At 64.6% G+C, this 53,301-nt stretch carries 53 protein-coding genes (1 of these 53 running past the window's edge); 26 read left to right on the top strand and 27 right to left on the bottom strand.

Annotated elements, in window-relative coordinates; translation table 11 throughout:
* Positions 1-16: 16 nt before the first annotated feature.
* On the bottom strand, positions 17-886 hold the full coding sequence (locus tag IH615_RS01680; protein WP_291359301.1) for a LysR family transcriptional regulator: 870 nt from the start codon (positions 884-886) through the stop codon (positions 17-19).
* Between the two features lie 182 nt (positions 887-1,068).
* On the opposite strand from IH615_RS01680, the gene IH615_RS01675 reads away from it, so the two are divergent.
* From IH615_RS01675 to IH615_RS01665, 3 genes are all read left to right on the top strand, one after another.
* Positions 1,069-1,221 (top strand): DUF1127 domain-containing protein, encoded by a 153-nt coding sequence (locus IH615_RS01675; RefSeq protein ID WP_291359299.1) that lies wholly within the window; start codon positions 1,069-1,071, stop codon positions 1,219-1,221.
* 10 nt (positions 1,222-1,231) lie between these two features.
* A complete protein-coding gene (locus IH615_RS01670; protein WP_291359297.1) occupies positions 1,232-2,233 on the top strand; it encodes an aldo/keto reductase in 1,002 nt (333 codons plus the stop codon).
* Between the two features lie 93 nt (positions 2,234-2,326).
* Positions 2,327-3,289, top strand: coding sequence for an aldo/keto reductase (locus IH615_RS01665; RefSeq protein ID WP_291359295.1), 963 nt, complete (start codon positions 2,327-2,329; stop codon positions 3,287-3,289).
* Between the two features lie 64 nt (positions 3,290-3,353).
* Here the strand turns inward: IH615_RS01665 and IH615_RS01660 are convergent, their stop codons facing one another.
* Complete coding sequence (locus IH615_RS01660) at positions 3,354-3,707, bottom strand: septal ring lytic transglycosylase RlpA family protein (RefSeq protein ID WP_291359293.1); 354 nt, start codon at positions 3,705-3,707, stop codon at positions 3,354-3,356.
* A 513-nt stretch (positions 3,708-4,220) separates the two neighbouring features.
* Here IH615_RS01660 and IH615_RS01655 point away from each other — a divergent pair.
* Both IH615_RS01655 and IH615_RS01650 read left to right on the top strand, forming a co-directional pair.
* Positions 4,221-5,297, top strand: coding sequence for a GGDEF domain-containing protein (locus IH615_RS01655; protein ID WP_291359291.1), 1,077 nt, complete (start codon positions 4,221-4,223; stop codon positions 5,295-5,297).
* 97 nt (positions 5,298-5,394) lie between these two features.
* Positions 5,395-5,817: a DUF4260 domain-containing protein gene (locus IH615_RS01650; RefSeq protein WP_291359289.1), complete on the top strand. Its 423-nt coding sequence runs from the start codon at positions 5,395-5,397 to the stop codon at positions 5,815-5,817.
* Between the two features lie 3 nt (positions 5,818-5,820).
* Here the strand turns inward: IH615_RS01650 and IH615_RS01645 are convergent, their stop codons facing one another.
* A complete protein-coding gene (locus IH615_RS01645; RefSeq protein WP_291359287.1) occupies positions 5,821-6,420 on the bottom strand; it encodes a dihydrofolate reductase family protein in 600 nt (199 codons plus the stop codon).
* Between the two features lie 141 nt (positions 6,421-6,561).
* Between IH615_RS01645 and IH615_RS01640 the strand changes: the two genes are divergently transcribed.
* Positions 6,562-6,936 carry a DoxX family protein gene (locus IH615_RS01640; RefSeq protein ID WP_291359285.1) on the top strand — a complete coding sequence of 125 codons (375 nt, stop codon included), beginning with the start codon at positions 6,562-6,564 and terminating at the stop codon, positions 6,934-6,936.
* A 12-nt stretch (positions 6,937-6,948) separates the two neighbouring features.
* Here IH615_RS01640 and IH615_RS01635 read toward each other — a convergent pair whose 3' ends face one another.
* Positions 6,949-7,668: a TetR family transcriptional regulator C-terminal domain-containing protein gene (locus IH615_RS01635; RefSeq protein WP_291359283.1), complete on the bottom strand. Its 720-nt coding sequence runs from the start codon at positions 7,666-7,668 to the stop codon at positions 6,949-6,951.
* A 174-nt stretch (positions 7,669-7,842) separates the two neighbouring features.
* Between IH615_RS01635 and IH615_RS01630 the strand changes: the two genes are divergently transcribed.
* The 11 genes from IH615_RS01630 (at position 7,843) to IH615_RS01580 (ending at position 19,285) form a co-directional block, all read left to right on the top strand.
* Positions 7,843-9,123 carry an aspartate aminotransferase family protein gene (locus tag IH615_RS01630; protein ID WP_291359310.1) on the top strand — a complete coding sequence of 427 codons (1,281 nt, stop codon included), beginning with the start codon at positions 7,843-7,845 and terminating at the stop codon, positions 9,121-9,123.
* A complete protein-coding gene (locus tag IH615_RS01625; protein ID WP_291359281.1) occupies positions 9,123-10,616 on the top strand; it encodes a CoA-acylating methylmalonate-semialdehyde dehydrogenase in 1,494 nt (497 codons plus the stop codon). The genes IH615_RS01630 and IH615_RS01625 overlap by 1 nt, the downstream gene beginning before the upstream one ends.
* 11 nt (positions 10,617-10,627) lie before the next feature.
* The gene (locus tag IH615_RS01620) at positions 10,628-11,878 is read left to right on the top strand and encodes a Zn-dependent hydrolase (protein WP_291359280.1); all 1,251 of its coding nucleotides are present in this window, start codon (positions 10,628-10,630) and stop codon (positions 11,876-11,878) included.
* An 11-nt stretch (positions 11,879-11,889) separates the two neighbouring features.
* On the top strand, positions 11,890-13,344 hold the full coding sequence (hydA, locus tag IH615_RS01615) for a dihydropyrimidinase (protein ID WP_291359279.1): 1,455 nt from the start codon (positions 11,890-11,892) through the stop codon (positions 13,342-13,344).
* Between the two features lie 31 nt (positions 13,345-13,375).
* Positions 13,376-13,762 (top strand): hypothetical protein, encoded by a 387-nt coding sequence (locus IH615_RS01610; RefSeq protein WP_291359277.1) that lies wholly within the window; start codon positions 13,376-13,378, stop codon positions 13,760-13,762.
* A 19-nt stretch (positions 13,763-13,781) separates the two neighbouring features.
* Positions 13,782-14,567 carry an ABC transporter ATP-binding protein gene (locus IH615_RS01605; RefSeq protein WP_291359275.1) on the top strand — a complete coding sequence of 262 codons (786 nt, stop codon included), beginning with the start codon at positions 13,782-13,784 and terminating at the stop codon, positions 14,565-14,567.
* Positions 14,567-15,073, top strand: coding sequence for a hypothetical protein (locus tag IH615_RS01600; protein WP_291359273.1), 507 nt, complete (start codon positions 14,567-14,569; stop codon positions 15,071-15,073). Before IH615_RS01605 ends, IH615_RS01600 begins: the two co-directional genes overlap by 1 nt.
* 68 nt (positions 15,074-15,141) lie before the next feature.
* On the top strand, positions 15,142-15,966 hold the full coding sequence (locus IH615_RS01595) for an ABC transporter permease (protein ID WP_366484664.1): 825 nt from the start codon (positions 15,142-15,144) through the stop codon (positions 15,964-15,966).
* On the top strand, positions 15,963-17,057 hold the full coding sequence (locus IH615_RS01590; protein ID WP_291359272.1) for an ABC transporter permease: 1,095 nt from the start codon (positions 15,963-15,965) through the stop codon (positions 17,055-17,057). Before IH615_RS01595 ends, IH615_RS01590 begins: the two co-directional genes overlap by 4 nt.
* A 27-nt stretch (positions 17,058-17,084) precedes the next feature.
* On the top strand, positions 17,085-18,077 hold the full coding sequence (locus IH615_RS01585; RefSeq protein WP_291359271.1) for an ABC transporter substrate-binding protein: 993 nt from the start codon (positions 17,085-17,087) through the stop codon (positions 18,075-18,077).
* A 311-nt stretch (positions 18,078-18,388) separates the two neighbouring features.
* Positions 18,389-19,285, top strand: coding sequence for a hypothetical protein (locus tag IH615_RS01580; RefSeq protein ID WP_291359270.1), 897 nt, complete (start codon positions 18,389-18,391; stop codon positions 19,283-19,285).
* Positions 19,286-19,426: 141 nt separating this feature from the next.
* Here IH615_RS01580 and trxA (IH615_RS01575) read toward each other — a convergent pair whose 3' ends face one another.
* The 9 genes from trxA (IH615_RS01575) to IH615_RS01535 all read right to left on the bottom strand — a co-directional run bounded on the left by trxA (IH615_RS01575) (position 19,427) and on the right by IH615_RS01535 (position 30,629).
* On the bottom strand, positions 19,427-19,750 hold the full coding sequence (trxA, locus tag IH615_RS01575; protein ID WP_291359268.1) for a thioredoxin: 324 nt from the start codon (positions 19,748-19,750) through the stop codon (positions 19,427-19,429).
* A gap of 315 nt (positions 19,751-20,065) precedes the next feature.
* Positions 20,066-20,389: a thioredoxin gene (gene trxA, locus IH615_RS01570; protein ID WP_291359266.1), complete on the bottom strand. Its 324-nt coding sequence runs from the start codon at positions 20,387-20,389 to the stop codon at positions 20,066-20,068.
* An 80-nt stretch (positions 20,390-20,469) separates the two neighbouring features.
* Complete coding sequence (gene addA, locus IH615_RS01565; RefSeq protein WP_291359265.1) at positions 20,470-23,904, bottom strand: double-strand break repair helicase AddA; 3,435 nt, start codon at positions 23,902-23,904, stop codon at positions 20,470-20,472.
* Positions 23,895-26,924, bottom strand: coding sequence for a double-strand break repair protein AddB (addB, locus tag IH615_RS01560; RefSeq protein WP_291359263.1), 3,030 nt, complete (start codon positions 26,922-26,924; stop codon positions 23,895-23,897). Before addB ends, addA begins: the two co-directional genes overlap by 10 nt.
* Positions 26,921-27,613: a nucleotidyltransferase family protein gene (locus IH615_RS01555; protein WP_291359261.1), complete on the bottom strand. Its 693-nt coding sequence runs from the start codon at positions 27,611-27,613 to the stop codon at positions 26,921-26,923. Before IH615_RS01555 ends, addB begins: the two co-directional genes overlap by 4 nt.
* Positions 27,614-27,805: 192 nt before the next feature.
* On the bottom strand, positions 27,806-28,387 hold the full coding sequence (locus IH615_RS01550; protein WP_291359259.1) for an NAD(P)H-dependent oxidoreductase: 582 nt from the start codon (positions 28,385-28,387) through the stop codon (positions 27,806-27,808).
* A gap of 70 nt (positions 28,388-28,457) precedes the next feature.
* Entirely contained in the window at positions 28,458-29,351 is an 894-nt protein-coding gene (locus IH615_RS01545; protein WP_291359257.1) for a hypothetical protein, read from the bottom strand.
* Positions 29,348-30,262 carry an ABC transporter ATP-binding protein gene (locus IH615_RS01540; RefSeq protein WP_291359254.1) on the bottom strand — a complete coding sequence of 305 codons (915 nt, stop codon included), beginning with the start codon at positions 30,260-30,262 and terminating at the stop codon, positions 29,348-29,350. Before IH615_RS01540 ends, IH615_RS01545 begins: the two co-directional genes overlap by 4 nt.
* On the bottom strand, positions 30,255-30,629 hold the full coding sequence (locus IH615_RS01535; protein ID WP_291359252.1) for a GntR family transcriptional regulator: 375 nt from the start codon (positions 30,627-30,629) through the stop codon (positions 30,255-30,257). Before IH615_RS01535 ends, IH615_RS01540 begins: the two co-directional genes overlap by 8 nt.
* 135 nt (positions 30,630-30,764) lie before the next feature.
* On the opposite strand from IH615_RS01535, the gene IH615_RS01530 reads away from it, so the two are divergent.
* The 3 genes from IH615_RS01530 to IH615_RS01520 all read left to right on the top strand — a co-directional run bounded on the left by IH615_RS01530 (position 30,765) and on the right by IH615_RS01520 (position 33,151).
* Positions 30,765-31,526 (top strand): copper homeostasis protein CutC, encoded by a 762-nt coding sequence (locus tag IH615_RS01530; RefSeq protein ID WP_291359250.1) that lies wholly within the window; start codon positions 30,765-30,767, stop codon positions 31,524-31,526.
* A gap of 120 nt (positions 31,527-31,646) precedes the next feature.
* Positions 31,647-32,303 carry an aquaporin gene (locus IH615_RS01525; RefSeq protein ID WP_291359248.1) on the top strand — a complete coding sequence of 219 codons (657 nt, stop codon included), beginning with the start codon at positions 31,647-31,649 and terminating at the stop codon, positions 32,301-32,303.
* 65 nt (positions 32,304-32,368) lie between these two features.
* Positions 32,369-33,151 carry a siderophore ferric iron reductase gene (locus IH615_RS01520; protein ID WP_291359246.1) on the top strand — a complete coding sequence of 261 codons (783 nt, stop codon included), beginning with the start codon at positions 32,369-32,371 and terminating at the stop codon, positions 33,149-33,151.
* On the opposite strand, the gene IH615_RS01515 is transcribed toward IH615_RS01520, so the two are convergent.
* On the bottom strand, positions 33,148-33,726 hold the full coding sequence (locus tag IH615_RS01515) for an SH3 domain-containing protein (RefSeq protein ID WP_291359244.1): 579 nt from the start codon (positions 33,724-33,726) through the stop codon (positions 33,148-33,150). The two genes, IH615_RS01520 and IH615_RS01515, sit on opposite strands and share 4 nt — an antisense overlap.
* A gap of 104 nt (positions 33,727-33,830) precedes the next feature.
* Between IH615_RS01515 and IH615_RS01510 the strand changes: the two genes are divergently transcribed.
* The 5 genes from IH615_RS01510 (at position 33,831) to IH615_RS01490 (ending at position 38,742) form a co-directional block, all read left to right on the top strand.
* Positions 33,831-34,847: a D-glycerate dehydrogenase gene (locus IH615_RS01510; protein ID WP_291359242.1), complete on the top strand. Its 1,017-nt coding sequence runs from the start codon at positions 33,831-33,833 to the stop codon at positions 34,845-34,847.
* Between the two features lie 96 nt (positions 34,848-34,943).
* On the top strand, positions 34,944-35,609 hold the full coding sequence (locus tag IH615_RS01505) for a hypothetical protein (RefSeq protein ID WP_291359240.1): 666 nt from the start codon (positions 34,944-34,946) through the stop codon (positions 35,607-35,609).
* A 31-nt stretch (positions 35,610-35,640) separates the two neighbouring features.
* The gene (gene rbfA, locus IH615_RS01500) at positions 35,641-36,048 is read left to right on the top strand and encodes a 30S ribosome-binding factor RbfA (RefSeq protein ID WP_291359238.1); all 408 of its coding nucleotides are present in this window, start codon (positions 35,641-35,643) and stop codon (positions 36,046-36,048) included.
* On the top strand, positions 36,045-36,947 hold the full coding sequence (gene truB / locus IH615_RS01495) for a tRNA pseudouridine(55) synthase TruB (RefSeq protein WP_291359237.1): 903 nt from the start codon (positions 36,045-36,047) through the stop codon (positions 36,945-36,947). The genes rbfA and truB overlap by 4 nt, the downstream gene beginning before the upstream one ends.
* A gap of 112 nt (positions 36,948-37,059) precedes the next feature.
* Positions 37,060-38,742, top strand: a complete 1,683-nt coding sequence (locus IH615_RS01490) for a glycoside hydrolase family 3 N-terminal domain-containing protein (protein WP_291359236.1) — start codon at positions 37,060-37,062, stop codon at positions 38,740-38,742.
* A gap of 144 nt (positions 38,743-38,886) precedes the next feature.
* Here IH615_RS01490 and IH615_RS01485 read toward each other — a convergent pair whose 3' ends face one another.
* The 3 genes from IH615_RS01485 to accD all read right to left on the bottom strand — a co-directional run bounded on the left by IH615_RS01485 (position 38,887) and on the right by accD (position 43,945).
* On the bottom strand, positions 38,887-40,182 hold the full coding sequence (locus IH615_RS01485; protein ID WP_291359235.1) for a folylpolyglutamate synthase/dihydrofolate synthase family protein: 1,296 nt from the start codon (positions 40,180-40,182) through the stop codon (positions 38,887-38,889).
* 177 nt (positions 40,183-40,359) lie between these two features.
* The gene (locus IH615_RS01480) at positions 40,360-42,873 is read right to left on the bottom strand and encodes a methyl-accepting chemotaxis protein (RefSeq protein WP_291359234.1); all 2,514 of its coding nucleotides are present in this window, start codon (positions 42,871-42,873) and stop codon (positions 40,360-40,362) included.
* Positions 42,874-42,970: 97 nt separating this feature from the next.
* Positions 42,971-43,945, bottom strand: coding sequence for an acetyl-CoA carboxylase, carboxyltransferase subunit beta (gene accD / locus IH615_RS01475; protein ID WP_291359233.1), 975 nt, complete (start codon positions 43,943-43,945; stop codon positions 42,971-42,973).
* A gap of 389 nt (positions 43,946-44,334) precedes the next feature.
* Here accD and IH615_RS01470 point away from each other — a divergent pair, with 389 nt between their 5' ends.
* Complete coding sequence (locus IH615_RS01470; RefSeq protein WP_291359232.1) at positions 44,335-44,799, top strand: hypothetical protein; 465 nt, start codon at positions 44,335-44,337, stop codon at positions 44,797-44,799.
* 67 nt (positions 44,800-44,866) lie between these two features.
* Here IH615_RS01470 and trpA read toward each other — a convergent pair whose 3' ends face one another.
* The 10 genes from trpA to IH615_RS01420 form a co-directional block, all read right to left on the bottom strand.
* Complete coding sequence (gene trpA / locus IH615_RS01465; RefSeq protein ID WP_291359230.1) at positions 44,867-45,688, bottom strand: tryptophan synthase subunit alpha; 822 nt, start codon at positions 45,686-45,688, stop codon at positions 44,867-44,869.
* A gap of 2 nt (positions 45,689-45,690) precedes the next feature.
* Positions 45,691-46,902: a tryptophan synthase subunit beta gene (gene trpB, locus IH615_RS01460; RefSeq protein WP_291359229.1), complete on the bottom strand. Its 1,212-nt coding sequence runs from the start codon at positions 46,900-46,902 to the stop codon at positions 45,691-45,693.
* Positions 46,903-47,026: 124 nt separating this feature from the next.
* Positions 47,027-47,674 (bottom strand): phosphoribosylanthranilate isomerase, encoded by a 648-nt coding sequence (locus IH615_RS01455; RefSeq protein ID WP_291359227.1) that lies wholly within the window; start codon positions 47,672-47,674, stop codon positions 47,027-47,029.
* Positions 47,675-47,679: 5 nt separating this feature from the next.
* Positions 47,680-48,042, bottom strand: a complete 363-nt coding sequence (locus IH615_RS01450) for a DUF1049 domain-containing protein (RefSeq protein WP_291359225.1) — start codon at positions 48,040-48,042, stop codon at positions 47,680-47,682.
* A 31-nt stretch (positions 48,043-48,073) separates the two neighbouring features.
* Complete coding sequence (locus IH615_RS01445; RefSeq protein ID WP_035099264.1) at positions 48,074-48,355, bottom strand: integration host factor subunit beta; 282 nt, start codon at positions 48,353-48,355, stop codon at positions 48,074-48,076.
* 34 nt (positions 48,356-48,389) lie between these two features.
* Positions 48,390-49,349 (bottom strand): signal peptide peptidase SppA, encoded by a 960-nt coding sequence (gene sppA, locus IH615_RS01440; protein WP_291359219.1) that lies wholly within the window; start codon positions 49,347-49,349, stop codon positions 48,390-48,392.
* Between the two features lie 57 nt (positions 49,350-49,406).
* Positions 49,407-49,907, bottom strand: a complete 501-nt coding sequence (locus IH615_RS01435; RefSeq protein ID WP_291359217.1) for a GNAT family N-acetyltransferase — start codon at positions 49,905-49,907, stop codon at positions 49,407-49,409.
* A 119-nt stretch (positions 49,908-50,026) separates the two neighbouring features.
* Positions 50,027-51,739, bottom strand: coding sequence for a 30S ribosomal protein S1 (gene rpsA / locus IH615_RS01430; protein ID WP_291359215.1), 1,713 nt, complete (start codon positions 51,737-51,739; stop codon positions 50,027-50,029).
* Between the two features lie 166 nt (positions 51,740-51,905).
* Complete coding sequence (locus IH615_RS01425; protein ID WP_291359213.1) at positions 51,906-52,544, bottom strand: (d)CMP kinase; 639 nt, start codon at positions 52,542-52,544, stop codon at positions 51,906-51,908.
* Positions 52,541-53,301: the 3' portion of a 3-phosphoshikimate 1-carboxyvinyltransferase gene (locus IH615_RS01420; RefSeq protein ID WP_291359211.1), read on the bottom strand. Its footprint extends 607 nt past the window's final position; 761 of the gene's 1,368 nt are visible here — the last part of the coding sequence; the start codon falls outside the window, past its right edge; the stop codon is at positions 52,541-52,543. Before IH615_RS01420 ends, IH615_RS01425 begins: the two co-directional genes overlap by 4 nt.

Below are 53,301 nucleotides of genomic sequence, written 5' to 3'. Positions count from 1 at the left end.
GGAGTGGGCCGCACCCTCACTCCCGCGGCGTCTCGCCGCGAAACAGCGCGCCATGCCGCTTCATCACATCAGCGATGCGATCGGCCACCGCATGCACCGCCGGCTCGTGCCGTTCCTCATGGTGGCTCACCAGCCACTGGTCGGTTTCCAGCTCCTGGATGGGCGAGGCCACGCGCACCAGCCGCGGATCGCTGTCGCCCACAAAGCAGGGAAAGACCGACAGACCCGCCCCGCCGGCCACCAGTTCGCGCACGCTCATCGCGTCATTGCCGCGCACCGCGATGCGGTCGCCATGCCGGGCCTGCATCCAGCGGGCGGCATGGGTCTGGCCGCCCTCGCCGGTGACGCCGACGAAATAGCCGGCCTTGATGCCGTTGATGAGGTTGAGCCCGGAATAGATGGCATAGGCCACCGTGCCGATCAGCCGTCCGGCCAGCCACTGCTCGGTGGGCCGCTGGTTGCGGATGCCCAGATCCGCATTGCGCCGGCCGATATCGACCTTCTGCATGGCGGTGACGAATTCGACGGCAAATCGATCCTCCACCGTCCAGATGTCCCCGATATGGCTGGCCACGAAAGCCGAGGTCCAGGAGCCGGCAGACAGGCGCACCACGCGCGCGCCGACAGCGCCTTCCTTCCAGCGCTTGAGCGACAGCATGGCCGCCTCGACATCCTCGGCCCGCTCAAGCAGGTCCTCGCCCGCCTGGGTCAGCCGATAGCCCGATTGGCTGCGGTGAAACAGCGGCTCGCCCACCTGCTTTTCCAGCGCCGTCACCCGCCGGCCCAGGGTCGCGGCGCTGAGGCGGGTCGTCTCGGTGGCGGCGCTCAGCCCGCCCAGCCGTGCGACGTCGAGAAACAGCCGCAGATCGTCCCAACTGAAGTCCATTTTTCATTTCTGCAAAGTGCCTTGCAGTCTCGACTATAGCGAAAGCGCCGCAAAATGGGCAAGTATCGCTCAGCAGCGCCCAGATGGCGCCGCGATGCAAAGCAGATACCGCCAGACCTGAAAATCCGAAACCGCCGGTTTCGGCGGCGGCTCCGCTTTGCCTCTAGCCAAGGAGACGCAAGATGTTCGAACCCCTGACCCGCAAATTCATCGACTGGCGCCTGCTCCGCGTCGCCATCCGCAAGCTGCGTCGGCTCGACGATCGCCTGCTGGCCGATATCGGCACCGAGCGCGACGACATCGCGCAGTTCGTCGCCTGTGGTCCTTGCCCCTGAGGAGGCTGAAATGACTGTGTCCAAAAAACGCATTCTGGGCCGTTCCGGCATCAAGGTGAGTGCAATCGGCCTGGGCTGCTGGGCCATTGGCGGGCCCTTCACCCTCGACGGTCGTCCCGATGGCTATGGTGACGTCGACGATGCCCAGTCCACCCGCGCCATCGAGTTGGCGCTCGATCTGGGCGGCACGCTGTTCGACAGCGCCGATGCCTATGGCACCGGCCACAGCGAGACCGTGCTCGGCCATGCCCTCAGGCATCGCCGGGCCGAGGCCGTCATCGCCACCAAGTTCGGCTATACCTATGACGAAACGACCAAGGCCCTGCTCGCCACCGATGTGAGCCCGGCCTATATCGACTGGGCCTCGGCCCAGTCGCTCAAGCGCCTGCGCACCGACTATATCGATCTCTACCAGATCCATGTCGGCGACCTGCCCGACGACGCCGCCGACGCGGCCGGCGAAGCGCTGGAGCGCCTTGCCGAGCAGGGCCGCATCCGCGCCTGGGGCTGGAGCACCGATGATGCGCAAAAGGCCGCGCGCATGGTCAGGTTCCCCCATTTCACCGCCATCCAGCAGGAACTCAACGTTTTCAGGGATGGTCCCGATGTGCTCGATCTCTGCGCCCGGGACAACCTGGCGAGCCTCAATCGCTCGCCCCTGGCCATGGGCATGCTGACGGGCAAGTTCTCTGCGTCGTCGCGCTTGCCCGGGGACGATGTGCGGGCGGCCGGCCATTCCTGGGTGCGACACTTCCACGATGGCAAGCCACGCCGTGAATATGTGGCGCGCGTCGAGGCCATTCGTGATTTGCTGACCACTGGCGGCCGCACCCCTGCGCAGGGGGCGCTCGGCTGGATTCTGGCCCGCTCGCCCCACACGCTGCCCATTCCGGGCTTCAAATCCGAAGCCCAGGTCCGTGAAAATCTCGGCGCGCTCGCCTTCGGCCCACTGCCCCCTGATGTCATGGCCCAGATCGACGCCATTTTGGACAAGGATCTCGCGCATGCTTGAAACGGTCGCGACCGAAACCCGACTCGCCGCAATCAGGCTCACGCCTGAGCTCCTGCGCCGACCCGACAACGCCGCCTGAAACGGAGAATAGACATGCAAATCAATACTCTTGGCACGTTTGGCCCGGTCAGCCGCCTCACTTTGGGCGGTGGTGGCATCGGCCAGGTCTGGGGCCCAACCTCCGAGGACGACGCGGTGGCGACGCTTCGCCACGCCGTCGACAATGGCATCGATCTCATCGATGCGGCGCCTGGCTACAAGATCTGCGAAGCAATGATCGGCCGCGCCTTCGAAGGCAAGCTGCCGCCCGGCGTCCGCGTCACCACCAAGCATGGCCTTGGCACCGTGCCCGCGGATGAGGTCTATCCCCGCCTGCGCCGCTCGCTTGAAGCCAGCCTCAAGGATATGCGGCTCGAACGGGTCGACATGATGCTGCTGCACAGCGAAATCCGTCCCGATGACTTCCAATACCCCGCCGGCCAGCCGCCCCGCGACGAACGCTCCACCGCTTTGTCGCTCTATCGCGCCGCCGTCCGCCCGGCTTTCGCCCGGCTGGTGGAGGAAGGACTGATCGGCCATTGGGGCATTACCGGCATCAACCATGCCGCCGCCACCATCGAGGCCCTCTCGGAAGGGTCCCGCCCTGCCGCGGTGCAGGCCATCGCCAACTTGCTCGATAGTCCCGGCGAAATGAACGGCACCGGCCTCGCCCCACGCCCGCGCGACGTCATCGCCGCCGCGCAGGCCAATGGCGTCGGCGTCATGGGCGTCCGCGCGGTGCAGGCCGGTGCGCTGACCTCGGGCCTCGACCGGGCGGACAATTCCCCGACCTCGGAGGACTTCCGCCGCGCCGCGCCCTATCGTGCCCTCTGCGCCCAATGGGGCGAGGACCCGGCCATCGTGGCCCATCGCTACGCTCTGGGCATTGAGGGCGTCGATACCCTGGTGCTGGGCGTCAAGAACGTCGCCGAGCTCGATGCCGCCCTGCTGGCCGAGCGGCGCGGCCCCCTCGATGCCGAGCAGCGCGCCGCCATCGAGGCGCTGGGCCTGCGCTGACAGCGAAAGGGCCGCCCCATCAAGGAGCGGCCCTGTTCATATCCGGTTGGATTTCGTTCAGAAATCAGAGCTGGCTGATGCAGACCGAGGTCGTGCCGCGATTGCGGAAGCCCAGCTTGGTGGCCGCAGCCTTGGAAAGGTCGATGATGCGGCTGCCGTGGAACGGCCCGCGATCGTTGATGGTGACCTGGACCTCTTCGCCGGTCCGCTGGTCAACGACCGAGACCTTGGTGCCGAAGGGGAGGGAACGATGCGCCGCCGTCATGGCGTTCTCGTTGAAGATTTCCCCTGACGCGGCCCGTTTCCCGTTGAAACCGGGACCGTACCAGGAGGCGCCGCCGCATTGGGCATAGGCTGCAGTGGAAAGGGTGAGGAAAGCTGCAGCAACTGCGGCGACGGAAACGGCTTTTCTAATCAAACTCAGACACTCACTTCAGTTATGGTGAGTGCTCACTAGCGGGCCGTGCCGGCCACAATGTGCCCATGCTGGCCACATCAGGCCGGACCTGGGCCTGTGTTGCGCTTATGCTGCAGCAGTTGCGGCAATATTTCCGCCCTGTTGCTGAACCGATCGGCACAACTGAAGAAAATGAATCCGCGATCGCGCGATTCCGTAGCAGCGCGCAGCAGCGATCGGCCCGATGCTGGATTCATCTTGCCCGCTGTGGCCATGACGTCACAGTTCCCCGGCAACTGTCCCAAAATCGTACATTGCGGGTGGTTCCGCAGGAAATCTGGACCATGAGGCGGCCGTTTTCGGCCGATTGTGGCGCGATTGCGGCGGCTCGATCGGGCGGGGACCGGCTGGCCGGGCACCCCCGCGGAAATGTCATGGCGCCCCCGCCGGTGCATACCGGCGCACTTTCGGTGCCGGCGATAACCCTTTGCCAATGACTTCGGAGTCAGACTTGCCGCGCTTAGGACGCAGGCAATGACATTTCTATTTCCCCATCGGCCCGGCGCGCCGTCTGCGACAGCAGCGGCCCGACGGGACGAGCATCATGGCATCAGGACGATCGGCCGGCTGGTAGTGCTGTGCGCGGTCGGTCTGGTGGTTGCCGCCGTGCTGCTGATCGGCACGGCCTTGCAGGTCATGCGCAGTCTCGACGACGCCGATCTCGCCAACGAGCGCCTGCGCGCTGCCAATGCCATTGACGCCATGGTGACCATCCACGGCGCGCTGACCGACGAGCACGTCATTGCCCTCGGCAAGGTCGCCGGCCTGTCCAACGCCCACCTCTCGGACAGGCTCGAAACCGATTCCAGGCTCCAGCAGGTCCCGCTCCTCGCCGAGCAGGGCCCTTCGGGCAGCTACCTCACCTGGACGCGCTCGGACCTGGCCGAAAGAACCTTTCGCCAGTTTGCGCCCGTTCGTCTGCCCATCATCGGGGGCATGCTGCTGCTGGTGCTGGGCGTCATGCTGCAACTGCGCCGCGTGGTCGCCGATATCGAGCGCCAGCGGCAACTGGCCCATCGCCAGTCCCGCAGCGACGTGGTGACGGGGCTGGCCAATCGGCTGGCCTTCGAGACCGCCCTCGATGACCTGGCCCGGACCGCGACGCCCTTCGCCATTCTCATCCTCGATCTCGACCGCTTCAAGGACATCAACGACGCCTTCGGCCATGCCGCCGGTGACGAAGTGCTGCGCACCGTCGGGGCCCGCCTGTCGCGCCTGCTCTATCCCGCGGACCTGCTGGCGCGGCTGGGTGGCGACGAATTCGTCTTGCTCTGCACTAGCCGGCCCACCCGGTCGGCCCTGGCCGCCCTGGCGCAGCAATGCATCGCCGCGATCGAGCAACCGATCGAGCTTGAGGGCAGGGCAATGCGGGTCGGCGTGAGCCTGGGCATCGTCCCCGCCGGGGCGCTGGGCCTGCCGCCCTCGACGCTGATGGGGGCGGCCGATGCCGCGCTCTACCGCGCCAAATCGGTCCCGGGCAGCACATTCCGCTTCGCTGGCGATGACGCGAGCCCGACTATGGTCGTTCCGGAACTGCTGGTCACAGCCTAGGACCTATTCATTTTTGAATGAATTGCCTGCAGTCATGGGCAAAAGCAAAACGTGGATGATTGGGCTAATTTCTCCATCACAGAGAAAGGAACCACCCATGACCAACCTCGCCCCCCTGCAACCCGCCAACGCTCCCGATACCAATGCGCGCCTGCTGCAGCGCCTCGAGGGCGGCGTCATGCTGGCCCTGGGCATCATCGCCTATGCCTGGCTGGGTCAGTCATGGCTGACATTCGGCATCCTGCTGCTGGCGCCCGACCTCGCCATGCTGGGCTACCTGCGCTCCACCGCCGTGGGAACGCTGACCTATAATCTTGCCCATACCTATGTCGGGCCCGCCCTGCTGGCTTTGCTGGGTCTCGCCACGGGTCCCCTGGCCTTTGGCCTCGCCGCCATCTGGACCGCCCATATCGGCGTCGACCGCCTGCTGGGCTACGGCCTCAAGCTCGACTCCGGCTTCGAGCACACCCATCTGGGACCCATCGGCAAGGCGCGCCGCGCCGAGACAGCGACGCGCTGACCTTCAGCCCTTCGCCACCCGATAGTCCATATGGGTGGCGAAGCGGGTGGCGCGGGCGCCGATGGGTTCGAGAATGGCGTTCAGCCCGTCCCACAGGCGCTCGCCCCGCTCCAGGATCACTGGCGCGATCTGCAGGTGCAGCATGTCGACCGCGCCCGCATTGAGATAGTGCCGCAACGTACTGACGCCGCCGGCAATGACGACATTGCGGTCGCCGGCCACCTGCTTGGCCCGCGCCATTGCCACCTCCGGACCTTCGGTCACGAAGTGAAACACCGTGCCGCCCTCCATCTCGATCGGCGGCTTGGCATGGTGCGTCAGCACGAAGACCGGCGCATGATAGGGCGGGTTCGGCCCCCACCAGCCCTTCCACTCGTCTTCCCAGGCATCCGGCCCCGGCGCGGCGAACATGTTCCGCCCCATGATGAAGGCGCCATAATTGCAGATGGCGTCGATTTCGGCCCGGTTGTTCTCGGCATCCTCGAACATCCAGCGATGCAAATGCTCTGGCTCGACCGTACCAAACGGCCGCTCCCGGCTCTGGTTCAGTCCCGTGCCGAAGCCATCGAGCGATAGCGTCATGTGCGCGTCTACGCTAACCATCTTGCATCCTCCAATTAACTTAAGTACATGCTTAAGTGATGGCGAACGACCCGTCAAGATTGCTCGGGCGATCGCAGCATGTCGAAATCGACCCATCCCGCCCGTCAGGGATGTATCGCAACTCTTCTTGACCGGTAATCCATGACCATTGACCTTCAGACCACCCTCATCATCGTCGCCCGCCTCCTGATCGGCGGTGCCTTCCTCGTTGCCGGCCTGCGCAATATCAGTGCCATTAACGGGCTTGCCGGCTTCATCGGGTCACGCGGGCTCCCCCTGCCGCGTTTGGCCGCCATCGCCGGCGTCGCGCTGGAAATCGTCGGTGGCGCACTGGTCGCCATCGGGCCCTTCGCTCTTTATGGCGGCATCGGCCTCGCGGTCTTCTGCATCCTGGCCACGCTGATCTTCCACAATTTCTGGGACTATCAGGGCGCCGAGCGCGTCAATCACCTCAACGCCTTCATCAGCAACACCGCGCTCACCGGCGGCTTCCTGCTGGTCGTGGCAACCCTGTGACGAAATCGGCGCTCAGGCCTTTGGCCGCGGCGTCAGGCCATACAAAAACAGCTGTTCGAGATAGCGCGCAGCGTCCTCGAACCGGCCTTCGCCATTGCGCCCCGACCCCAGTACCGCCCGCACCTGCACGTCAAAGTCGGCATAATGCTGCGTGGTCGCCCAGATCGAGAAGATCAGGTGATAGGGATCGGTGCGGGCCAGCTTGCCCTGGTCCATCCAGGTCAGCAGCACCTTGGCCTTTTCGTCGACCAGGTTCTTGAGATCCACCTCGATCATCTCGATGATGCGTGGGGCGCCCTGCAGCATCTCATTGGCGAACAGCCGGCTCTCGCGCGGAAAGTCGCGCGCCATTTCCAGCTTGCGGCGGATATAGGAGCGGATCTCGGGGAAGGGATCGCCATCGGCATCCATGCTCTGCAGCGGCGCCAGCCAGGTTTCGAGCAAGGCTGCCATCAGCCGGCGGTGGATCTCTTCCTTGCGGGGAAAGTAATAGAGCAGGTTGGGTTTGCTCATCCCGGCCACTTCGGCGATCTGGTCGATCGTCGCGCCGCGGAAGCCATGCACCGAAAACACCTCAAGCGCCGCCTCGAGAATGACGTCCTGCTTTTCGCGCTGGATGCGTGTCAGCGGGCGCGGCTTGGCATGCGGATGCGCCGCTGCCTTGGCGTCGGCCTTGTGCTGGCGCTTGGGGGTGGCTGCAGGATCGGCACTTTTCACTTTGGTCGGCGGCATTTTCGCCTTGCTAGAAAGTTTGGGAGTGCTAACATTTTTCCAACTGGTCAAAATTTCCGGACTTAACGGTCCCGCGTCAAGAGCCAAATGACAGGCCAGAGCAGAATCAATGGGAGCCAGACCGTCGTGTCCAATTCAAATGCCGTGGTGCCGAACGACCTGAGCGCCTTCTGGATGCCCTTTACGGCAAATCGGCAGTTCAAGAAATCCCCGCGCATGTTCGTTGCCGCCAAGGACATGCACTACACCACCAGTGACGGCCGCCAGGTGCTCGATGGCACGGCTGGCCTGTGGTGCGTCAATGCCGGCCATGCCCGTCCCAAAATCGTCGAAGCCATCGCCAGGCAGGCCGCCGAGCTCGATTATGCTCCCGCCTTCCAGATGGGTCACCCCAAGGCGTTCGAGCTGGCCAACCGTATCGTCGATGTCGCCCCTGATGGCATGAACCATGTGCTGTTCACCAATTCGGGTTCCGAGTCGGTCGAAACTGCGCTCAAGGTGGCGCTGGCCTATCACCGGGTGAAGGGCGACGGCGCCCGCTCCCGCCTCATCGGCCGCGAGCGCGGCTATCACGGCGTCAATTTCGGCGGCATTTCGGTGGGTGGCATCGTCACTAACAGAAAGATGTTCGGTACGCTGCTGACCGGCGTCGACCACATGCCGCACACCCATAACCTGAGCAAGAACGCCTTCTCCAAGGGCCTGCCCGAGCATGGCGTGGAACTGGCCGATGAGCTCGAGCGCATCATCACCCTGCATGATGCCTCGACCATCGCCGCCGTCATCGTCGAGCCAGTGGCCGGCTCCACCGGCGTGCTCATTCCGCCGGCAGGTTACCTGCAGCGCCTGCGCGACATCACCAAGAAGCATGGCATCCTGCTGATCTTCGACGAAGTCATCACCGGCTTCGGGCGTTTGGGTACCCCATTCGGCGCCGATTATTTCGGCGTCACGCCCGATATCATGGTCACCGCCAAGGGCCTGACCAATGGCGTCATCCCCATGGGCGCTGTGCTGGTCTCCTCCGAGATCCACGATGCCTTCATGCAGGGCCCCGAACACGTCATCGAGTTTTTCCACGGCTATACCTATTCGGGTAATCCCATCGCCTCGGCGGCGGGCCTGGCCACGCTCGAAACCTACAAGGAAGAGGGCCTGCTCACCCGCGGCGCCGAACTGGCCCCGATCTGGCAGGATGCGCTGCATTCGCTCAAGGGCGAACCCCATGTCATCGACATCAGGAATATCGGCCTTGTCGGCGCCATCGAGCTTGAACCCATTGCCGGCCAGCCAACCAAGCGCGCCTTCTCGGCCTTCCTCAAATGCTTCGAGACCGGCTACCTGATCCGCACCACCGGCGACATCATCGCCATGTCCCCGCCGCTCATCGTTTCTGAGTCGCAAATCGGCGAACTGATCGACGGCGTGCGCACCGCCCTGCGGAGTATCGACTGATGAACACCATCGAAAACGCCGTTGCCGGCAAACGCTATGTCTCCTCGGGCCGCCGCGTGCCGGTCTTCAATCCGGCCACCGGCGAGGTCTCGGCTGAACTGCCGCTCTCGACGATGAGCGAACTCAACGACGCTGTTGCTTCGGCGAAAAAGGCGCAGGTCGCCTGGGGCAATACCCCGCCGATGAAGCGCGCCCGCGTCATGTTCAAGTTCAAGGCGCTGCTCGATCAGTATGCCGATGACCTGGCCCGCGAAATCTCGCGCGAACACGGCAAGGTGCATGATGACGCCCTTGGCGAAGTCGCCCGCGGCATCGACTGCGTCGATTTTGCCTGTGGCATCCCGCAGCTATTGAAGGGCGAATTCAGCCGCAATGTTGGCCCGAGCATCGATTCCTATTCCGATCGTCAGCCGCTGGGCGTCGTCGCCGGGATCACCCCGTTCAACTTCCCGGCCATGGTGCCGATGTGGATGTATCCGGCCGCCATCGCCTGCGGCAACGCCTTCATCCTGAAGCCCTCCGAGCGCGATCCCAGCGCCTCCATGCTGGCCTGGAACCTCTTCATGGAGGCCGGCCTTCCCGAAGGCATCCTCAATATCGTCCATGGCGACAAGGAAATGGTCGACGGCATTCTCGATCACCCCGATATCAAGGCGGTCTCCTTCGTCGGCTCGACCCCGATTGCCGAATATGTCTACCAGCGGGGCACCCGCGCCGGTAAGCGCGTCCAGGCCCTGGGCGGCGCCAAGAACCACATGGTCATCCTGCCCGATGCCGATCTCGACCAGGTCGCCGATGCGCTGATGGGCGCCGGTTATGGCTCGGCGGGCGAACGCTGCATGGCCATTTCCGTTGCCGTGCCGGTCGGCAAGGAAACCGGCGATGCGCTGGTCGCCAAGCTCAAGCCACGCGTCGAAAGCCTCAAGATCGGCCCGGCCACCGACAAGGACGCCGAAATGGGTCCTGTCGTCACCAAGATGCACCGCGACAAGATCGTCGGTTACATCGACGCTGGTGTGGAGCAGGGCGCCGACCTCGTTGTCGATGGCCGCGGCTTCACCCTCCAGGGCTATGAAGGCGGCTACTATGTCGGCGGCACCCTGTTCGACCACGTCACGCCAGACATGACCATCTACAAGGAAGAAATCTTCGGCCCTGTGCTCTCTGTGGTCCGCGCCGACACCTATGATGCGGCGGTCAAGCTCATCAACGACCACGAATACGGCAATGGCACTGCCATTTTCACCCGCGACGGCGACGCCGCCCGCGAATTTGCCGACAAGATCGAAGTGGGCATGGTGGGCATCAACGTGCCGATCCCGGTTCCCGTCGCCTATCACTCCTTCGGCGGCTGGAAGCGCTCGCTGTTTGGCGATCACTCCATCTACGGCCCCGAAGGCGTGCATTTCTACACCCGCCTCAAAACCGTCACCACCCGCTGGCCCGCCGGCATCAAGGGCGGCGCCGAATTCTCGTTCCCCAGCGTCAAATAGGACTGTTGCCCATGTCTGCCCCAGGAGAAAACCTTCGCATCAATGGTGATCGGCTCTGGGACAGTCTCATGGAGATGGCCAGGATCGGTCCGGGCATCGCTGGCGGTAACAACCGCCAGACCCTGACCGACGAAGACGGCGAAGGCCGCCACCTGTTCAAGCGCTGGTGCGACGAGGCGGGCCTCACCATGGGCGTCGACCAGATGGGCACCATGTTCATGACCCGCCCGGGCACCGATCCCGATGCCCTGCCGGTCTATGTCGGCAGCCACCTCGATACCCAGCCCACCGGCGGCAAATATGACGGCGTACTCGGGGTGTTGTCGGCGCTCGAAGTCGTGCGCTCGCTCAATGACATGGGCATCAGGACCAAACACCCGATCGTTGTCACCAACTGGGCCAACGAGGAGGGCGCCCGCTTCGCCCCCGCCATGCTGGCCTCTGGCGTCTTTGCCGGCGTCCACACCCAGGACTATGCCTATTCCCGCAAGGACCAGGAGGGCAAGACCTATGGCGACGAACTCGCCCGCATCGGCTGGCGCGGCGAGGAAGTCGTCGGCGCCCGCAAGATGCACGCCTATTTCGAATACCACATCGAGCAGGGCCCCATCCTCGAAGCCGAAGGCAAGCAGATCGGCGTCGTCACCCACGGCCAGGGCCTGTGGTGGCTCGAATTCACCCTGACCGGCCGCGAAGCCCATACCGGCTCGACCCCGATGAACATGCGGGTCAATGCCGGCCTCGCCATGGCCCGCATCCTCGAAATGGTCCAGGCCGTTGCCATGGACCACCAGCCCGGCGCCGTCGGCGGCGTCGGCCAGATGAAGTTCTCGCCCAATTCGCGCAACGTGCTACCGGGTACCGTGGTGTTCACCGTCGACATCCGCTCGCCCGAATTGGCCAAGCTCAATGCCATGCGCGAGCAGATCGAAAGCAAGGCACAAGAAATCTGCCAGCATGCTGGTGTCGGTTACGCCATGGAAGCGGTGGGCCATTTCGACCCCGTCGCCTTCGACCCAACCCTGGTCGCCCGCGTCCGCAAGGCCGCTCAAGACCTCGGCTACAGCCACATGGACATCATCTCCGGCGCCGGCCACGACGCCTGCTGGGCCAACAAGGTCGCGCCCTCGACCATGATCATGTGCCCCTGCGTAGGCGGCCTGAGCCACAACGAAGCCGAGGATATCTCCAAGGAATGGGCGACGGCAGGGGCCGACGTGCTGTTCCATGCGGTGGTGGAAACCGCCGAAATCGTGAACTGAAGGATCAGCCCATGGCCAGCAAAGTCATCAAGAACGGCACCGTCGTTACCGCCGATCTCACCTACAAGGCCGATGTCCTAATCGACGGCGACACCATCGTCGAGATCGGCCCGAACCTGAGCGCCGATGAAACTCTCGACGCCACGGGCTGCTACATCATGCCGGGCGGGATCGACCCGCATACCCATCTCGAAATGCCCTTCATGGGCACCTATTCGGCCGATGATTTCGAATCCGGCACCCGCGCCGGGCTCTCCGGCGGCACCACCATGGTGGTCGATTTCTGCCTGCCCAGTCCCAACCAGTCGCTGCTTGAAGCCCTCCAGATGTGGGACAACAAGACCAGCAGGGCGAGCGCCGACTATTCCTTCCACATGGCCATCACCTGGTGGGGCGAACAGGTCTTCAACGAGATGGCCGATGTCGTCGATCGCGGCATCACCAGCTTCAAGCATTTCATGGCCTACAAGGGCGCGCTGATGGTCAATGACGACGAGATGTTCTCGTCGTTCCAGCGCTGCGCCGATCTGGGCGCCCTGCCGCTGGTCCATGCCGAAAACGGCGATGTCGTCGCCGCAATGACCGCCAAGCTGCTCGCCGAAGGCAATAATGGCCCCGAGGCGCATGCCTATTCCCGTCCGCCGGAAGTCGAGGGCGAGGCCACCAACCGGGCCATCATGATCGCCGACATGGCCGGGGTACCGCTCTATGTCGTGCATGTCTCCAGCGAGCAGGCGCATGAAGCCATCCGCCGCGCCCGCCAGAAAGGCATGCGCGTCTATGGCGAGCCGCTGGTGCAGCACCTGACGCTCGACGAAAGCGAGTACTTCAACCCCGACTGGGACCATGCCGCCCGCCGCGTCATGTCCCCGCCCTTCCGCAACAAAAGCCATCAGGATTCGCTCTGGGCCGGCCTGCAGTCGGGCTCTCTCTCGGTTGTCGCCACCGACCATTGCGCCTTCACCACCGCGCAGAAGCGCAATGGCATCGGCAATTTCTCCAAGATCCCCAATGGCACTGGCGGGCTTGAGGATCGTCTCCCCGTGCTGTGGACCGCAGGTGTGAACACAGGTCGCCTGACCATGAACGAATTCGTGGCCGTGACCTCCACCAACATCGCCAAGATTCTTGGCCTCTACCCCAAGAAGGGCGCCGTCCTCGTCGGTGCCGATGCCGACCTCGTGGTGTGGGACCCCAAGCGCTCCAAGACCATCGCCGCGGCCAACCAGCAATCGTCCATCGACTACAACGTGTTCGAAGGCTTCCAGGTCACCGGCCTGCCGCGCTTCGTGCTGAGCCGCGGCAAGGTGTCCATCGTCGAAAACGAGATCAAGACCGAAGAAGGCCATGGCAAGTTCGTCGGCCGCGAGGCGAAGAACCCGGTCAATCGGGCGCTCAGCCAGTGGAAAGACATCGTCGCGCCGCGCAAGGTGGAGCGATCTGGCATTCCGGCCACGGGGGTGTGACCTGTTTCTGCGATGGCTCTCGGCCCACCTTGTGACGGTATATGTTGGCTCGCTCGTGATTGTCGCGGGTACCGACGTGCTCGCATTTGGCTGGCCGACCGGCTTGGGAGGCATAGGCAAATGGTTAGGTGGCTTCATGATTTTCTTTATCATTGGCATCCTGACCTTGCCCATATGTCTTGGGCTTCGCTTTGTCATAGAACGACTTGGACAGCGCAACCTGCCTACGGCGACCGTCGCCGGAACGCTGGTGGGCTTGGCAATCATCCCGGTGCTGCAGCCAATGTACCCCGACATTTCAATGACAACGATGCCGGTCGGCTTGCTCCTCGTGCACGTGCTTGCGGGTTGCGCAGGCGGGCTTGCATGGTACGTCACCGAACTGTCTCAAACACCGCGCCCGCAGCGCACGGTATAATTTAGTCGAGGGCACGCATTTGACGTCTGTGGTATCTGCCGAACATCTCGGCCTCACCTTCAAGACCAATGATGGCGACGTCATTGCCCTCAGCGACGTCAACCTCACCATCAACAAGGGCGAGTTCGTCTCCTTCATCGGTCCTTCCGGCTGCGGCAAGACCACCTTCCTGCGCACCATTGCCGATCTCGAGCGGCCCACTTCGGGCACGCTCACCATCAATGGCCAGACACCCGACCAGGCCCGCAAGTCCCGGGCTTATGGCTATGTGTTCCAGGCGCCGGCGCTCTATCCCTGGCGCACCATCGAAAAGAACATCGCCCTGCCGCTCGAAATCATGGGCTATTCGCAGACCCAGCAGGCCGAGCGCATCAAGCGCACCATGGACCTGGTGAACCTCTCCGGCTTCGAGAAGAAATACCCTTGGCAACTCTCGGGAGGCATGCAGCAGCGCGCCTCCATTGCCCGCGCTCTGGCCTTCGATGCCGACCTGCTGCTGATGGACGAGCCCTTTGGCGCGCTCGACGAAATCGTCCGCGATCACCTCAATTCCGAACTGCTCAAGCTCTGGGACGCGACGAAGAAGACCATTTGCTTTGTCACCCACTCCATCCCCGAGGCGGTGTACCTCTCGACCAAGATCGTGGTCATGTCGCCCCGCCCGGGCCGGGTGACGGATGTGATCGAGAGCAATCTCCCCAAGGAGCGCCCCCTCGATATCCGCGAGACGCCGGAATTCCTCGCCATTGCCGCGCGGGTGCGCGACGGCCTGCGCGCCGGGCATTCCTATGAGGAGACGGTGTGATGCGCGCCTTCCTCCTCGGCCTGGTCGCATCCCTGGCTGCATTGCTGTTTTCAGGCACCGCCGTGGCTCAGTCGTCGAGCGACAAGGCCAGCGACGGCGCGTTCACCGGTATTGCGCTCATCACCGACGATCCCAATTGGCACGAGCTGTTCCAGCGCCCCGAGACGCCGCATATCAGTGGCGTCGATAGATTGGCTGGCGGCGAGCGGGGCACGCTGGCCATTATCTTCAGCAATGCCGAACCGCGCGATGGCATGGTCAGCATCGTCTGCGACGTCACGGTCTTTGATCCTGCCGGTTCTCGGCTGATTGTCGATTCGGGCCCTTGCTACGACGGGCCTTATGCGGGTCCCAATATACTCCATCCGACGCTGCTTGATCTCAGCTTCGGCATCGGTGAGGACGAGCCTGAAGGCAAAGCCGGGTTCAAGGTGACGCTGCGCGATGTGCATTCCGGACGGGAAGTCGATCTCGAGGTAGGCTTCACGCAGGGAGGCGCGCCATAAAACGCACCCTGCCCATAGCAATCGTCCTGCTGGCCATCGTCGCCATCTGGTACGCCGCTGCCATCGGCATGAATGCCCAGTGGCAGAACGACGTCTATCGCCGCGGCGACATTGCCAATGTCTCCGCCACCCAATTCGTCCTCGATACGTGGAACCAGGAAAAGCCCGTTCTACCCACCGCCCACCAGGTGTTCGGCGAATTGTGGAACGCCACCGTTCTGGTCGCACCCAACAAGCCGCGCAGCCTCGTCTTCCACGCCTGGGTCACCTTCTCGGCCACGGCGCTGGGCTTCCTCATGGGTTCGGTGCTCGGCATCGGGCTGGCTGTGCTGATCGTCCATAACGAGGCGATAAACCGCTCGCTGATGCCGTGGATCGTGGCCAGCCAGACCATCCCCATCCTGGCGCTGGCGCCGCTGATCGTGGTCATCGGCTTCAATATCTTCACGGGCACTTTTGGCATCCCGACCGATCCGGCGCGGCTTATGAGCAAGGCGATCATCTCGGCCTATCTCAGCTTCTTCCCCGTCGCGGTCGGCATGGTCAAGGGCCTGCGTTCGCCCGAGGCCATCCAGCTAGACCTGATGCACACCTACAATGCCTCGCCGAGCCAGACCTTCTGGAAACTGCGCTGGCCCGCGGCCATGCCCTTCCTCTTCGCCTCGCTCAAGGTCGGCGTGGCGGCGAGTCTCGTCGGCGCCATCGTCGGCGAATTGCCGACCGGGGCGGTCGCCGGCCTCGGCGCGCGGCTGCTGGCCGGATCCTACTACAGCCAGACCGTGCAGATCTGGGCGGCGCTCTTCGCCGCTTCGATCCTTGCGGCTTTGCTGGTCATCGCCGTCGGCGTGGTCGAACGCCTCGTCAATCGCTCCATGGGGGCGCGTCCGGCATGAGCCAGCTGCAATTCTTCCTTGCCCTTGTCGCCGGTGGTCTCTCGGCCGCCGCACTGGCCTTGAGCGTCGTCACCCCGCTGGAGACCGCCCTGCTGCTCAAGGCCTTTCTGGCGCTGGGCTTCCTGTCGCTCATCCGCTTCTATCGGCCATTCGGCCTTTGGGCCGACGGCATTATCGCGGTGCTCGGCGCCGTTGCGGTACTGCTGAGCATTGGCGTCATCGCACCGACGCCGCCCTTCTTCTGGATGGCGCTGGTCGCCGCCTGGCTGTTTGCCTGGCTGTTCGTCGAACGGCTCAGCACGGCGCTGGCGCCGGGCCTGGCGGACAGTGCCGGCCTCGGCCTCATCATCCCGGTGGCCTTCGGCCTCACCATTCTGGTCGCCTGGGAGGTCATCACCCGCGCCGGCAACGTGCCGCAGGTCATCCTGCCGCCGCCCTCGATGATCGGCGCGCGTATCGCCGCCTCGGTCCCCACCCTGCTCGCCGATTTCCAGCAGACCTTCCTCAAGGCCGTGCTGATCGGCTACGCGCTCGGCTGCGGGCTCGGCTTTGTCGTGGCCATCCTCATCGATCGCTCGCCCTTCCTCAAATCGGGGCTCCTGCCGCTGGGCAATTTCGTCTCGGCTTTGCCTATTGTGGGGGTCGCGCCCATCATGGTCATGTGGTTCGGCTTCGACTGGCCATCCAAGGCGGCGGTCGTGGTCATCATGACCTTCTTCCCCATGCTGGTGAATACCGTGGCCGGCCTCAATGCATCCTCCGCCATCGAGCGCGACCTGATGCGCACCTATGCCGCCGGCTATTGGCAAACCCTTATGAAGTTACGGCTTCCCGCTGCGGGCCCCTTCATATTCAACGCCCTCAAGATCAACTCGACTCTGGCCTTGATCGGCGCAATCGTAGCGGAATTCTTCGGGACGCCCATTGTGGGAATGGGTTTCCGGATTTCTACCGAAGTCGGCCGGATGAATGTCGACATGGTATGGGCCGAGATCGCGGTGGCGGCTGTCGCGGGCTCGGTCTTTTACGGGGTGATCGTCCTCATCGAAAGGGGCGTCACCTTCTGGCATCCGTCTGTGCGTGGTGCATAGACGATGCCGAACTCAGGGAAAACGGCAATGAAGAAACTTCTAATCGGCGCCCTTGCAGGCGCAATGACGATGGCGGCAGTGGGTGGTGCTTGGGCCCAGGATACCGTCACTCTCCAGCTCAAGTGGGTCACCCAGGCCCAGTTCGCCGGCTATTACGTCGCCCAGGCCAAGGGCTTTTATGAGGAAGAAGGCCTTACGGTCGAAATCAAGCCGGGCGGCCCTGACATTGCACCCGAGCAGGTAATTGCCGGCGGCGGCGCCGATGTCATCACCACCTGGATGGCCGCGGGCCTTGCCGCCCGCGAGCGCGGTGTGCCGCTGGTCAATATCGCCCAGCCCTTCAAGTCCTCGGGCCTTCTCCTGACTTGCCTCAAGGAAGCCGGCGTTGAGACCACTGCCGATTTCCCGGGCAAGACGCTGGGCGTCTGGTTCTTCGGCAATGAATATCCGTTCTACGCCTGGATGGCCAAGCTCGGCCTGTCCACCGAAGGCGGTGCCGAGGGCGTCGAAGTGCTCAAGCAGGCCTTCAACGTCGATCCGCTGATCCAGAAGCAGGCCGCCTGCATCTCCACCATGACCTATAACGAATATGGCCAGGTGCTGAAGGCCGGCATCACGCCCGAAGAGCTGACGGTGTTCAACTACCGCGACGAAGGCGTCGGCATGCTCGAGGACGGCCTCTATGTGCTCGAGGAAAACCTGGCCGATCCGGCCTTTGTCGAGAAGATGACCAAGTTCGTCCGCGCCTCGATGAAGGGCTGGGCCTATGCCCGCGACAATGCCGAGGAAGCCGCCCAGATCGTGCTCGACAATGACTCGACCGGCGCCATGACGCTCGAAGACCAGCTCTACCAGATGACCGAGGTCAACAAGCTGACCGAAGGCTCGACCGGCGCCCTCGATCCGGCCGATTACCAGCAGACCGTCGATACGCTGCTTTCCGCTGTGTCGCCCGACAATCCGGCAATCACCAAGGCTCCGGAAGGCGCCTTCACCACCGTCGTCACCGACGGCCTCTAGGCCGAACATGACCGCAAGATAAGCTCCCTTGAGGGAACTGGATGCCTGGAAGGCGGGGAGAGATCCCCGCCTTTTCCTTTGCGCCAAAGCGCTCGCCCAAATGTGCACATAATTGATGCAACTTCGGAACGATTCATGCTGTCGGACGGTTGAAAGCGCACTGCGTCAATCAAGAAGAAGGCATCATCCCATGAACTCCATCATCTATATCGTCGGCCTCATCGTCATCGTCATGGCCATCCTGTCGTTCATCGGTCTTGCCTGACCCTATCCTGGCAAGATCAACAACAACAAAATCAGGAGAGACTCCCATGACCATTGATGCGCCCGCGGGCGTTGTCGTCACCAATTCAGTCGCCGGTAACAGGGATCAGTCATCCTATGTCGATTGGCCCGCGATTATTGCTGGGATTATTCTGGCTTCGGCCATCAGCCTTGTGCTGATCAGCTTCGGCTCGGCTGTCGGCCTCAACTTCCTCGATTTCGGTTATGGCGATGGTCCCAATCCCATCTTCGTCGGTATTGCGGCCGCGACCTGGTTTCTCTGGGTGCAGATTTCGAGCTTCATGGCCGGTGGCTATCTCACCGGCCGTCTGCGTCGCCGCTATTTTGACGCCAATGAAGACGAAAGCGATCTGCGCGACGGTGCCCATGGCCTGCTGGTCTGGGCCGGTGCGGCAATCCTGGGCACCATGATCGCCGTCGGCGGTATCGGTGCCGCAGCCAATGCAGTCGGCTCTGCCGCAGCAACGGCCACGACCGCTGCATCCAACGTTGCCGAAGGCGCCGCCGATGCGGTTGATCCCAACGCCTACTTCGTCGACACCATGTTCCGCTCGGCCCAGCCGGCTGCGGACAGCGAAGTGGCGCGTGGCGAAGCCGGCCGCATCTTTGCCCAGGCAGCTCTGGGTGATGGCACCGTGGCCGAGGAAGACCGCACCTACCTCGCCAGTGTCGTCGCCGCCAATACCGGCCTGACTCCGGAAGAGGCCCAGGCCCGCGTCGATCAGACTATCGCCAATGTGGAAGCTGCCCGCCAGGAAGCCCTCGAAGCGGCCCGTATTGCCCGCAACACCGCCATTATCGGCGCCTTCCTGCTCGCCGCATCGCTGCTGGTCTCGGCCATCGGCGCCTATTGGGCGGCCCAGAAGGGCGGCAACCATCGCGACGAAAACACGGTCTTCGCCGGCGTTTTCAAGCGCTTCTAAATCGTCAGAAAGGAAACAACCATGCTACGCGGTCTTGGACTTTGGCTTCTCGGCGTGCCGATCTGGCTGATCATCATCATCGTTCTCTTCCTGCGCTAGGAAGAGCCAAGGCGGGGAGCAATCCCCGCCTTTTTCACGCGCTCAGGCTGTGTGCGTCTCCAGCCACTTGATGAGCTGCACGCGCGACTGGCCAGCGCCCACCTTGAGATCGACCGGCTCGCCATTCCTGAACACCATCAGCGTCGGCATCGCCCGCACATTGTACTGCACGGTGATGCCCGGATTGGAATCGACGTCGAGCTTGACGATCTTGACGCTGTCGGCGAGCGTCTCGGCCAGCTCGTCGATAGCGGGCTCCATGGCCTTGCAGGGCGGGCACCATTCGGCCCAGAAATCCACCAGCACCGGGCGGTCCGACGCCAGCACTTCGGTTGCGAAATTGGCGTCAGTCACATGCAGGGCCATCACTCATCTCCATCGGCAGTGGACGATGAAGGCTAGAGAGAGTCGGCCATCTTGGGAAGGCATACAATATGTGGTGGGTGGATGAAGAGAGAATGTCCTTCTCCACCCACTGCTTTTGATCGAAGCTCCTACTCCACCGTCATTGCCCGGCTTGTCCGGGCAATCCATCCCTCCGCCTATGCCGGAGCATGGATCACCCGGACAAGCCGGGTGATGACGAAGTGGAGCTATCGAGCGCTGGCAGGCGCGGAAGCCCACAAACAAAAACACCGCCGGATCGCTCCAGCGGTGTCTTCATAAATTCGTCGCCCGATCTCAGGCGGCGTGGCCTTCGAGCCACTTGGTGAGGCCCGCCTTGGGAGTGCCGGCACCGATCTTCATGTCAGCGGCTTCGCCGCCCTTGAACAGGATCATCGTCGGAATCGAGCGCACGCCATACTTGCTGGCCGTGCCCGGATTGTCGTCGACATTGAGCTTGACGATCTTGACCCTGCCGGCCAGTTCAGTCGAAAGCTCATCGAGCAGTGGTGCGATCGCGCGGCATGGCCCGCACCACTCTGCCCAGAAATCCACGAGGACGGGCTCTTTGGAGTTAAGGACTTCCTCGCCAAAATTGGCGTCGGAAACGTGAGTAGTCATGGGTTATTTGCCTTCTGGGTTAAAGCGGCGGTCTCTGTGCGCCTAAAGCTGGGGAGAGTCCAGCCTAGGGGCAAGTCCACTCACCGCATGGTGAAGCCCCTTGCCCCTGCCGCCAGCTTGTCCGAGGGCAGAAACATCAATGATTCCAGTCGTGTCCACAATATTCCCGCTCGCACGGTTCGTCCGGGGAAAAGCTGACCTGCAACCAACGCATATAATCCGAGCTGGGTAAGATAGTTCCCCGGCACATCGCCCGGCCCCCCGGGCACCGATGCGTCGGACTTGTAGTCGACCACCATTACCCCCGACTCGTCAATGACAAGGCGATCGATCCGGCCCGCGAGACGGATATCTTCGCCATCCCTGACGGCATCGACCAGGAACGGCACTTCGGCGCGGCTGCCGGGCCCGAACAGGGCCGCCAGCTCGGGACGGGTCAGGATGGAGATGGCCTTGGCGCCGAGCGCGGCATGGCTGGCTGGCGCATCGGGCAACAGCACCAGCAGCGCCTTGGGCACGACCTCGGGCCAAAGGGCGGGCGCAACCCGGCCCAGATGCTGCAGCAAAGCGTGGAGCGCGATGCCTTCCTTGCGCGCCGCATCGGCGTCGCGCACCTGTTCGGCCAGGCTGTCGAGCGCCAGCGCCGGCGCCACATGGGCGCGGGCCGACGATGGCGTCACGATCGGAATGGCCGGAGGCGGCGGCACCGCAGCGGGACGGATGGGCGGATCGGCCGGCCGCACCGGGGGGCCAAGGCTTTTGACCGGCTGCGGCGGCACCCGCTCGCGCGGATAGACCAGGGCAAGCTCGCGGCCTTCCGCGTCCAGCTGGCTTTCGCTCGCGTCCCGCAGGGCGCGGTCGATGGCCTGATACCAGGTGTTCTCCAGCTGGCGATCCACCTTCGAGCCGGGGGTCAGCGCGCCCGTGACGTAAAGTTCGTCTTCTGCCCGGGTCATGGCGACATAGAGCTTGCGCCAGTATTCCTTGCCGAGATTGGCCTCGATCGCGTCGCGCGCCGCCTTGCTGCCCTCGGCGTGCTGCCGGCTGCCCGATGCATGCATGAGCAGCGGTCCGGGCGCCCTGTCGAGCACATAGACCGGCCGGTTGACCTGGTTGCCCTGCGGCTTGCTGGCGGCGTCGGCCAGGATGACAACGGGCGCCTCGAGCCCTTTTGCCCCATGCACGGTCATGACGCGCACGCCGCCGCTGGTTTCGTCGAGATTGCGCTTGATGGAAATTTCGGTTTGCCGCAGTTCGGCAACAAAGCCCTGCAGCGAGGGCTGCGGCCCCTGCTCATGCTTGAGCGCCAGGTCCAGCAACTCGGCAAACACCTCGTCGACTTCGTCGCCCAGCCGGGCATGGAAGCGGCGCAGACCCCCACCGGCATAGAGGACCTCGGTGAGAAATTCGAACGGCCGCTCGAAATCGAGCTCGCTGCGCCAGCGCGCGAGCTGCCGGTAGGCCGCCAGGCAGGTCGGCACGGTGCAGACCTGCAGGGACCGCCACAGCGTTGTGTGCTCGTCGCGCGGCTGCGCCAGCGCATAGAGGTCATCCTCGGTGACGTCGAACAGGGGGGAGCGCAGCAATGCGGCAAGCTGCAGGTCGTCTGCGGGATTGAGCAGCACGTCGCACAGCGCCAGCAGGTCGAGCACGGCAATATGGGTGCTGACCTCAAGCCGGTCGGCCCCGGGTGTCGGCAGGTTGTGCTTGCGCAGCGCCCGGATGATTTCCTGGAACAGCGCGCCGCGCGACTGCACCAGGATCAGCACGTCCTGCGGCCTGACCGGCACGCCGCGATTGGCCAGCGGCCGCTTGCGCGCAATCCAGCCGGCAATTTCGCCGGCTATGCGCTCGGCGACCTGCCGGGGCGCCGTGCGCTCGCCGCCCTGGGCCTGGATCGGCCAATCAGCTTCGTCACTCGCACTGGCTATTTGCTGGATGGGCGGCCAGAGCGTCACCGACCCGCCGGTGGCCTGGCGGGCGGTATCGTGATGCACCTTTTCCATCGATAGCAGTGCCGCCTGGATATCGCCCTGGTCGCTCACCAGATCGACGGCCTTGAGAATCTCGGGCAGCGTGCGGAAGCTGGTATGCAGCGGCAGCTTTTCGAACGGTATGGCGCTCTGCCTAGCCCGGACGCTGAAATCGGCGCCGGTTTCGGCGAACAACGTCGGTTCGGCGCCCTGGAATGAATAGATCGACTGCTTCTGGTCGCCCACAGCGAACAGCGAGCGGCGCCGGCCGTCACCGGCCGCGCCCGCGAAGAACTCCTCGGCAATGGCGCGAACCACCCGCCACTGCTCGGGATTGGTATCCTGGCTCTCGTCGACCAGCACGTGGTCGATGGCGGTATCGAGCTTGTACTGGACCCAGGCGCCGACTTCCCGATCGGCAAACAGGTTGCCCAGCCGCTCGACCAGGTCGTCGAAATCCATGAGTGATCGGGCCCGCTTGCGCGCTTCGTAGCGACGGGCAATGGCAGCAACGGCGTCGAGCAGGGCTTCGCTGCGCTCGATAAGCCGGGCGCTCCGCAATTCGGTGAGCAGTGTCGCCAGGCGCCCGGCCTCATCGGCCGCCAGTTGGGCCAGCACCGGATCGGCCGCCCAGACCGCCTTGGCGGGGAAGTTTTTCTGCAGCTCATCGTCCTTGGTAAGGAAGATGCCCTTCCAGCCCTCCGTATGCGGATGGTCGGGATCGACGCCGGTCATGTCCTTGAGCAGGGCGACGTTTGCAATCGAGAGCAGGCGGCGGAAATCTGCCCCGTCCAGCAAGCGGCCACCGACAATCTCGGCTTCGATCTCTGCACCGGGGCGCGGAAAGGCGACATCGGCCAGTTGACGCAGGTTGGCCTTGGCTGCGGCCGGGTCGGCCAGCACCGCGCGCAGCTTGCGGCCATCCATCAGCGCCAGTTCGATCGCCTGGGAGATCTGGAAATCGCTCAGCAGGTTGAACAGGGTCTCGACCGCATCGGCAGGACCGGCGCCGCGCAGGCCATCGGCCAGCACCGCCTCGCGCGCTGCCAGGATCATCTGCTTGCGCTCTTCATCCTCGATCACGGCAAAATCAAACGGCACGCCGGCCTCGATGGGGAAGCGGTGCAGCACGCTTTCGCAGAAGGCGTGGATGGTAAGAATTTTGAGGCCGCCCGGCGTCTCGAGGGCCCGGGCAAACAGGGTGCGCGCCCGCGTGACCATTTCCGGCACGAAGTCCTTGCCCTCGATGTCGCGCAACTCCTTGACGAGGGCTGCTTCGTCTATCGTGGCCCATTCGGCCAGCCTGGCGGCGACGCGGCTGCGCATTTCGGCTGCGGCGGCCTTGGTATAGGTGAGGCACAGGATAGCCTGCGGCCTGACCCCGCTCAGCAGCAGGCGGAGCACGCGGCGCGTCAGCACATAGGTCTTGCCGGAGCCGGCATTGGCCTCCACCCAGATGGACCAGTGGGGGTGGGAGGCCAGCGCCTGGTGGCGGCGCGTCTCCGGTGGCACCGACATGGGGCCGCGCTCGCTCACCACCATTGGATGATCTCCTCGTCGTCCTCGACCGCGGTCCATTCGGCCATGCGCATGAGATGGTCATAGGCGCCGGGGAAGCGCTGCTGCTTGACCGGCAGGATGCGGGGTACCATTGGCGTTTGGTTAAGCAGGAACAGGTCGACATGGCGCTGCATGCGCCGCACGATCTCGTCGGCGGCGGTCATGATCGTATGGCCTTCGGCCAGCGCGAACCCCTTGTCGATGAAGGCATCGGGTCCGAGCCCGATCTTGATGTAGCGCAGGGCGGATGTGTCGAGCGGCGGCACCGGCGCAAGCCCGCCCCCCTTGGCCATGGCCACCTCGAGCAGCATTTGCGGCGCTTCGAACTTCGTCATGGCGCCGGAGGTGGGAACCGAGCCGGTCTTGAAGTCGATGATCTCGAGCTTGCCATCGGTCAGCTCGTCGACCCGGTCGGCCCTGCCCGTCAGGGTGAATCCAACCGGCAAGTCCCATCGGCCATCGATTTCGGCATGGCGACGCTTGACCCGCCCGTCGCGCTCGCGCTCGAAGGCAAGGAACTGCCGCGCCGCCACGGCGAAGCGCCGGACCCAGATGTCGCGGCGCTCGGCGATGGCGTCGAAGCCGGCGAATTTATCGCGGGCAACGGCGGTGAGGATGTCGAAGGCGGCTGGGTCGGTGACGTCATGGCCGCCGAGAACAAAGTCAGAGAATATGTCGTGCACCGCGTTGCCGCGGTCGCGGGCATCGGCCGAAATGCCCAGTCCGTCCAGCGGGTTCAGCTTCAGCACGCGCTTGGCATAGATATCGTAAGGCGAGCGCATCAAGGTCTCGATCTGGGTGACCGAGAGCTGGCGCGGACGGACCTCGGCGGGCGGGTTGGGGGCTGGTCGCGGCGCGCTCATCACCCTGTCCACGGCATCGAGGCGCCGCGCCTGCTCCAGCCAATGCTCGCCGCGCCGCCGCCAGTCGCCTGCCAGTGCGGCGCCGGCAAAAGCCTCGAGCCGCTGCAGCAGTCGCGACGGCAGCGACGGGCTGGTGCCCACCCGGTTGGCATAGGCGATGATGACGCGCCCGTTGCCCATGCCCTGGACAAAATCATGCGCGGCCTGGCCCTGCCGGCGTTCGGGCGGCTCCAGCCCCGCCGCCAGCCGCATGCCGCGGCTGAGCCAGGGGCCCGGATCGGCGGTCTGCGGCCACTTGTCCTCGTTGAGGGCGGCCATGATCAGCAGGTCCGGATTCTGCAGGCGGGCCTCAAGTTGGCCCCAGATGGCGATATCCTGCCGTCGCTCCTCGCGGGTACGCACCTGGACGCCCAGCATCAGCGCCTGCAGCACGCGGTCGAGCCCGCGTGGCTCGAACGGATGGCCATGATCGACCTGCCCCGCCATTTGCTCCGCCCAGGCTGCCAATTCGGCGCGGCCGGGAATATCGGCCCCCTCGGTGACCAGATCGAAACTCTGGCACAGGGCCTGGACCAGCACGCTGGCCGAGATCTTGGGCAGCGCCAATAGCGCATGCACCGGCGCAAGCGCCGTCTCGATCCGGGCGAACAGCGCCTCGATCGGGTCGCGGTGGCGATCGCCCAGGCGCTTGGCCGGGTACTTGGTGATCTTGCCGATGTTGGCTTCGAGCAGGGTGCGCAGACCCGGCAGGCCCGGCGCCGGACGCTGCCCTCGCAGCAGGCCCAGTTCGATATTGTCGGCCAGCCGCGAAATCTCGTGGCGTTGCTGGCCGAAAAGTGCGGCACGATTGCGCAGCAGGGCGATCAGGTCCACTGCGCCGCAGCCGCTTTCGGCCACCGCCAGAATCTGGCGCAGCAGCCGCCCTGCGGCCGACTGGAACAGCGGCGCGCCGGCGGCGTCATCAACCTCGATGTCGAAGCGCCTCAGTTCCGCGGCGATGCGGCGCGCCAGGTTGCGGTCGGGCGTGACGATGCCGACGGTGTGCCCCGCCGCCAGGGTCTCGCGCGCGGCCAGGGCAACGGCGCGCGCCTCCTCGTCCTCGTTGCGGGCGGCAATGATGGATACGCCCACTGTCGCCTGGGCGTCCTCCATTGGCATGGCATGGGCCTTCTGGGCTGGCCAACGGGTCGTGTCCTTGGCCAGCGCCATGGCGCGGTTGACCAGGACGGTGCGCGGGTCGGTGCCGGGGGCCAGGTCCTCGACCGCGCTGGCCGGGCTGCCCAGTTCAGCCAGCAGGCGGACCAGCTGGTATTGCGGATGCCCATGCGGGTTATGCTCGTTGGCGAGCAATGCTGCCTGGTCGTCCGCATTCATGGTGGTATCGAGCCCCGGCAGGACCACCGCCCCACGCGGAAGTGCGTTGATGGCCTTGAGCAGGCGGGCGGTGGCGGGGATCGATCCGGTGGACCCGGCAGCGATGACGGGGCGTTCCCCGAACAGCCATGGCAGCGACTGCGCCTGCCGGTCGAGCCGCAGGCCGCGCAAACCCGCGCTGTCGGCGCGGCCTACGCTGGCCAGATGCGCTGGCCAATAGTCCAGCGCGATATTGAGGAAAGTCAGCGTCTGCTGCCAATAGGCACCCAGCTCGCCACCCAGGTCCGAAACGATGGCGCGGATATCGGCTGCCGTTCGTTCCTCGGTTAAGAGGTCATCGATCAGCTCGCCCAGCGATTCCGACATGGAAAGGATTTCGGCTGCGGTGGGCGGCGTCGAAAAGGCGCGGCGGCCCTCGGATGTGTCGGCCCAGGCTGCCACCAGCCGCGACAGCACCAGCCGCCGCTCCAGCGAACTGGCGGCCGGCAAAGGCGGGGTGACGTCAAAGGGCGGCAGGAAGGGTTCCTCGTCCTCCACCTCGCCACCAAAGGTGCGGATATCGGGCAGCAGGCCCCTGTTGTCGCTATGGCGGGCAAAGGCATCGGCCAGCGCGAGCCTGGCGCGGCGCGTCGGCACCACGATGGTGACATCGCTGAGCCAGAGTGGCTGCGTGCGGTCCCAGCCCGCCAGCAGCGTGCCATCCATCACCCTGTCGGCGAGGGTAGCGAGAAAGCGGGCATGCGGGGCAATGGAAAACAGCGTCATGGCGTAAGCTGTCTCTCCGCTTCCGCCAGCGCCTCGGGGTCGCCGACATGGAACCAGGGCGCATCGAGCACCACGCCGCGCAGCGTCTCCCGCTCCAGCGCCGCCTCGAACAGGTCGGTAAGCGGGAAGGCCCCATCCGGCGTGCCCGCAAAGAGATTTTTGCCCAGCAGCGCCACGCCGCCATAGATCACCGGCGCGCCATAGTCGCGGGTCACTTCGCCCTGCGGCGACAGGCAGAAGTCGTGGCTGCGGGCAAAGCCGGTAGCGTTGCGGGGATGCACGCAGAGCAGCACGATGTCATCTGCCCCGGCATAGCGGGCCAGCATCCGCCCGATCGGCGCATCGCTGCCATCAGGCCAGAAGGCATCGGTATTCATCACCAGGATCGGGTCCGAATGCAGCATCGGCAGCGCCTGCTTCACCCCGCCGCCGGTGCCCAGCAGTTCGTCCTCGCGGCTGACCTTGAGCAGGCCCCCGAAATGGGCCAGCAGCTGGTCGGCGCGATAATGCGCATTGGCGACGAAACGCTTGGCGCCCTCGGCCCGCGCATTGCCCATGATCCGCTCGATCAGCGGCACCCCCGCCACCGGCACCAGCGGCTTGGGCATGGTCTCGGTGATCGGCCGCAGCCGCGTACCAAGGCCGGCCGCCAGCAGCATCACGTCGGGGAATCGGGAGGCGTCGTTCATGGCCGGATAAGACCGGGCGTTGGCGGGGATGTCTAGAGCGCAAGGCTCCAGTCGTCTCCCTCCCCCTTGTGGGCGGATCAAGGGTTGGGGTGAGTCACAGGCACCGAGTCTGCGGCCGCAACCCCACCCGACCCCTTGCGGGGCCACCCTCCCCATAAGTGGGAGGGAAGGCGCCGACCAAAAGTCAGGAGCCTACAGTCGCCCGATCGCCTTCCGCATTCGCCCCACAAACGCTTCGACCTGCCGCCCATCAGCCGTCTCGGCCTGGTGGAACGACAGCATGTCGAACCGCGCCTGCGGTGCACAGGCGAAGACCAGTCCCGTCTTGAGCACCCGTTTCACCGGCTGACGCATGACGATAGCGTCGATCCACCAGGGCGAGCCCAGGGTCGTGACCACCAGGCACGATTTGAGCCCCGTCAGCAGCGGTTTGATCGGAGTGCCCTGTTCGAAGGCAAATTTCGGCGCCCAGACGCGATCGAACCAGCCCTTGAGGATGGCGGGCAGGGAGAACCACCAGGTGGGAAAGACCAGCACCAGCATATCGGCGGCCGCCAGCCGCTGCTGCAGGGCGACGATCTCGGGACCCGGCTCGGGCGTCTTGTAGTGCAGGCGCCGCTCGGCCGCGGTCAGCGCCGGCTGGAAGTCCTCGGCGTAGAGATTGAGCACATCCACTGTGGCGCCGCGAGAGCGCAGGGCGTCGATGGCTTCATGCGCCAGGTGTGCACAGAGGCTGTCTGACAGGGGATGGGCGAGAACGACGAGGGCCTGCATGCAATCTCCGCAAGAAAAAACCGCCGCACCCTGGGGTGCGGCGGCACAGTGGCTTGGAGGTCAGCCAAAATCAATTGTCGTTGCTTCGCCGGCGATACTCGCTGCCCAGATACATCACCGCCAGGGCGAACACGATGCCAATACCCACCTGGGCCCAGTCCACCCGGCCCAGCAGGTCGCTGGCATAGAGCAGGGCATTGAACGGTTCAGTGCCGACAAACCAGCTGTCGATATAGCCGTCCTCCATCAGCGGGAAGGTGGCCCGATAGCTGAGATAGTTCCAGGTATGGGTGGTGAAGGGGTGCAGGCCCCCCAGGGTTACCCATTCCAGCGTCGCGGCAATGGCTGGCAGCACCAGCGATACCGGAATGGCCCAGCGGCCCATGGCTGTAGCTAGCCCGCCGATCAGCGCCAGATAGGGCAGGTACCAGACCAGGCCCACCGCGATGGTGATCAGGATGGTCAGCGCCACATGGCCATAGACCATGACGATGGCACCCAGCGCACCCACGGTAGCGGTGCCATTGATCAGCATGGCGACGAAAGCCACGCCATAGAGCAGCACGCCGCTCAGCAGGGCGACCCCGTAGACCGTGCCGGGCAGGAGAGTGATGGCGGCCACCAGCTTGGAGAGCAGCACCTTGAAATCGCCCACCGGCATGGACTTCCAGAACAGCATGGCATTGTTGCGCTTGTCGGCGGCAAAGCCGTCGGCGGCGTAGAAGAATAGCGTGGCCATCAGGTAAAGCGACCAGGCCACGCCAAAGCCGAGGAAGCCAAGCTCATAGACGCGCAGCGGCGCTACGGTGAGCAGCGCGCCCGAGAACTTGGCATCGACGCGACCGACCGTGAAAGCCAGTATGGTCGCGCCGAACATCACCACCACCAGCAGCAGCGGGCCGATCAGGAATGCCCCGCGATGCTCGATCAGCTCGCGGTGGATGAGAGCGGTAAAAGCCTTCATCGGGCGCTCTCCGGGTTAGCAGTCGGCCGCTGCATCAGCGCCACGAACAGGTCGCTGAGCGTTGGTGTCGAAAGCCGGCCGAAGGGCTCGAGCAGGTTGCGGTCCACGCCATCGAAGATCATCACGGTCTGGCCGAAACGGGTTTCTTCATAGACCGGATTGTAGGCACGGGCCGCGGCCTGCGCCTCGGCATCGTTGACCACCAGCTGGGTGAACTTGTCGTTCACCGTCTCCATCTGCATGTGCAGGATCAGTTCGCCATCGCGGATGAACATGATGTCGGAGAGCATGAACTCGATCTCGTCCACCTGATGGGTGGTGATCAGTAGCGTGCGCTCCTCGGTCATGTAGTCTTCGAGCAGCCGCCGGTAGAAGCGCTTGCGGTAGGTGATGTCGAGGCCCAGCGTCGGCTCGTCCAGCACCAGGAGCTTGGCGTCGATCGCCATCACCACCGCCAGGTGCAGCTGGGCGATCATGCCCTTGCTCAGATGCTTGACCTTCATCTCCGGCTTGATGTCGGTGCCTTCGAGAAAGCTGCGCGCCTTGTCGATCGAAAAGTTGGGATGGATATTGCTGAGCAGCGCGAAGAGTTCGCGCACCCGCAGGAAGCGCGGCAGGCTGGCGACATCGGAGATGAAGGCGACGTTCTCCATCAGCTTGGCCCGCTTGGCGAACGGGTCTTCGCCGAGCACCCTGATCGTGCCCTCGCAATTGGTCAGGCCCAGCATGGCGTTGAGCGTGGTGGTCTTGCCGGCGCCATTATGGCCGATCAGGCCATAGATGCGGCCGGGCGGAATGTCGAAATCGAGCCCGTGCAGGATCTCTTTGCGCCCGAATTTCTTGCGCAACCCACGCGCGGAAACGATCGGCTCGATGATCTCGGGCTGGCTGGCGAGGGAAAGCTCATTCATGGGACGGCCCCTTGGGATCGGTAATGGTGTCGAGAAGGGTCTTGAGGTCGAGATCGAGCGCCTTGATCTGGGCGGCAATGCGCGGCCAGTCCTCCTTGATGAACTTGTCGCGCTCATGAGCGAGCAGTTCAGCTCGCGCCCCGGTTTTTACGAACATCCCTAGCCCTCTGCGTTTTTCCACCACCCCGACATCGACCAGCGCCTCGAAGGCCTTGGTGACCGTCAGCGGATTGACCGACAGGTCCGCGGCAATCTGGCGGACCGAAGGCAATGCCTCGCCCTCGCCGACCGACCCCCGCAGGATCATTTCGGTAAGCCGCTGCCGGATCTGAACGAAGATCGGCTGGCTGGTGTGAAAGTCATCCATGTGTTATGCCTATCTAGTGTGCTAGATATGTAGCACACTAAAACAATGAGTCAAGCGGGTTCTGCGGGCGTCAGAATCGACTTGCCGGAGGCGATGCCGCGCACTATCCAATACAATACCAATTGGAGACCACTCATGAGCCAGCATCCGTTCAAGATCGAAATCTGCGTCGAGGGCATCGATGGCCTGGTGGCGGCGCAGACTGCCGGGGCCGATCGGGTGGAATTGTGTGCGAGCCTGCTCGAAGGCGGGCTGACGCCGAGCCTGGGCGTGGTGCGCGAGGCCCTGCGCGTGGCGACCATTCCCTTCCACGTCATCATCCGCCCGCGCGGCGGCGACTTCCTTTATTCCGAGCTCGAATTCCAGACGATGCTCGAGGACATCAAGGCCTTGCGCGACCTGGGCAATGTGGCCGGCGTCGTCATCGGCTGCCTGACAGCAGATGGCAGGATCGACGAGGCCCGCACCACGGCGCTGGTCGAGGCGGCACGGCCCATGTCGGTCACCTGCCACCGTGCCTTTGACATGACGGCAGATTATCGTGAGGCCATCGAGGCGCTGGTGAGATGTGGTGTCGACCGGGTGCTGACCAGCGGCCAGCGCGATACGGCCATCGAGGGCCTCGACATTCTCAAGGATACCCAGACCCTCGCCAATGGGCGCATCGTGATCATGGCCTGTGGCGCCCTCGATGCCGGCAATATCGGCCAGGTGAGGCAGGCGACCGGCGTCGACGAGATGCATTTTGCTGCCCTGCACACGATCAAATCAGGCATGGCCTTCCGCAACCCCCATGTCGGCATGGGCGGCACCGCCATCGAGCGGGAATACGAAATCACCCTGACGGATGTGGACGCTGTGCGCGCCACCATTGCCGCCGCCCGCGCCGGCGCCTGAAAATCCTGTGCTGACAGGCCCATCCCCGCTTGCCTGCGGCGCGCTGTCGCAGGAAACGTGAATTGTCGATCCCTGATTCGGGAGTCGGCAGGGGAAGTCTTTCTGGGGATACCAAGCGTCATGAACAAACTGATTGCGGAATTCATCGGCACCGCTGTGCTGGTGCTGATCGGCTGCGGCGCAGCCGTACTGGGCGGCGACGCCATCGGACAGGTCGGCATCTCGCTGGCCTTCGGCCTTGCCATCGTCGCCATGGCCTATGCCATCGGCCCGATCTCGGGCTGCCACATCAACCCGGCGGTGAGTCTGGCGCTCTATATCGACGGGCGCCTTGAACTCATCAGCATGATCCAGCATTGGGTCGCCCAGTTTGCCGGCGCGCTGGCCGGCGCGGCGATCCTGTGGGCCATCGCAGGCAGCAATGCCAATCTTGGCCAGAACGGCTGGGGGCCCGGCTATCTCGGCGAATATTCGCTCCTCGCCGCGCTGCTCTTCGAGATCGTCTTCACCGCCATCTTCGTCGTCGTGATTCTCGGTTCGACCGGCGACCGCGCCGCGCCGCACTTTGCCGGCCTTGCCATCGGCCTGACCCTGGTAGCCATCCATCTGGTCGGCATCCAGGTCACCGGCGTCTCGGTCAATCCGGCCCGCAGCTTTGGCCCGGCAATCCTGGTTGGCGGCAATGCCCTGGCCCAGCTCTGGCTCTTCATCGTCGCGCCCCTGGCCGGCGGCGCCCTGGGCGGACTGCTCTACCGCTTCAAGATCCTCAAGATCTGATGCCTCGGCCGCCGGAGCCGTCCGGCGGCCTTTTCCATTTCCGGGCGACCGGATAGAAGCGAGGCATGGCCCGCTCCTTCCTCTTTGCGCAAGATACCGGCGATGCCGCGACCACGCGGCTGATCGCGACGGCCGCGCAGCTCACCGGCTTCATGAAGGGCGAACCCGGCCCGGCCCGGCCCGGCTGGTACCGACCCGGCGCTGACAATGGCCCCATGCTGGCCGAGCTCCACGCGGCGCTGGCCGCGACCTACCCCAAGGCGGGCCCCGCCTTTTACGCCGTACGGCTCTGGACCAACCTTCTGTGGCAACCCGCCTATCTGGCGGTGATATCAGCGCATTTCCACGGCGCCATGCCCGACCTATCTGGTCTCAGTCAGCAGCGGCGCGGCATCTATGTCGATGGCTACCGCCTGTTGCCGGGCGCGCAGGTCGCCGCTTCTGTCGAGGCGCTGATCGACAATGCGGGCAGCCAGCTTTCGGCAATGACCGCAGCGATGCTCGAGGAGGTCAATGCGCTCGCCAGGCTCAAGCCCCTGCCGGCGCGGCGCCTGCTGGCCGATCGCATGCTCAGTCTGATGGTGTGGCTCAGCCAGCGCCGCCGCGACCTGCCACCCGAGCAGATTGAGGCCTATTCAGCCCAGTGGCTGCACGTGCTGGGCCTGACCGGGCAGGGCGGGCTCGAAACCGTGCAGGGGCCCGCCGGGCAGCGCCTGCTGATCGTCAAGCGCAAGGGCTGCTGCCTCGACTATCGCATCGACCCCGATCGCCTCTGCGCCACCTGCCCAAAGCAGGACAATGCGGTCCGGCTGGCCCGGCAGACGGCCAACGCGCTGGCGGAACTCTAGTCGAAAACCTCGTCGGGATAGACGCCCCAGAGTTCTTCCTGGTGCAGATAACCCGAATAGGTGCTGCCGCGCTGGCTCGCATCCTGCCCGGTGGCACTGACCTGGCACCAGGTGCCGTCGCATTCCGCTATGGTGACCTTGAGACCCGGCCCCAGCCGGGCACGGATGCCGGCTTCGTCGGACTGGCTGGCGCGCAGCGGGATTTCTCCATTGGCAATGAGCGGCGTCACATAGCCTGCGCGGGTGCCGGCGAGCAGGTTCTGGTGGATCCAGCCTTCGCTGCCGTCCACATCGCGAATCTTGCGCCAGGTGTCGAATTCCTGCACGATTTCCACCGGAATCCCGGATTTGAGGTAGGTCCAGGCAATATCGTATTTCTGCCCGGGTCCGACGCGCACATTGATGGGCTCGGACCGGGTGGTCGCAAAGCGCGGCAGCGGCAGGCCGCTGGGATTGTCCGCTTGCGCAAGCGCGGGCGGCGCCAGCAGGGCCAGCACCAGCAGGACCCAGGGCAGACGGCGGCAGAGAGCGCTGGAAATGCGGCCAAAGCGGCCACGGATGGTCTCGTCAAACATGACTTTGCGTAACAAATGGAATTGCCCTATCACTAGCCAATGATCCTTAATGGGCACTGAAGGGGGAGTTTTCCACACCCCTGATGCCTCCGATCCCGGACCTTATGACCAGCCAGAAACCGCACATTCTCGTGACCCGGCGCCTGCCCGAGACCATCGAGGCCCGCATGGCGACGCTGTTCGAGACCCACGTCAACGAGGGCGACGTCACCCTGACGAGCGACGACATCATCGAGGGATTGGCCGGGAAGGACGTGCTGGTCTCCTCCATCACCGACCGCATCGATGCCGACCTCATCGCCCGCCTGCCCAAGAGCGTGCGGCTGATCGCCCAGTTCGGCAATGGCGTGGACAATATCGACATCGAGGCCGCCTGGGCGGCGGGCCTGACGGTGACCAATACACCCTCCGTCCTCACCGAAGATACGGCCGATATGGCCATGGTGCTGATGCTGGCGCTGCCGCGGCGCTTGGTGGAAGGCACCCAGATGCTGGTGCGCGACGGCGTCTGGGCCGGCTGGTCGCCCACCTCCATGCTGGGACACCGGCTGCGCGGCAAGGCGCTGGGCATTGTCGGCATGGGCCGCATCGGCACGGCGGTGGCCCAGCGCGCCAAGGCCTTTGGGCTCAACATCCATTACTTTTCGCGCAATCGGCGTCCGCCGGGCATCGAGGACCCGCTTGAGGCGACCTATTGGCATGATCTCGACGCCATGATCCAGGCGGTCGATATCGTCTCGCTGCACACCCCGCATACGCGCGAGACCTTCCATATCCTCTCCGCCGAGCGCATCGCGCGGATGAAGCCGGGTAGCTTCGTGGTCAATGTTTCGCGGCCCGAACTGCTGGACGAGGCTGCGCTGGTGGCCGCCATTGAAAGCGGCCATCTCAGTGGCGCAGCCCTCGATGTGTTTGAAAACAAACGCGGAATTGACCCGCGCCTGCTCGCTTTGGCCGAGGCCAACAAGGTGGTGTTGACCGCCCATATGGCCTCGGCGACGCTGGAGGCCCGCATCGAGATGGGCGAGACTGTCATCGTCAATATCCGGGCCTTCATGGATGGTCACCAGCCGCCACACCGCGTGCTGCCCGAGGGTGGGCGGGGCGGGTTGCGGGCCTGACGCCGTTTACCGCAATCGATATAATTTGACTTGCCCCGATGGCCCATTCCCTCCTAAGGCTCGTGCAGAACAGAGGGTGGGAGGCCCCAGGAAATCATGGTTTTTGCCCGCAGCATGCTCGCAGCTTTCTTGCTCGGTGCCTCGTTGGTGCCGGCCTTCGCGCAGGTGGTGACCGAGGCGCCGCTGACCGAACAGGGTAATGCGCTGGTGCTGACCACCATCGGCCACCAGTTTACCCTGCCGCTGCCCGATTGGCTGACGCCCGCCGAACGCCTGTCCGGCAATGTGCAGCCGCTGGTCGAGACCAGCTTCCGCTCCGACCCCAGCCAGGCTCTGCTCGAAATCTACCCCAAGGGCGAAACGCCCGAGCGGTGGACCACGCTCTATGGCGCCCGCATCACGCTCGAGGCCAGCCGGCCGCTGGCCGACTACCGCAGCGCCGTGATGTATGGCTATAGCCAGACCTGCAATCCCAAGCTCTCGGGCTTCTTCCAGTTCGGCGAGGATGCCGGCGAACAGCTGGCGCCGCTCGGCTATGTCTGCGGTGCCTATGTGGACGGGCTCGAAGGCTATGCCGGCCAGGGCGAGGTGATGGTCATGGCCTTTTCCAAGACCGAGAAAGGCGTCGCCATCGCCTATCAGGAATGGCGCGGCCCCCTGTTTGATCCGTCGGACCCGACCACCTGGCCGGTCAGCACCGATGTGCTCAAGGCCCGTGCCGAGCAGCTGCAGACAGAGGTCTCGCTCAGCCTCGCCGATTGACGGCGGAGCGGGGAGGTTCTAATTCCCCCCGATGAGCAAAGACAACAAACCCACCGGCCCCAGCCAGCGCATGCTGCGCGTCGGCGAACTGGTGCGCCACGCGCTGGCCGCCATGTTCGCCCGGGGCGAGATCGAGGACGACGCGCTGCGCGGTTCGGTCATCACCGTGCCCGAAGTGCGCATGACGCCCGACCTCAAGATCGCCAATGCCTACATCATGCCGCTGGGCGGCATGCATGCCGAAGAGATCGTCGCTGCCCTCAACCGGCACCGCAAATTCGTCCGCGGTCGCGTGGCCCCGCAGATCAACATGAAATTCGCGCCCGAAGTGCGCTTCTATGTCGACGATACATTCGACGAAGCCAGCCGCATCGACAGCCTCCTGCGCTCCGAGAAGGTGCAGCGCGACCTCGATGGCGAAGACGGCGAGACCGAGTGAACCAGCCCAAACGGATCAAGCGCGCCATTTCCGGCTGGGTGGTGCTCAATAAGCCCTATGACATGACCTCCACCCAGGCGGTGGGCAAGGTGCGCTGGCTGTTCGGCGCGGCCAAGGCCGGCCATGCCGGCACGCTCGACCCGCTGGCATCCGGCATATTGCCGATTGCCCTGGGCGAGGCTACCAAGGCCGTGCCGCAGGTGCAGGACGGCACCAAGGTCTATCGCTTCGCCATAAAATGGGGCAGCGCCACCACCACCGACGACGCCGAGGGGTCAGTGGTCGCCACCTCAGATGTCCGGCCTGAGCGGGCGGCGCTCGAAGCGGTCCTGCCCCGGTTCACCGGCACGATCCTGCAGCGCCCGCCGATCTTTTCGGCGCTCAAGGTCGATGGCGAGCGCGCCTATGACCTGGCGCGGGCGGGCGAGGCGGTGGAACTGCAACCGCGCCAGATCGATGTCGACGCGATCGAGCTGATCGAGCATGGCAGCGACCAATCCGTGCTCGAAGTCACCTGTGGCAAGGGCACCTATGTGCGCGCCCTGGCGCGCGACATCGCCGAGACCCTCGATACGCGCGGCCATGTCAGCATGCTGCACCGCTCGGCGGTGGGGCCGTTCCACGACCAGGACGCCGTGACCATCGACCAGCTCGAGGCCCTGCCGCTGGAAGAGCGCGATGCACTGCTCAAGCCCGTTGCCTCAGGCTTTGCCGACCTCCCTGAGATCCGCCTCGATCCGCAACAGGCCACCGCCGTTCGCCATGGCAATGCAGTGCTGCTGACCGGCGCGGGCGCGCCGGTATCGCTGGACGAATGCTGGGTGAGCTTCAAGGGCGAGGTGCTGGCCACCGGCTGGGTCGAATTCGGCCAGTTCAAATGCCGCCGGGTGTTCAACTAGGGCCTATGACCTCTCCCCTCAGGGGAGAGGGAGCCGTCGTTCAGCGCGACGCTGCCTCGGTCATGACTTTGCCGCCTTGATCCTTTGAGTGCTAGAACCAGAAAAACAGAGGATGCCCCTTTTGGCCCCGATCGACCTTTCCGCCGCTCCGTTCAATCTCGATGACGAGGCCATGGCCTGGGTTGCCGCCACCCGTGACGCCTTCACACCGCGCGACAAGCTGTCCCAGCTCTTCGTTCTGCTGGAGCGTGGAGCCCCGGCCGAGGTCGCCGACAATGTTCGCAGCTTCCGTCCGGGCGGCATTACCCGCATCTATTCCGACGATCTCCTTGCCGAGATCGACCTGGCCCGTGACCTCGGCACGCTGAGCGCCGTGCCGCTGCTGGTCAGCGCCGATCTCGAAGGCAGTCGCATGAGCCTGCCCTTCGGCACCTCGGTGCCCAATCCGCTGGGCCTTGCGGCAGTCGACGATGTCGAGGCGACGTCGGCCGTTTCCACCATCATGGCGCGCGAGGCGCATGCGGTGGGGCTCAACTGGAGTTTCACCCCCGTCATCGATATCAACGCCGCCTGGCGCAGCGCCATTGTCGGCACCCGCTCCTATGGCAGCGACATCGACAAGGTCGAGCGCCACGCGCTGGCCCAGATCGCAGCCTTCCAGGCCAATGGCGTCGCCGCCACCATCAAGCACTGGCCCGGCGAAGGCCATGACGACCGCGATCAGCATCTGGTGACCACGGTCAATCCGCTCTCCATGCCCGAATGGGAAAAGAGCTTCGGCCGCCTCTATCGCAAGGCGATTGAGGCCGGCGTCATGAGCGTCATGTCCGCCCATATCGCCCTGCCCGCTTTCGTCCGTGCCATCGACCCCGATGCCGGCGCCGAAGCCTACCGGCCGGCCTCGCTGAGCAAGTTGCTCAACCAGGATCTGCTGCGCCGCGAACTGGGCTTCAATGGCCTGATCGTCTCCGATGCCACGCCAATGGCCGGCATGGGCGACTGGGGCCCGCGCGACGAGGTGCTGCCCGAAGTCATCATTTCAGGCTGCGACGTGATCCTGTTCTCCGACGATCCCAATGGCGACCTGATGCGGCTGGTCAAGGCCGTCGCCGATGGGCGGCTGAGCCAGGAGCGGGTCGACGAGGCGGTAACGCGCGTGCTGGCGCTCAAAGCGGCCCTGGGCCTGCACAAGGCCGATCGCCCCGAACCCAGCCTCGATGCGGCGCGCAGCGCCGTCGCCACCGAGGAGAGCCAGCTCACCGCCCGGCAGGTCACCGCGCGGGTGCCGACGCTCGTCAAGGATGTCAAGAACCTGCTGCCGCTCTCACCGGCCAAAACCAAGCGCGTGCTGGTCTTCTCCGGCGGTGTGATCCTGCCCTTCGTGCCGCAGCCGCTGCCGCTGAGCCTGCCAGACCAGCTTGAGAAGGAAGGCTTCGAGGTGACGGTCTATACGCCGGGCATGGAGGTGAGCCCGAAGAATTTCGACCTGGTGCTCTACCTTTTCGCCGAGGAAACCCTGCTCACCCGCAGCCGCATCTTCCTCGACTGGACCAGGCTCACCGGTTCGGTCTTTGGCGCCATGAGCCGGTTCTGGCACGATATCCCCACGCTCATGGTGTCGTTCGGCTATCCCTATTACCTCTACGACGCCCCGCGCGTACCCGCCTATGTCAACGTCTATGGCTCGAGCGAGAGCCTGCAGACGGCAGCTTTGGAATGCCTGATGGGTCGCCAGCCCTTCGCCGGCACCAGCCCGGTCGATCCCTTCGTGGGGAGCGAGCAGGGGAAGTATTAGGGATTTTTTTCAAGAGGATACCCCCCTCCTAACCTCCCCCTGATAGGGGGAGGGACCGATCCAGTTGAGGCGCCGTTTGGTCCCAAACACAGGGCAGCGCCGCCCCCTATCAGGGGGAGGGTGGGAGTGGTATCCCGCCAGAATTCAGTCCGGCGGCGTGCCGTTCCTGGCCAGCACATCGCCAGCCAGGTAGAGCGAGCCGCAGATCAGCACGCGGGCATTGGGTATGGCTGCCGCGGCCTTGAGCGCCGTCACCACCGAGCGCATCGGGCGGGCATCAAAGCCCGCCTTGCGGGCCTCCTCGGCAATGTAGCTCGCCTTGTGCGCATTGGCCTCGCCCGGAATGGTCAGGGTGAGGACCTCCCGCGCCATGCCGGCAAAGGGCGCCAGCACCGCAGCGGGTGCCCGCGTATTCATCAGCCCCATGATCAGTACCAAGGGCGCCTGGCGGGCGCGGTCGAGGTCGCGCAGGACCGTCGCGACGGCCGCGGCGCCATGGGCGTTGTGAATTCCGTCGAGCCAGAGCTCTGCGCCACGCGGCAACAGCTCGCGCAAGGGCCCGGTCTGCAGCGGCGTCATGCGGGCGGGCCAACTCACCTGCCGCAACCCGCGCGCGAAGGCGTCGGCATCCACCGGCAGCCCGAAATGGCGCGCCGCCGCGATGGCCAGAGCCGCATTGTCGAATTGATGCGCCCCCAACAAAGCCGGCGGCGGTAAATCGAGCAGGCCATCCTCGTCCTGGTAGACCAGCCGTCCATCCTGCTGCGATCCGTGGAAGTCCTCGCCCTGGAAGAGCGGCGTGATGCCCAGCCGCCGCGCCGCCCGGTCCAGCACCGCGCGGCCCTCCTCGCGCTGGATGCCGATGACCGCCTTGCTGCCGCGCTTGAAAATGCCGGCCTTCTCGCCGGCGATCTGGGCGATGGTGTTGCCGAGAAAGGCCTGGTGGTCGAGATCGACCGGGGTGATGATCACGCCCAGGGGCTGGGCCACCACATTGGTCGTGTCATAGGTGCCGCCCAAGCCGGTTTCGAGCAGCAGGCAGTCGGCCGGGGTCTCGGCGAACAGCACGAAGGCGGCGGCAGTGGTGATCTCGAAAAAGGTCATGGGCCGCTGCGCATTGACCGCCTCGACCCGCTCCAGCGCCGCATTGAGCCGGCGCGTGCCCACCAGCTTGCCGGCCAGCCTTATGCGCTCGTTGAACCGCACCAGATGCGGCGAATTATAGACATGCACCGACTTGCCCGCGGCTTCGAGAAAGGCCCGCAGATAGGCAATGGTCGAGCCCTTGGCATTGGTGCCGGCGACATGGATTACTGGCGGCAGTTGCTCATGCGGGCTGCCCAGCTCCGCCAGCAGCGGCAGGATGCGGTCAAGACTGAGATCGATCAGCTTGGGATGCAGCGCCGACAGGCGCTTCAGGATGGCATCGGTGCGGGACATGGGGACTCAAACCAGCGGCGGGGCGCTGATGAGGTAGCGCTGATACTCCTGCGCTGCAACACCCACAGATCGTCAGGGCTCGACCCGAGGGCACTTCACTTGCGGCACATCCGGTAAGGACAGAGCCCTCGGGTCACGCCCTGTCGTGACGACCAGTTGGCGGCGGCCTCTGGCCGATCAGAACTCGTTCCAGTCCTTGTCGACGGCGGCACTGCCGCGGCTGAGATAGCTGCCGGCCACGGCCTTGAGCTTTGCCTGCATGCCGCGGATGCCGCCGACGGCCGGCGCCGCGGCGGGGGCGGCCCTTGTCGGCGCGACTGATCGGGCATGGGTCTCGTCGATCGTGAAGACATCAACGATATGGTCGAGCTCGGTGGCCTGCGCCTCGGTCTGTTCGATGGCGGCATTGGTTTGTTCCACCAGCGCCGCATTGTGCTGGGTCATCTCATCCATGGTGCGCACGGCGACATTGACTTCGTCGATGGCGCTGGCCTGGCTGCGGCTGTCGCGCGAAATGGCCTCGAGCGCCGCCGTATTGTCGCGGATAGAGCCGAGCATGCCCGACAGTTTGGCGGCGGCGTCGGCCACCAGGCGCGAGCCGCCCTTGACCTCGTTGGCGCTCTGCTCGATCAGCACCTTGACGTCAGCCGAGGCGCTGGCGGCGGACTGCGCCAGGCGTCGCACTTCGACGGCCACCACGGCAAAGCCCTTGCCGGCATCGCCCGCACGGGCGGCTTCGACCGAAGCGTTGAGGGCCAGCAGGTTGGTCTGGAAGGCGATATCGTCGATCAGCCCGATAATGTTGGAAATCTTGCCCGAGGAGGCCGTGATCCGGTCCATGGCGTCGGTGGCCTGGGTCATCACCCGGCCGCCCTCTTCGGCGGTTTCGGACACGGCCTGGGCCTGCTTGCTGGCGGCTTCCGCCTTGGCCGCATTCTGCAGCACCGTGGCCGCGAGCTGTTCCATGGTCGCCGAGGTTTCCTCGATCGTCGCGGCCTGGCGGGTGGTGCGTTCGCTCAGATCATTGGCGCCCGACAGGATTTCCCCCGTGGCGGTTTTCAGCGCGCTCGAGGTCTGGCGCAATTGGCCGACGATCTCGCCGAGCTTTTCGGCCACCGCATTGGTGTCGTTCTTGAGGCGGGCAAAGGCGCCTTCATAGTCGCCGCGCACCCGGCGGGTGAGGTTGGTATCAGCCAAGGCCGACAGCACTTCGCCGGTCTCGCCCAGGCCCCGGTCGACCGTCTCGACCAGCGAATTGACCGAGCGGGCCAGCGTATTGAGCTCGGCATCGGCGAATTCGGCCTCGACGCGCTTGGTGAAATCGCCTGATATGGCGGCATCCACCACATCGCCAAAGGCGCGCTGCAGGCTTTCCATCATGCGGGCGCGTTCGGCCTGGTTGGCCAGCACCTGCGCGGCCTCCGCCTCGGTCAGTTGGGCCACCTTCTGGCCGTTCTCGCGGAACACTTCCACCGCCCGCGCCATGGCGCCCAATTCATCGGTGCGCTCGGCGCCGCGGACCTCGACTTCGAGATCGCCCTTGGCTAGCGCGTCCATCGTATCAGTCAGCCGGGTAATGGGCTTGGTGATGGTGCGCGAGAACAACAGGCCCAGCGCCGCAACCACGACCAGCAGGGCAGCGCCGATGGCCAGCATCATGTTGCGCATATTGGCGACCGGGGCGAGCACTTCGTCGGTGGCCATGACGGCCACGGCAGCCCAGGGCTGCCCGCGCGTGGCGATCGGCGCGGCAGCCACCAGCATGTCGGTGGCACGGTAGGCGCTGGTTTCGCCATTATTGGCCGTGCCTGCCAGGGCCGTATCGAGCACGGGGCCGGCAAACGGGGTCAGCATGGCGTCGTTGGTTTCGGTAAAGCTGGAATCGCTGCGCAACAGGCCATCGGGGCCCACCACCAGCACTTCCCCGGTCTCGCCCAGGCCCGTGCGGTCGCCGATGACGGCGTCGAGCCGTTCGGAGGGCAGCTGGATGGCCAGCACGCCGACCTTGCGGCCCTGGGCGTTGAACACCGGCTTGGCGAAAAAGCTCGCCGGCAGGCCTGCAGCGGCCTGATAGGGCGCGAAATCGGCAAAGACCAGGTCATCGGGGTTTTCGATGGCCGCCGCCTGCTGGAACACCTGCCCCAGGCTCGATCCGGCCAGCGGGCCGCCTTCGGCGAAGCTGGTGCCGAAATCATCGGCCTTGTTGACCGAATAGACCATGAAGCCCTTGAGGTCGAACAGGTAGAGGTCGCGATAGCCGCGCGCCGCGATCTGGCCGCGGAAACCGGGATGGAACCGCGTATGGGTCACGTCATAGCCGCCGGTCGTACCTAGCGTCTCGAGCGCGGCAAGATTGTCCTTGTTGGGATTGTCGTCGACGAAGAGCTTGCGCACTTCGGCGGTCGGATCGACCTTGAACTGCAGCCAGGCGCCGCCGAAATCGCGCAGGGCCTGGATGCTCGCCTCCGAGCGCGAGGTGGCGACAAGGTCGTCTTCCACCGATTTGAGATAGGTCGAGACCGCTGCGGCGCGTTCGCTGGCGAGGGTGGTGAGATTGCTCTCGGCTGCCGTCCGCAGCGCCTGGCTGCCGATCAGGTAGCTGGCCGTTCCCACGCCAAGGCTGACCAGCAGGGCCGATCCCAGCAGTGCGAGTGGCAGCTTGCGGGCAATCGGCATCGAGAATTTGAACATCGGGGACCCACCTGGCGGAAGGGCGGGCCGGAATTGACCGGCCTGCCTAAAATTTCCGCAGACTTTAGCGAGTCGTCCTTAAGTGCGGGTAAAGGCCCTACTCGGCATGCGCGGCGCTGACCGGGGCCAGGTCGCCGTCATCGCCTTCCGCTGCCACTGCCGCATCGCGCAGGCTGGTGCGGGCGACTGTGGGGGCAGTATTGGTCAGTGCACCCGAGGCTTCCGCCTTGGTCAGGATCGCCGACAGCGAGCCGATGGTCGAGCGCAGGTTGTGCCGGTGCACCACCATGTCGACCATGCCGTGTTCGTAGAGATATTCCGAGCGCTGGAAGCCCTTGGGCAGCTTTTCGCGAATGGTCTGCTCGATGACGCGCGCGCCGGCAAAGCCGATCTGCGCGCCCGGTTCCGCCAGATGCACGTCGCCCAGCATGGCATAGGAGGCGGTGACGCCGCCCGTGGTGGGATTGGTCAGCACGACGAAGAAGGGGAGACCGGCCTCGCGCAGGCGCAGCACGGCCACGGTCGTGCGCGGCATCTGCATCAGGCTCAGCACGCCCTCCTGCATGCGCGCGCCGCCCGAGGCGACGAACAGCACGAAGGCCGTCTTGCGGCTGGCGGCGGTTTCAAGGCCGGTGATGATGCCCTGGCCGGCCGCCATGCCCAGCGAGCCGCCCATGAAATCGAAATCCTGGATGGCGACGGTGATATCGCGCTCGAACAGCTTGCCGGTAGCCACGATGACCGAATCGTCGAACCCGGTCTTGGCCCGGTTTTCCTTGAGCCGGTCGGTATAGCGCTTCTGGTCGCGGAATTTCAGCGGATCGACCGGCACCGATGGCACCGGCACCAGCTCATAGGCGCCGTCGTCGAGGAAGGTCTTGAGCCGGTCCGTCGGCTTGATCTTCATGTGGTAGCCCGAATTGGGCACCACCCACTGATTGGCTTCGAGGTCGCGGTAGAACACCATCTCGCCCGATTCCGGGTCCTTGACCCACAGATTCTCCGGCGTCTCCCGCTTGGTATTGAGGAACGAGCGGATTTTCGGGCGGACGAAATTATCGATCCAGTTCATGGCGAGCCTCGCGAAGGGACTGTTGCGTCACCTAGGGGTCAATTGTGGCGAATGTTATCAGGGTGAGGGCAGGAGGGCAAAGGTGAGCGGTCGTCATATTCCGACCTATGCACAACCACCGGACCTTGTTGGCATTAAATCTATCTCACGAAATCGTGTCTATCAGTAAAATAAATGCAGACATCAGACGGCGGTCGATTAGATTTGAATCCTATTATTTGTCATATCTAGAAAATAGAACCCGAAAACAATCTGCCACATAGCCTGAGCCATATATTGAAGTATAGTTCAAAGGTCGCAATTCCGTTCCGAATATGCCACAATTGCAACTCACTTGATGGCGCGACAACACGTTTGCCGAACAGAAATTATTGCAAGGAGCAATGCCGATGGCATCGGTCTCAGAAAAATTCCGCGACTTCCAGGCTAGCAAGGCGGTCCTGTTCTGGTCATGCGCCGGCTGCGTGGTGGCGACAATGGTTGTCGGCTTCACCTGGGGTGGCTGGGTAACCGGTGGCTCGGCCCAGCAGCGTGCCGATACGGCAGCCGAGCAGGCGGTCGCACAGCTTGCCGCCGACATCTGCTTCAAGCGCTACCTGGCGTCGCCGGACGCGCGGGTCAATCTTACTGCCCTCACGGAAGAAAGCGTCTATCGCCGCGATGGACTGCTCGAGGATGGTGGCTGGGTAACCTTTGGCGATCGCGAGGATCCGATCGACGGCGCAGCCGACCTTTGTGCCGACCGCCTGGCCGAGGTGGACCTGTCAACGCTGCCCGAAGCGCCGGCCACCGCCGGATCCGAAATGCCCGTGGCGGACGCGGCTGCAGCGGCGCCGGCGACCACCGTGCAATAGTTCCCGCTCCTCACCGTTGTCGGGGAAGCCCCGGCCCGGCCTCTTCGGAGGCTGGGCCGGTGGTCGTTCACCCCCTGGCCCGCTTCACGCCGCTGGCCAGGTCTGCCACCAGGTCGCGCACCGCAGCGACGGTCTTGTCCGTCGCCTTGCCATCGGCCAGCGACTTGCCCACCGCATCCACCAGCACGGTGCCCACCACGATGCCGTCGGCATGCTTGCCGATCTCGGCGGCGTCTTCGGCAGTCTTGATGCCGAAGCCCACGGCCACCGGCAGGTCGGTATGGCCCTTGATGCGCTCAACAGCTTCCCCCACCGCGCCGCGTGACTTGATCACCGCCCCGGTAATGCCGGTCATCGACACATAATAGACAAAGCCCGACGTGTTCTTGAGCACCGCCGGCAGTCGCTTGTCGTCGGTGGTGGGCGTGGTGAGGCGGATGAAGTTGAGACCGGCCTTGAGGGCCGGAATGCAGAGCTCGTCATCCTCTTCGGGCGGCAGGTCGACGATGATCAGCCCGTCGACACCAGCCGCCTTGGCGGCTGCCAGGAACCCGTCGACGCCGAACACGTAGATCGGGTTGTAATAGCCCATCAGCACGATGGGCGTGGTCTCGTCCTTGCGGCGGAAATTCTCCACCATGTCGAGCACGCCGCGCAGCGTCATGCCGGCGGCCAGCGCCCGTTGCCCGCTCAGCTGGATGGCCACGCCATCGGCCATCGGGTCGGAAAACGGCATGCCGAATTCAATGATGTCGGACCCCGCCTGGGGCAGGGCCTCCATGATGGCCTGGCTGGTGGCAAGGTCCGGATCGCCGGCCATGACATAGGTGACCAGGGCCGGGCGATTGGCCGCCTTGGCTTCGGCGAAGCGCTTTTCGATACGCGTCATGACTACAGCAGCCCCAGATATTTGCCGACGCTCTCGACGTCCTTGTCGCCGCGCCCCGACAGGCACAGCACGATCGACTGGTCCTTGCCCATGGATGGGGCGACCTTCATCAGTTGCGCCAGTCCATGCGCCGATTCCAGCGCCGGAATGATGCCTTCGAGCCGCGTGCAGAGCTGGAAGGCTTCGAGCGCCTCGTTGTCGGTGATCGGCGCATAGGTGACGCGCTTGCTGTCGTGCAGGAACGAGTGCTCCGGCCCGACGCCGGGATAATCGAGGCCAGCCGAAATCGAATGGCCTTCGAGAATCTGCCCATCACTGTCCTGCAGCAGATAGGTGCGGTTGCCATGCAGCACGCCCGGTCGCCCGCCGGTCATAGAGGCGGCGTGGCCGTTCTCGACGTCGATGCCGTGCCCGCCCGCTTCGGCGCCATAGAGCCTGACGTCGGCATCATCGAGGAAGGCGTGGAAGGTGCCGATGGCGTTGGAGCCACCGCCCACGCAGGCAACGACGGCATCGGGCAGCTTGCCCTCGGCTTCCTGGAACTGCTCCTTGAGCTCGGTGCCGATCACCGACTGGAAGTCGCGCACCATCTCCGGATAGGGATGCGGGCCGGCTGCCGTGCCGATCAGGTAATAGGTGGTGTCCACATTGGTCACCCAGTCGCGCAGCGCTTCGTTCATGGCGTCCTTGAGCGTGCCGGCGCCGGCAGTCACCGGACGGACTTCGGCGCCCAGCATCTTCATGCGCAGCACGTTGGGCATCTGCCGCTCGACATCGGTGGCGCCCATGAAGATGGTGCAGGGCAGGTCGAACTTGGCGCAGACCGTCGCCGTGGCCACGCCATGCTGGCCGGCCCCGGTCTCGGCGATCACCCGCGTCTTGCCCATGCGCTTGGCCAAGAGGATCTGGCCCAGGCAATTGTTGATCTTGTGTGAGCCGGTGTGGTTCAGCTCCTCGCGCTTGAACCAGACTTTCGCGCCACCCAGATGCTCGGTCAGCCGCTTGGCGAAATAGAGCGGGCTCGGACGGCCGGCATAATGCACGCTGAGGTCGTCGAGCTCGGCCTTGAAGGCCGGATCGAGTTTGGCAGCGCGATAATGCGCCTCGAGGTCCAGAATCAGCGGCATCAGTGTTTCGGCCACGAAACGCCCGCCATAGAGCCCGAACCGGCCCTCCTCGTCGGGGCCGTTGCGCAGGGAATTGATGCCGTCCATCGGGAAGTCCTAACTTGCTCGGCGTTCTCCCACAGGCCTCATCCTGAGCCTGTCGAAGGACGAGGTCTGTGCGCACCGACCTCGTGGTTCGACAAGCTCACCATGAGGTCTCACGAAGATCGTATCAGCCCGCTGCCCGTGCGTTGCGAATGAACGCCTCGATCAGCCGCTTGTCCTTTACGCCCGGTGCCGTTTCGACACCAGATGACACATCGACGCCGTAAGGACGTACGCTGCTGATGGCGTCGGCCACGGTCTGCGGCGTCAGGCCCCCCGAAAGCATGAAGGGGATGGACGGGTCAAGCGCCTTGAGCAGGCTCCAGTCGAAGGTCTCGCCCAGGCCGCCCGGCCGGTCGGCGCCCTTGGGGGGCTTGGCATCGAGCAGGATGCTGTCGGCGACATCCACGAAGGCGGCGACATGGGCCACGTCGTCGGCCGAACCGATAGGCAGCGCCTTCATGATCTCGACACCGGCCTCGGCGCGGATGGCCTCCACGCGGTGCGGTGTTTCGGGACCATGCAGCTGGATCCAGTCGGGACCCAGCGCCGCCACTTCGGCTACGCAGCTATTGTCCGGATTGACCAGCACCACGCAGGTCTGGATCCGCCCGCGGGCTTCCGAGATCAGCGTGGCGATCTCTTCGATGCTCACATGGCGCGGTGAGCGCGAAAAATGCATGAACCCGACCATGTCGGCCCCGGACGCGATGACGGTCTCGAGGATTTCAGGGGTCTTGATGCCGCAAATCTTGATGATCAGGGGGTCGGCCATCGCGCTCAGCGCAGCTCCAGGAGATCGTCGACTTCAGCCAGCGGGCCGGAACTGGCCTGGCCATTGTGGCGGCGCAGCTTTTCCAGCTCGCCATTGAGCATATGGGCCTCGCGGCGCCAGTGCTTTTCGCGTCGGCGGTGGCTTGCCTGGGCAAACCAGGTGGCCGTGCCGCCCAGCAGCACCCCCACCAGCAGCACGACATAGAGAACGACGAACATCGGCACGCCAAAGCCGGGCGCCACCGTGCCCTCGACCGGCGCAAATGGATTGAAATTGACCACGACGAAATGCCGGTTGGCCAAGGCAAAGATGATCAGCCCCAGGCATAGCGGGACGAGGACCACCCAACCGACGATTCTGTTGACCATGCGTCTGGTAACCTATGGAGCTCTGGCCCCGTTACGAACGGTTGAGCCGCTCGCGGATTTCCTTGCCGGCCTTGAATTGCGGCACGTATTTCTCGCCCACATCGACCTGCTCGCCGGTCCGCGGATTGCGACCGACACGCGCCGGTCGGTTCTTGACCGAAAAGGCACCAAAGCCGCGCAGCTCGACCCGGTCGCCCCGCGCCATGGCGTCCCCGATCTCGTCGAGGATGGCATTGACGATATTTTCGATATCACGCTGGAACAGATGCGGATTTTCCGCCGCGAGTTTCTCGACCAGTTCCGACTTGATCATCAAAGGCTCCGCATCTGGGCGTCCACCCCGTTGCTCAGAGGGCAGAGCCAACCTGCCAAAGGGAAACCAGCCCGTCAAGCGTGATGGGGCCTTCGGGCAGTCCGAGCGCGGCACGCGCCTGGCCATTGAGGAAGGTACCGATGAGGTCGAACCCCTGTTCGGGCTGCGGCCACACCGTGCGGATATCGAGATCACCGGGCAGTTCGCGCTCGGTTTTGAGCCAGTCGAGGGCTTCGAGCTCCCCGCCAATGGCGTCGATCAACCCGCTTTCCACCCCGACCCTTCCCGTGACGATCCGGCCATCGGCCAGAGCGAGCGTGGCCGGACGCGTCAGGCCGCGGCGTTCGGCCACAACGTCGACGAACCACTGGAAGCTGTCATCGACCAGGGCAGCGATCGAGGCGCGCGGGGCGCCATCCATCGGCTCGTCGAAATCGGGCTCGGCCTTGAGCGGTCCCGAGGCGACCTTGTCGAGATCGACGCCGACCGTTTCGAGCAGCTTGCCGGCATTGACATGCTGGTAGAGCACGCCGATCGAGCCCACGATGGAGAGGCGCCGGGCGAAAATCCGGTCACTGGCAATGGCGGTCATATAGGCCGCCGAGGCCCCCAACTCGCCGATGACAGCCACGGTGGGCTTGGCCGCCCGCAACTGCCCCAGCGCCTCGTAGAGCTCTTCCCCGCCCGCCGTGGTGCCGCCGGGCGAGTTGATGGCGACGATCACGGCCTTGACCGCATCGTCCTCGGCAAGCTCGGCAATGGCCTCCAGCCGGGCGCGGTCGGTGGTGATGGTGCCATCGATCACCAGCCGCGCCACATAGTCACCATCGGGCCTGTCGGGCATGGCGAAACGCCCCAGACCCACCACCACGGCCATGGCTAGCGCTATGAAGGCCAGCACCCGCCATAGACCACGCGATTTGCGATAGGTCTCGGCGGCAATAACGGTGTGCGCATCCGCGCGGGCGGGTTCGTGATTGGGCTGGTCAGTCATCTTGGCCTCAAGCTTGGGCGTTGCCGACGGGTAGAGCCGCCTCGCTGGTTTTACAAGTCAGAAGCGCTTGACCATATATCGCGCCGCGCCCTCGTAGCTTTGGAGTTTCTCATCCAGCGCGGGTGCCTTGAGCACCCGGAAGCCATGCTTGTACCAGAATGGCAGCGAGCCGTTGACGGCGACGAGGCTGGCCTCGGGCAGGCCCACCGCCCTGGCATGGCGCAGGATATCGCCGACGATCATGGCGGCCGCACCTGTGCCCCGTGCCGCCGGCAGCAGCGCCAGGTCGTGCAGGTAATAGGTGTCGGCATTATCAGGAATGGCGCCGAGCAGGGCGTTGAGTTCGGGCAGCGCCTGGGAGCGCCAGGGATGGCTCAGGATGTAGCCCGATGGCTTGCCATCCAGTTCCAAGAGGCGCGCACCCTCGGGATAGAGCCGCAGCCTTTCGGCAAACACGGCCACATCCTCGGGAAAATCGGGATGCACGGCAGCCGCGATGGTCTCGACAACAGGCAGGTCGAGCGTGGTCAGGGCCCGCCAGTGCATTGCATTCGTCATGGACACTCTTTCGCCGCGCTTCCGAACCCGCGGCCACCACTTTCCCGGAAGCACCCAAGCTTAGAAAGCAAAAGGCCCGCGCTGTGAAGCGCGGGCCTGATGGTTTTGCCGGCAGAGAATTACTTCTCTTCGCGGCCCTTGAGCGCAGCGCCCAGGATGTCGCCGAGCGAAGCGCCCGAATCCGACGAACCGTAATTGGCGACGGCTTCCTTTTCCTCGGCGATTTCCAGTGCCTTGATCGACAGCTGGATACGCGAGGTCTTGCGGTCGTACTGGGTGACGCGCGCGTCGACCTTTTCGCCCTTGGAGAAACGCTCCGGGCGCTGGTCGTTGCGATCGCGGCTGAGATCAGCACGACGGATGAAGGCGGTCATGTCGCTGTCGGCGATACGGACTTCAATGCCCCCATCGTTGACTTCGATCACGGTGCCGGTGACGACAGCGCCCTTGCGGATGCCGCCGGCTTCGGACGTGTCGCCCGAGGCAGCCGAAGCTTCGCCAGCAGCGAGCTGCTTGATGCCCAGCGAGATGCGTTCCTTTTCGACGTCAACATCGAGGACCTTGGCCGAAACCATGTCACCGCGGTTGTAGTCTTCCAGGGCCACTTCGCCCGACTTCTGCCAGTCGAGGTCGGAAAGGTGAACCATGCCGTCCACATCGCCGTCGAGGCCGATGAACAGGCCGAATTCGGTCTTGTTCTTGACTTCGCCTTCGATGACCGAACCGACGGGGAACTTCTCGGCGAAGCTTTCCCACGGATTGGCCAGGGTCTGCTTGAGGCCCAGCGAGATGCGGCGCTTGTCCGGATCGACTTCCAGCACGACGACTTCGACTTCCTGGGAGGTCGAGACGATCTTGCCGGGATGGACGTTCTTCTTGGTCCAGCTCATTTCCGAGACGTGGATCAGGCCTTCGATGCCGGGCTCGAGCTCAACAAAAGCACCGTAGTCGGTGATGTTGGTGACGCGGCCGGTGAACTTGGCGTTGATCGGGTACTTGGCTTCGATGCCATCCCACGGATCGGCCTGCAGCTGCTTCATGCCGAGCGAGATGCGGTGCGACTCGTGGTTGATGCGCACGATCTGGACCTTGATGGTCTCGCCGATCGTCAGCACTTCGGACGGGTGGTTCACACGGCGCCATGCGATGTCGGTGACATGCAGCAGGCCGTCAATGCCGCCGAGATCAACGAACGCACCGTAGTCGGTGATGTTCTTGACCACGCCGTCGACAACCTGACCCTCTTCGAGCTGCTGCACGATTTCCGAACGCTGTTCGGCGCGCGACTCTTCGAGGATGGCGCGACGCGACACGACGATATTGCCGCGGCGCTTGTCCATCTTCAGGATCTGGAACGGCTGCGGCACGTTCATGAGCGGCGCGATATCGCGGATCGGACGGATGTCCACCTGCGAACGCGGCAGGAAGGCGATGGCGCCTTCCAGGTCGACCGTGAAGCCGCCCTTGACCTGGTTGAAGATGGTGCCTTCAACGCGCTCATTGTTGTTGTACATGACTTCGAGCTTGACCCAGCTCTCTTCGCGGCGGGCCTTCTCGCGGCTGAGGACAGCCTCGCCCATGGCGTTCTCGACGCGGTCGACATAGACCTCGACGATCGAGCCCACCTTGATGGTGCCGTCACGGCCGGCCTGGCCGAATTCCTTGAGCGCGATGCGCCCTTCGGTCTTGAGACCGACATCGATGATCGCCAGGTCCTTTTCGATGGCAACCACGGTCCCCTTGACCACGGCACCTTCCAAAGGCTCGTTGTCGATGAACGAATCCATCAGCAGCGATTCAAAATCTTCTTTCGTCACAGTTTGCTGTGCCAAATAACTTCTCCGTTGCACCGGGGGTTTGAGATTGAAGACCGAAAGCCCGCCATTCCAAAAGGAATGCCGGCGCGCGAGCGCCCGATCGAACGTTGATTTGCGGTAGGGCCCGCTCGCCTCGCTTGGTGATGGCCGGGGCCGAAACACCCAAGGTTGGATTAAGGTCTTACGACCCTGCCTTGGACGCCATGGTCCCATCGACGATCGCGATGGCTGCGCGGAGTGCGGCTTCTATATCGAGAAGCGTGGTGTCGAGCAAGTGCGCGTCATCAGCTTTGTAGAAGCCGCCATGGGGATTGAGCATGTCGCGCGCATCCCGCTCTTCTATCTGGTGATAGAGCGCGTAGCGGTCAACCACCTGGCCGCGCGCCTCGAACTGGCGGGCCCGCCGCTCCATGCGCGCCTTGCTGTCGGCCTGGATGAAGAGTTTGACATCGGCCTCCGGGGCGATCTTGGTGCCGATGTCGCGGCCGTCAAGCACTGCGCCGCCCTCCTGGGTAGCGAATTCGCGCTGATAATCATACAGCGCCTGCCGCACCCCGGCGATGACGGCCACCTTGGAGGCGAGCGTCCCGATCTTGGCGGACAGCAGATATTCGGGCTCGATATCGGTCTCATCCAATGTCTGCGCCGCGGCGATGGCGCGCTGCTCGAACTCGGGCGAGTTCTCCCACGCCTCCACCGCCCGGCCGACCGCCCGGTAGAGCAATCCGGTATCGAGATAGGGCAGGCCATAATGCCGGGCCAGGCCCGAGGCCAGCGTCCCCTTGCCCGAAGCGGCAGGTCCATCGACGGCGATGATCATCCCTTTTGTCCTTTCACCGGTTCGAACCGCGCGCCCGCTGCGGTCAGGGCGGCCACAAAGCCCGGAAAGCTCGTTTCAATGGCGCTGGTATCATCCAGCGTAACACGCTTGTGGCTGGCCAGGCCCAGCACCAGGAAGCTCATGGCAATGCTGCCGTCACCCTGGCTCAGCACTGTCCCGCCACCCTCGACCTTGCCGACACCACCAATGGTGAGGTTGTCCTCGCCCTCGGCCACGGTCACCCTGCTGGCAGCGAGCCCGGCGGCGGTCGCGGCCAGCCGGTCGGGGCTCTGCCCGCGCAATGCGCCCAGGCCTTCGATCACGGTCTCACCCTGGGCATAGGCTGCCGCAACGGCGAGGATGGGGATATCGTCCAGCATGGCTGCGGCATGGGCGGCGCCGACCCGAATACCCTTGAGCCGCGACGAGCGCACCCTGAGGTCCGCGACATGTTCGCCGCCGGCTTCGCGCTGGTTGAGAAACTGGATATCGCCGCCCATTTCGAGCAGCGTATCGATGAGACCGGTGCGGAGGGGATTGACCAGCACGTTTTCGATCACCAGGTCGGAGCCCGGCACGATCAGCGCCGCCACCAGTCCATAGGCCGCCGCGGACGGATCGCCAGGCACGACGACGCGCCGCGGCTGCAATTCGGTGAGGCCGGTGACACCGATCGTCGCCCCGCCCGCATCATCGCTCACCACGCTGACGGCGCCGCCAAAATCTCCCAGCAGCTTCTCGGTGTGGTCGCCCGTCG

The organism is Devosia sp., assembly GCF_014860165.1.
Taxonomy (GTDB): domain Bacteria; phylum Pseudomonadota; class Alphaproteobacteria; order Rhizobiales; family Devosiaceae; genus Devosia.
Note: the sequence above shows the minus strand (reverse complement) of the source record. Positions and strands in the feature narration are given on the sequence as shown.

Coding starts and splice junctions, on each gene's coding strand:
- IH615_RS01680 (WP_291359301.1), bottom strand. CDS start 886: ATGGACTTCAGTTGGGACGATCTGCGGCTGTTTCTCGACGTCGCACGG.
- IH615_RS01675 (WP_291359299.1), top strand. CDS start 1,069: ATGTTCGAACCCCTGACCCGCAAATTCATCGACTGGCGCCTGCTCCGC.
- IH615_RS01670 (WP_291359297.1), top strand. CDS start 1,232: ATGACTGTGTCCAAAAAACGCATTCTGGGCCGTTCCGGCATCAAGGTG.
- IH615_RS01665 (WP_291359295.1), top strand. CDS start 2,327: ATGCAAATCAATACTCTTGGCACGTTTGGCCCGGTCAGCCGCCTCACT.
- IH615_RS01655 (WP_291359291.1), top strand. CDS start 4,221: ATGACATTTCTATTTCCCCATCGGCCCGGCGCGCCGTCTGCGACAGCA.
- IH615_RS01650 (WP_291359289.1), top strand. CDS start 5,395: ATGACCAACCTCGCCCCCCTGCAACCCGCCAACGCTCCCGATACCAAT.
- IH615_RS01645 (WP_291359287.1), bottom strand. CDS start 6,420: ATGGTTAGCGTAGACGCGCACATGACGCTATCGCTCGATGGCTTCGGC.
- IH615_RS01640 (WP_291359285.1), top strand. CDS start 6,562: ATGACCATTGACCTTCAGACCACCCTCATCATCGTCGCCCGCCTCCTG.
- IH615_RS01635 (WP_291359283.1), bottom strand. CDS start 7,668: ATGCCGCCGACCAAAGTGAAAAGTGCCGATCCTGCAGCCACCCCCAAG.
- IH615_RS01630 (WP_291359310.1), top strand. CDS start 7,843: ATGCCCTTTACGGCAAATCGGCAGTTCAAGAAATCCCCGCGCATGTTC.
- IH615_RS01625 (WP_291359281.1), top strand. CDS start 9,123: ATGAACACCATCGAAAACGCCGTTGCCGGCAAACGCTATGTCTCCTCG.
- IH615_RS01620 (WP_291359280.1), top strand. CDS start 10,628: ATGTCTGCCCCAGGAGAAAACCTTCGCATCAATGGTGATCGGCTCTGG.
- hydA (WP_291359279.1), top strand. CDS start 11,890: ATGGCCAGCAAAGTCATCAAGAACGGCACCGTCGTTACCGCCGATCTC.
- IH615_RS01600 (WP_291359273.1), top strand. CDS start 14,567: ATGCGCGCCTTCCTCCTCGGCCTGGTCGCATCCCTGGCTGCATTGCTG.
- IH615_RS01595 (WP_366484664.1), top strand. CDS start 15,142: ATGAATGCCCAGTGGCAGAACGACGTCTATCGCCGCGGCGACATTGCC.
- IH615_RS01590 (WP_291359272.1), top strand. CDS start 15,963: ATGAGCCAGCTGCAATTCTTCCTTGCCCTTGTCGCCGGTGGTCTCTCG.
- IH615_RS01585 (WP_291359271.1), top strand. CDS start 17,085: ATGAAGAAACTTCTAATCGGCGCCCTTGCAGGCGCAATGACGATGGCG.
- IH615_RS01580 (WP_291359270.1), top strand. CDS start 18,389: ATGACCATTGATGCGCCCGCGGGCGTTGTCGTCACCAATTCAGTCGCC.
- trxA (WP_291359268.1), bottom strand. CDS start 19,750: ATGGCCCTGCATGTGACTGACGCCAATTTCGCAACCGAAGTGCTGGCG.
- trxA (WP_291359266.1), bottom strand. CDS start 20,389: ATGACTACTCACGTTTCCGACGCCAATTTTGGCGAGGAAGTCCTTAAC.
- addA (WP_291359265.1), bottom strand. CDS start 23,904: ATGGTGGTGAGCGAGCGCGGCCCCATGTCGGTGCCACCGGAGACGCGC.
- addB (WP_291359263.1), bottom strand. CDS start 26,924: ATGACGCTGTTTTCCATTGCCCCGCATGCCCGCTTTCTCGCTACCCTC.
- IH615_RS01555 (WP_291359261.1), bottom strand. CDS start 27,613: ATGAACGACGCCTCCCGATTCCCCGACGTGATGCTGCTGGCGGCCGGC.
- IH615_RS01550 (WP_291359259.1), bottom strand. CDS start 28,387: ATGCAGGCCCTCGTCGTTCTCGCCCATCCCCTGTCAGACAGCCTCTGT.
- IH615_RS01545 (WP_291359257.1), bottom strand. CDS start 29,351: ATGAAGGCTTTTACCGCTCTCATCCACCGCGAGCTGATCGAGCATCGC.
- IH615_RS01540 (WP_291359254.1), bottom strand. CDS start 30,262: ATGAATGAGCTTTCCCTCGCCAGCCAGCCCGAGATCATCGAGCCGATC.
- IH615_RS01535 (WP_291359252.1), bottom strand. CDS start 30,629: ATGGATGACTTTCACACCAGCCAGCCGATCTTCGTTCAGATCCGGCAG.
- IH615_RS01530 (WP_291359250.1), top strand. CDS start 30,765: ATGAGCCAGCATCCGTTCAAGATCGAAATCTGCGTCGAGGGCATCGAT.
- IH615_RS01525 (WP_291359248.1), top strand. CDS start 31,647: ATGAACAAACTGATTGCGGAATTCATCGGCACCGCTGTGCTGGTGCTG.
- IH615_RS01520 (WP_291359246.1), top strand. CDS start 32,369: ATGGCCCGCTCCTTCCTCTTTGCGCAAGATACCGGCGATGCCGCGACC.
- IH615_RS01515 (WP_291359244.1), bottom strand. CDS start 33,726: ATGTTTGACGAGACCATCCGTGGCCGCTTTGGCCGCATTTCCAGCGCT.
- IH615_RS01510 (WP_291359242.1), top strand. CDS start 33,831: ATGACCAGCCAGAAACCGCACATTCTCGTGACCCGGCGCCTGCCCGAG.
- IH615_RS01505 (WP_291359240.1), top strand. CDS start 34,944: ATGGTTTTTGCCCGCAGCATGCTCGCAGCTTTCTTGCTCGGTGCCTCG.
- rbfA (WP_291359238.1), top strand. CDS start 35,641: ATGAGCAAAGACAACAAACCCACCGGCCCCAGCCAGCGCATGCTGCGC.
- IH615_RS01490 (WP_291359236.1), top strand. CDS start 37,060: ATGCCCCTTTTGGCCCCGATCGACCTTTCCGCCGCTCCGTTCAATCTC.
- IH615_RS01485 (WP_291359235.1), bottom strand. CDS start 40,182: ATGTCCCGCACCGATGCCATCCTGAAGCGCCTGTCGGCGCTGCATCCC.
- IH615_RS01480 (WP_291359234.1), bottom strand. CDS start 42,873: ATGTTCAAATTCTCGATGCCGATTGCCCGCAAGCTGCCACTCGCACTG.
- accD (WP_291359233.1), bottom strand. CDS start 43,945: ATGAACTGGATCGATAATTTCGTCCGCCCGAAAATCCGCTCGTTCCTC.
- IH615_RS01470 (WP_291359232.1), top strand. CDS start 44,335: ATGGCATCGGTCTCAGAAAAATTCCGCGACTTCCAGGCTAGCAAGGCG.
- trpA (WP_291359230.1), bottom strand. CDS start 45,688: ATGACGCGTATCGAAAAGCGCTTCGCCGAAGCCAAGGCGGCCAATCGC.
- trpB (WP_291359229.1), bottom strand. CDS start 46,902: ATGGACGGCATCAATTCCCTGCGCAACGGCCCCGACGAGGAGGGCCGG.
- IH615_RS01455 (WP_291359227.1), bottom strand. CDS start 47,674: ATGGCCGACCCCCTGATCATCAAGATTTGCGGCATCAAGACCCCTGAA.
- IH615_RS01450 (WP_291359225.1), bottom strand. CDS start 48,042: ATGGTCAACAGAATCGTCGGTTGGGTGGTCCTCGTCCCGCTATGCCTG.
- IH615_RS01445 (WP_035099264.1), bottom strand. CDS start 48,355: ATGATCAAGTCGGAACTGGTCGAGAAACTCGCGGCGGAAAATCCGCAT.
- sppA (WP_291359219.1), bottom strand. CDS start 49,349: ATGACTGACCAGCCCAATCACGAACCCGCCCGCGCGGATGCGCACACC.
- IH615_RS01435 (WP_291359217.1), bottom strand. CDS start 49,907: ATGACGAATGCAATGCACTGGCGGGCCCTGACCACGCTCGACCTGCCT.
- IH615_RS01425 (WP_291359213.1), bottom strand. CDS start 52,544: ATGATCATCGCCGTCGATGGACCTGCCGCTTCGGGCAAGGGGACGCTG.